Origin of the sequence: Brevibacillus borstelensis (genome assembly GCF_037834415.1) — a bacterium.
GTDB lineage: Bacteria > Bacillota > Bacilli > Brevibacillales > Brevibacillaceae > Brevibacillus > Brevibacillus borstelensis_A.
In genome coordinates this window covers 1-42,335 of record NZ_JAUMSJ010000044.1, presented here as the reverse complement: position 1 = coordinate 42,335, position 42,335 = coordinate 1, and the positions used below count along the sequence as shown (strand labels likewise).

The 42,335-nt window shown below is 54.1% G+C and carries 43 protein-coding genes and 1 riboswitch; of the genes, 28 read left to right on the top strand and 15 right to left on the bottom strand.

The window, feature by feature from the left end; translation table 11 throughout:
- Positions 1-264 precede the first annotated feature (264 nt).
- Together Q3F21_RS23815 and Q3F21_RS23810 are read left to right on the top strand one after the other, a co-directional pair.
- Entirely contained in the window at positions 265-1,056 is a 792-nt protein-coding gene (locus Q3F21_RS23815; protein ID WP_340258560.1) for a class III extradiol ring-cleavage dioxygenase, read from the top strand.
- 81 nt (positions 1,057-1,137) lie between these two features.
- The gene (locus Q3F21_RS23810) at positions 1,138-1,599 is read left to right on the top strand and encodes a carboxymuconolactone decarboxylase family protein (RefSeq protein WP_340258558.1); all 462 of its coding nucleotides are present in this window, start codon (positions 1,138-1,140) and stop codon (positions 1,597-1,599) included.
- A gap of 139 nt (positions 1,600-1,738) precedes the next feature.
- Here the strand turns inward: Q3F21_RS23810 and Q3F21_RS23805 are convergent, their stop codons facing one another.
- Together Q3F21_RS23805 and Q3F21_RS23800 are read right to left on the bottom strand one after the other, a co-directional pair.
- Positions 1,739-2,284, bottom strand: a complete 546-nt coding sequence (locus Q3F21_RS23805) for a pyridoxamine 5'-phosphate oxidase family protein (RefSeq protein WP_340258556.1) — start codon at positions 2,282-2,284, stop codon at positions 1,739-1,741.
- A gap of 144 nt (positions 2,285-2,428) precedes the next feature.
- Positions 2,429-3,430 (bottom strand): metal-dependent hydrolase, encoded by a 1,002-nt coding sequence (locus Q3F21_RS23800; RefSeq protein WP_340258554.1) that lies wholly within the window; start codon positions 3,428-3,430, stop codon positions 2,429-2,431.
- Positions 3,431-3,635: 205 nt separating this feature from the next.
- On the opposite strand from Q3F21_RS23800, the gene Q3F21_RS23795 reads away from it, so the two are divergent.
- Positions 3,636-3,944: a hypothetical protein gene (locus Q3F21_RS23795; RefSeq protein WP_340258552.1), complete on the top strand. Its 309-nt coding sequence runs from the start codon at positions 3,636-3,638 to the stop codon at positions 3,942-3,944.
- Positions 3,945-3,950: 6 nt separating this feature from the next.
- Positions 3,951-5,063: an A/G-specific adenine glycosylase gene (gene mutY, locus Q3F21_RS23790; RefSeq protein WP_340258550.1), complete on the top strand. Its 1,113-nt coding sequence runs from the start codon at positions 3,951-3,953 to the stop codon at positions 5,061-5,063.
- A gap of 28 nt (positions 5,064-5,091) precedes the next feature.
- Here the strand turns inward: mutY and Q3F21_RS23785 are convergent, their stop codons facing one another.
- Both Q3F21_RS23785 and Q3F21_RS23780 read right to left on the bottom strand, forming a co-directional pair.
- Positions 5,092-5,250, bottom strand: coding sequence for a YrzI family small protein (locus Q3F21_RS23785; RefSeq protein WP_340258548.1), 159 nt, complete (start codon positions 5,248-5,250; stop codon positions 5,092-5,094).
- A gap of 134 nt (positions 5,251-5,384) precedes the next feature.
- Entirely contained in the window at positions 5,385-5,540 is a 156-nt protein-coding gene (locus tag Q3F21_RS23780; protein ID WP_340258546.1) for a hypothetical protein, read from the bottom strand.
- Between the two features lie 509 nt (positions 5,541-6,049).
- Between Q3F21_RS23780 and Q3F21_RS23775 the strand changes: the two genes are divergently transcribed.
- Positions 6,050-6,568 (top strand): methyl-accepting chemotaxis protein, encoded by a 519-nt coding sequence (locus tag Q3F21_RS23775; protein WP_340258544.1) that lies wholly within the window; start codon positions 6,050-6,052, stop codon positions 6,566-6,568.
- Positions 6,565-6,879, top strand: coding sequence for a hypothetical protein (locus Q3F21_RS23770; protein ID WP_340258542.1), 315 nt, complete (start codon positions 6,565-6,567; stop codon positions 6,877-6,879). Before Q3F21_RS23775 ends, Q3F21_RS23770 begins: the two co-directional genes overlap by 4 nt.
- Positions 6,880-7,076: 197 nt before the next feature.
- Here Q3F21_RS23770 and Q3F21_RS23765 read toward each other — a convergent pair whose 3' ends face one another.
- Positions 7,077-7,301, bottom strand: coding sequence for a hypothetical protein (locus Q3F21_RS23765; protein WP_340258540.1), 225 nt, complete (start codon positions 7,299-7,301; stop codon positions 7,077-7,079).
- 195 nt (positions 7,302-7,496) lie between these two features.
- On the opposite strand from Q3F21_RS23765, the gene fabL reads away from it, so the two are divergent.
- From fabL to Q3F21_RS23735, 6 genes are all read left to right on the top strand, one after another.
- Positions 7,497-8,255, top strand: a complete 759-nt coding sequence (gene fabL / locus Q3F21_RS23760) for an enoyl-[acyl-carrier-protein] reductase FabL (RefSeq protein ID WP_340258538.1) — start codon at positions 7,497-7,499, stop codon at positions 8,253-8,255.
- A 125-nt stretch (positions 8,256-8,380) separates the two neighbouring features.
- A complete protein-coding gene (locus Q3F21_RS23755; RefSeq protein WP_340258536.1) occupies positions 8,381-8,794 on the top strand; it encodes a GNAT family N-acetyltransferase in 414 nt (137 codons plus the stop codon).
- 47 nt (positions 8,795-8,841) lie between these two features.
- Complete coding sequence (locus Q3F21_RS23750; protein WP_340258534.1) at positions 8,842-9,378, top strand: DUF402 domain-containing protein; 537 nt, start codon at positions 8,842-8,844, stop codon at positions 9,376-9,378.
- A gap of 127 nt (positions 9,379-9,505) precedes the next feature.
- Positions 9,506-11,293 carry an ABC transporter ATP-binding protein gene (locus Q3F21_RS23745; protein ID WP_340258531.1) on the top strand — a complete coding sequence of 596 codons (1,788 nt, stop codon included), beginning with the start codon at positions 9,506-9,508 and terminating at the stop codon, positions 11,291-11,293.
- 18 nt (positions 11,294-11,311) lie between these two features.
- Positions 11,312-12,520 carry an MFS transporter gene (locus tag Q3F21_RS23740; protein ID WP_340258529.1) on the top strand — a complete coding sequence of 403 codons (1,209 nt, stop codon included), beginning with the start codon at positions 11,312-11,314 and terminating at the stop codon, positions 12,518-12,520.
- 138 nt (positions 12,521-12,658) lie between these two features.
- Positions 12,659-13,945 (top strand): MFS transporter, encoded by a 1,287-nt coding sequence (locus tag Q3F21_RS23735; protein WP_340258527.1) that lies wholly within the window; start codon positions 12,659-12,661, stop codon positions 13,943-13,945.
- Positions 13,946-14,265: 320 nt separating this feature from the next.
- Here Q3F21_RS23735 and Q3F21_RS23730 read toward each other — a convergent pair whose 3' ends face one another.
- From Q3F21_RS23730 to Q3F21_RS23705, 6 genes are all read right to left on the bottom strand, one after another.
- Positions 14,266-15,126, bottom strand: coding sequence for an NAD(P)-dependent oxidoreductase (locus Q3F21_RS23730; RefSeq protein WP_340258525.1), 861 nt, complete (start codon positions 15,124-15,126; stop codon positions 14,266-14,268).
- Complete coding sequence (locus Q3F21_RS23725; protein WP_340258522.1) at positions 15,123-15,956, bottom strand: NAD(P)-binding domain-containing protein; 834 nt, start codon at positions 15,954-15,956, stop codon at positions 15,123-15,125. Before Q3F21_RS23725 ends, Q3F21_RS23730 begins: the two co-directional genes overlap by 4 nt.
- A gap of 125 nt (positions 15,957-16,081) precedes the next feature.
- A complete protein-coding gene (locus tag Q3F21_RS23720; RefSeq protein WP_340258566.1) occupies positions 16,082-16,765 on the bottom strand; it encodes a zinc metallopeptidase in 684 nt (227 codons plus the stop codon).
- Positions 16,766-17,117: 352 nt separating this feature from the next.
- Positions 17,118-21,662, bottom strand: a complete 4,545-nt coding sequence (locus tag Q3F21_RS23715; RefSeq protein WP_340258520.1) for a glutamate synthase-related protein — start codon at positions 21,660-21,662, stop codon at positions 17,118-17,120.
- Between the two features lie 260 nt (positions 21,663-21,922).
- A complete protein-coding gene (locus tag Q3F21_RS23710) occupies positions 21,923-22,063 on the bottom strand; it encodes a hypothetical protein (RefSeq protein ID WP_340258518.1) in 141 nt (46 codons plus the stop codon).
- Between the two features lie 185 nt (positions 22,064-22,248).
- Positions 22,249-23,535, bottom strand: coding sequence for a glutamate-1-semialdehyde 2,1-aminomutase (locus tag Q3F21_RS23705; protein WP_340258516.1), 1,287 nt, complete (start codon positions 23,533-23,535; stop codon positions 22,249-22,251).
- Between the two features lie 200 nt (positions 23,536-23,735).
- Here Q3F21_RS23705 and Q3F21_RS23700 point away from each other — a divergent pair, with 200 nt between their 5' ends.
- The 7 genes from Q3F21_RS23700 (at position 23,736) to proS (ending at position 30,397) form a co-directional block, all read left to right on the top strand.
- Positions 23,736-24,584 carry a protein phosphatase 2C domain-containing protein gene (locus Q3F21_RS23700; RefSeq protein ID WP_340258514.1) on the top strand — a complete coding sequence of 283 codons (849 nt, stop codon included), beginning with the start codon at positions 23,736-23,738 and terminating at the stop codon, positions 24,582-24,584.
- A 144-nt stretch (positions 24,585-24,728) separates the two neighbouring features.
- Positions 24,729-25,739 carry an ABC transporter ATP-binding protein gene (locus Q3F21_RS23695; RefSeq protein ID WP_340258512.1) on the top strand — a complete coding sequence of 337 codons (1,011 nt, stop codon included), beginning with the start codon at positions 24,729-24,731 and terminating at the stop codon, positions 25,737-25,739.
- A complete protein-coding gene (locus Q3F21_RS23690) occupies positions 25,732-26,526 on the top strand; it encodes an ABC transporter permease (RefSeq protein ID WP_340258510.1) in 795 nt (264 codons plus the stop codon). Before Q3F21_RS23695 ends, Q3F21_RS23690 begins: the two co-directional genes overlap by 8 nt.
- Positions 26,527-26,532: 6 nt before the next feature.
- Complete coding sequence (locus Q3F21_RS23685) at positions 26,533-27,330, top strand: ABC transporter permease (RefSeq protein WP_340258508.1); 798 nt, start codon at positions 26,533-26,535, stop codon at positions 27,328-27,330.
- Positions 27,331-27,374: 44 nt separating this feature from the next.
- Positions 27,375-27,518, top strand: coding sequence for a hypothetical protein (locus Q3F21_RS23680; protein WP_340258506.1), 144 nt, complete (start codon positions 27,375-27,377; stop codon positions 27,516-27,518).
- A 70-nt stretch (positions 27,519-27,588) separates the two neighbouring features.
- A riboswitch (FMN riboswitch) is annotated at positions 27,589-27,743 on the top strand.
- A 261-nt stretch (positions 27,744-28,004) separates the two neighbouring features.
- Positions 28,005-28,610: an ECF transporter S component gene (locus Q3F21_RS23675; protein ID WP_340258504.1), complete on the top strand. Its 606-nt coding sequence runs from the start codon at positions 28,005-28,007 to the stop codon at positions 28,608-28,610.
- A 320-nt stretch (positions 28,611-28,930) separates the two neighbouring features.
- Positions 28,931-30,397, top strand: a complete 1,467-nt coding sequence (gene proS / locus Q3F21_RS23670) for a proline--tRNA ligase (protein ID WP_340258502.1) — start codon at positions 28,931-28,933, stop codon at positions 30,395-30,397.
- A gap of 80 nt (positions 30,398-30,477) precedes the next feature.
- On the opposite strand, the gene Q3F21_RS23665 is transcribed toward proS, so the two are convergent.
- Both Q3F21_RS23665 and Q3F21_RS23660 read right to left on the bottom strand, forming a co-directional pair.
- Positions 30,478-31,128 carry an HAD-IA family hydrolase gene (locus Q3F21_RS23665; RefSeq protein WP_340258499.1) on the bottom strand — a complete coding sequence of 217 codons (651 nt, stop codon included), beginning with the start codon at positions 31,126-31,128 and terminating at the stop codon, positions 30,478-30,480.
- A gap of 141 nt (positions 31,129-31,269) precedes the next feature.
- Positions 31,270-31,890 (bottom strand): helix-turn-helix domain-containing protein, encoded by a 621-nt coding sequence (locus tag Q3F21_RS23660; RefSeq protein ID WP_340258564.1) that lies wholly within the window; start codon positions 31,888-31,890, stop codon positions 31,270-31,272.
- 177 nt (positions 31,891-32,067) lie between these two features.
- Between Q3F21_RS23660 and bcp the strand changes: the two genes are divergently transcribed.
- The 5 genes from bcp to Q3F21_RS23635 all read left to right on the top strand — a co-directional run bounded on the left by bcp (position 32,068) and on the right by Q3F21_RS23635 (position 36,098).
- Positions 32,068-32,541 carry a thioredoxin-dependent thiol peroxidase gene (gene bcp, locus Q3F21_RS23655; RefSeq protein ID WP_340258497.1) on the top strand — a complete coding sequence of 158 codons (474 nt, stop codon included), beginning with the start codon at positions 32,068-32,070 and terminating at the stop codon, positions 32,539-32,541.
- Positions 32,542-32,586: 45 nt separating this feature from the next.
- The gene (locus Q3F21_RS23650; RefSeq protein WP_340258495.1) at positions 32,587-33,639 is read left to right on the top strand and encodes a M42 family metallopeptidase; all 1,053 of its coding nucleotides are present in this window, start codon (positions 32,587-32,589) and stop codon (positions 33,637-33,639) included.
- Positions 33,640-33,651: 12 nt separating this feature from the next.
- Positions 33,652-34,413: a class I SAM-dependent methyltransferase gene (locus Q3F21_RS23645; protein WP_340258493.1), complete on the top strand. Its 762-nt coding sequence runs from the start codon at positions 33,652-33,654 to the stop codon at positions 34,411-34,413.
- 78 nt (positions 34,414-34,491) lie between these two features.
- On the top strand, positions 34,492-35,040 hold the full coding sequence (locus Q3F21_RS23640; RefSeq protein WP_340258491.1) for a cob(I)yrinic acid a,c-diamide adenosyltransferase: 549 nt from the start codon (positions 34,492-34,494) through the stop codon (positions 35,038-35,040).
- Positions 35,041-35,243: 203 nt separating this feature from the next.
- Complete coding sequence (locus Q3F21_RS23635; RefSeq protein WP_340258489.1) at positions 35,244-36,098, top strand: DinB family protein; 855 nt, start codon at positions 35,244-35,246, stop codon at positions 36,096-36,098.
- 106 nt (positions 36,099-36,204) lie between these two features.
- On the opposite strand, the gene Q3F21_RS23630 is transcribed toward Q3F21_RS23635, so the two are convergent.
- Positions 36,205-37,110, bottom strand: coding sequence for a complex I NDUFA9 subunit family protein (locus tag Q3F21_RS23630; protein ID WP_340258487.1), 906 nt, complete (start codon positions 37,108-37,110; stop codon positions 36,205-36,207).
- Positions 37,111-37,243: 133 nt separating this feature from the next.
- On the opposite strand from Q3F21_RS23630, the gene nth reads away from it, so the two are divergent.
- The 3 genes from nth to Q3F21_RS23615 all read left to right on the top strand — a co-directional run bounded on the left by nth (position 37,244) and on the right by Q3F21_RS23615 (position 40,615).
- Entirely contained in the window at positions 37,244-38,026 is a 783-nt protein-coding gene (gene nth, locus Q3F21_RS23625) for an endonuclease III (protein WP_340258485.1), read from the top strand.
- A 157-nt stretch (positions 38,027-38,183) separates the two neighbouring features.
- Complete coding sequence (gene perR, locus Q3F21_RS23620) at positions 38,184-38,618, top strand: peroxide-responsive transcriptional repressor PerR (RefSeq protein ID WP_340258482.1); 435 nt, start codon at positions 38,184-38,186, stop codon at positions 38,616-38,618.
- 257 nt (positions 38,619-38,875) lie between these two features.
- Complete coding sequence (locus Q3F21_RS23615; protein WP_340258480.1) at positions 38,876-40,615, top strand: glycosyl hydrolase family 18 protein; 1,740 nt, start codon at positions 38,876-38,878, stop codon at positions 40,613-40,615.
- A gap of 84 nt (positions 40,616-40,699) precedes the next feature.
- On the opposite strand, the gene Q3F21_RS23610 is transcribed toward Q3F21_RS23615, so the two are convergent.
- Positions 40,700-41,074, bottom strand: coding sequence for a DUF2614 family zinc ribbon-containing protein (locus tag Q3F21_RS23610; RefSeq protein WP_340258562.1), 375 nt, complete (start codon positions 41,072-41,074; stop codon positions 40,700-40,702).
- Positions 41,075-41,192: 118 nt separating this feature from the next.
- On the opposite strand from Q3F21_RS23610, the gene Q3F21_RS23605 reads away from it, so the two are divergent.
- Positions 41,193-42,062 (top strand): nucleotidyltransferase-like protein, encoded by an 870-nt coding sequence (locus Q3F21_RS23605; protein WP_340258478.1) that lies wholly within the window; start codon positions 41,193-41,195, stop codon positions 42,060-42,062.
- Positions 42,063-42,335: the final 273 nt, after the last annotated feature.

Sequence of the window (42,335 nt, the reverse complement as noted above, 5' to 3'; positions counted from 1 at the left end):
GTGTCAAATGCTTGAGGAACTGGATGACCTGCGGGAGGGAAGCGGGGTAAAGGTTTCTTTTGCCGGGCCCGTTTCCGAATCAAGCGACGGCGGGGACGATCGTCATCGTGGAATAGCAAAGCGAAGCGAATATCGCCGGTGCAGCCATTGGATTGAGGTTTGATCGAAATCGCCTTGCAAAGGAAAAGATAGAAAGTGTGGAAAGGATGAGATATAATACTTACAAAAGGTAATTAAGTGTACAAAAGGAAGGAGTCTTGCACCATGACAATGCCGTCGCTTTTTCTTGCCCACGGAGCACCCCTGCTTGCGATTGAGCGAAATCAATATACAGAAGCGCTAAAGCAATTGGCGAAGGAGCTGTCTCGCCCGAAAGCCATCATGATTTTCTCCGCGCATTGGGAGAGCTGCGTCCAGGCTGTCGGTACGACAGAGTTCAACGCTACCATTCACGATTTTGGCGGCTTTCCTCGCGAGCTTTACGAAATTCAGTACCCCGCCAAGGGCGATCCCGCTTTGGCTGCCAAGACAATGCAAGCATTCGCAAAGGTGAACATTTCCGCACAGGCAGAGCCGGTCCGGGGGCTGGATCACGGAGCGTGGGTCGTCTTGCGCATGATGTACCCGGAAGCGGATATTCCGGTCGTCTCGCTCTCGGTCAATCCGTATCTGTCGCCGGAAGAGCAGTATGCGATTGGCAAAGCGCTGCGAGCTTTCCGCGACGACGGGGTCTTGATCATTGCAAGCGGCGGAACCGTACACAATTTTGCTTACATGAATATGCGCTCTGATACTGAGGAGGGAGATGAGTGGGCTGTTCAGTTTGAGGAGTGGCTGCGGGATAAGATCGAGGCTTGGGATTTGGAATCTCTGTTCCGCTACGAGACGCTTGCCCCGTATGCCCGGCAGGCCGTTCCAGCGCACGGAAGCGAGCATTTCGTACCGCTGCTGTACGCGATGGGCGCCGCCGATGAAGACAGAACGGCAGCCAGGGAGCATATCAGCTTTCGCTACGGCAGTCTCAGCCACGTCATTTGGAAGTTTGGAGCCAAATAAAAAAAATCTCGGAAATGCGGTCACAAACTCAAGGGGTTTATCGTTTCAAGTACGAACGCAAAATCCACTGAGAGAGGATCGATGGAAATGAAACCGAGAATGGAATATCGAAAAGCCAATCCCCAGGCTTTCCAAGCTATGCTGCAGCTGGAGGGCTTCGTCCGCAGCAGCGGGCTGGATCATAAGCTTCTGGAGCTGGTAAAGACGAGGGCGTCCCAGTTGAACGGCTGCGCCTACTGCCTCGACATGCACACGCGTGAAGCCAGAGAAGCTGGCGAGACCGAACAGCGTCTGTACCTGCTCAATGCCTGGAGAGAGGCGGATGTGTACACCGACGCGGAGCGGGCGGCGCTGGCACTGACGGAAGCCGTCACGCTGATCGCGAAGGAAGGAGTGCCGGAAGCGGTGTTCCAAAACGTACAAAAGCATTTCAGCGAGAAGGAAATCGTCTCCCTGCTGATGGCCATCAACACGATCAATTGCTGGAATCGCCTGGCCATTTCTACCGGGATGAGCGCTCCTGCGACCCTGCCGGTACGGTAAACCGTGAAGCCGTTTTGACCGTTAGCGCAGTTTACGCCTGAGCAAAAAGACACGTCTGCCCCGAAAGAGTGCCCCGACCGAGCCTTCAGGTCGCGACCTCATGACGGTCAGACGTGTCTTTTTTTGTGAAACGTGTCGCTTACACGTCCATTTGCTGTGTACGCCCCGGATAAAATGCGCTTGTTTCTGACAGCGGATTCCCTTTTGCCGTGATCGCATCGGGCTTGATCCGAAACACGGCGGCGGCGCTGCCCATGGAAGAGCGGTACTTCAACACATGCTGCAAGGACAGCGGCTCCGGGTAGTAGCCGGGGACGTATTTGTCCAGCATGGCTTGCAGGGCGTCGCGCTTTTCTTCCGGATCTTCTACCCGTTCCACGATGCCGAACAGCATGGCACTCATGTAAGCAGTGTCGGTGAGAGCGGGTACGGGATCGGCGATCGTTCCGTATTCGTCGCAGACTGTGAAGCAGACGCGGGCGTTTTTGGCGATCATCTCCACTTTTCTGCCGGAATCCGCTCCGTGAAAGTAGACATTTCCGTTTAGCCAGCTAAAGTTCAGCGGGACGACATACGGCACTTCCCCGTCAGACAGGCCGAGATGGCCGATCCTGGCCTGCGTCAGGAAGGCGTCGATTTGGTTTTGATCAGTAATCGTGCGTTTGGAATAGCGGATCGGAAACAAAGGATCTCCCCCGTTCAGCGTATTGGTGTACGTCCATGATAGGAGGATGCTGACCTTTGAAAAAGGGGCAGTTTATTGTTTTTGCATCGGGTCAGATGGTAAATAAAAAAGCGCCTGCCTGTGAGCAAGCGCGTTTGCCATATGTTATCCCAGCTGTATTTCTTTGTCCGGATCGAGCTTTTTGGCAAGCTGTTCTTCACCCCGGTGAATCCAGCCTACGAACGAGTCGCGGATATTCAAGTCGTTATCCAGATAGACTACGGCGACGAACATATAGTGGCTTTTTCCGGAGTACCTGGCCCGATAGCGCAGGTCAAACCATCTTACTTCGTAGCCGAACGGCTGCTTTTTGGTCTCGACGTGGGCATGGCGAACAAAGGAAAGAAACGCCTGTACCTTCTTGTCAGTCTTCGCGACGGCGATCAGCTCATTTTCCGGCTTGATCGTAAAGACATCCAGGATGCTGACTTCACCGCCGTGCACTTCACCGACGTACCAATGGTGATTCGTTTGGACGACAAAGGTCCACTGATTCCAGGAGAGTGTCGGGATGACCGTGTAGGTCCCCTCTTTGCCGATGTACGTCCGAACCGTTTCGCTCATTCGTTTTTTCACTTGCCAGCGCCAGAAGTAATACGGAATGAGCGACAAATATACCCACAGGAAAACGTGCCCCGGATTAGCGCCCGCGCCCCATAGCATCAGGCCGGTCACATGAGCGGCAAAAATAAACGGATCGAAAATAAAGATGACATTCCAGGCTATCCACTTGTTGGTAAACGGGTACAATCCTTTTGTTCCATAGGCGTTAAACAGATCGACGAAGACGTGGAGACAGACAGCGGCAAAAATCCAGCCGAGAAGGTGCAGCCAGTGAGCCTGCGGGGAAATGGCCTGTACGAGAGCGAAGACTGCAGCCGTCCAGATTGAAAGCGCCGGAATGGAGTGAGAGACTCCCCGGTGGTGGCGGATGTAAGCGGCACTTCCCCGAAAACGGGTGAATCCATCCAGGTCTGGTGCCTGTGAACCGATGACTGTTCCGATCATGACTGCCTCTGCCAATCCCGGTGTTGAAGCTACGACAGGATCAAGGTGGGCGAGACCTGCCAATCCGAAGCCCATGGCAAAGTGAGTTGCAGTATCCATGAGGTGCGAACGCTCCCCCTTTCGTTCCGGCAAAAACTTGCCCATAAACGCCGTCGCGCATCCGTGAAACGGCCCCATTGAGGTTTTCTTATCAGTTATTATAGCGTGTTGGGTGGGAAAATTCCCTGTTCTGCTGAAAAAAGTATCCTTGTTCCTTTGGAAACGGGCAGGTATGATGAAAGGGACCGGAAAGGAGAGGGACAACGTGCTTACCGTTTTCATCGAATACAAGATCGCAGAATCCATGCGCGACCAGTACCTTCGTCTGCTGGCAGAAATGCCGGCCCGAATCGGGGAAAAGGGAGCGCGCGAATACCGCTGCTGGGAAGGGTATGACCAGCCCGGTTTGTTCGTCGAAGCCTTTCATGTAGAGAGTGTCGGGCAATACGAAGCGATCAAGGCATGGCGGCTGGCCGATCAGGAGTTCTGCGCCTGTGTGGCGGGAGGGGCAGCCAAATTGCACGTATGGGCGTTTAAGCCTGCCCATTTGGCGCGAGAAAAGGAGTTTGCATAGACAACTATGGCAGGAAAGCAAAAAAAAGCGTTAACGTATACACTTCCCGAAGAGTTTCATGTCTTTGGATTTTCGCGTGATCTGTTGGCCTGGTATGACGGCCAGAAGCGGGATCTCCCCTGGCGCATCAATCGGGATCCGTATCGGGTCTGGGTTTCGGAGATCATGCTGCAGCAAACGAGGGTCGAGACGGTAAAACCGTATTACCATAACTTTATGGAAAAGTTTCCAACCGTAGAAGCGCTGGCCGATGCTCCCGAGGAAGAGGTGCTGAAGGCTTGGGAAGGGCTCGGGTATTACTCGCGTGCCCGCAATTTGCAAAGCGCCGCCCGGGAGGTCAAGGTACGCTACGGGGGCGTTATCCCGGACAAACCCGAAGAAATCGCAAAGCTGAAAGGGATCGGTCCGTATACGGCGGGAGCGATTCTCAGCATTGCCTACGAAAAATCGGAGCCAGCCGTGGACGGCAATGTCATGCGCGTTTTCTCGCGCTTGCTGCTCATGACCGATGACATCGCCAAGCCGGCCACACGGATAAAAGTCGAGCATCTTGTCAGACAGGTCATACCTGAAGGGAGAGCGGGCGATTTCAATCAGGCGCTGATGGAGCTGGGCGCACTCGTTTGCGTGCCGAGAACTCCGCAGTGCCTGACGTGCCCGGTGTTTGATTACTGTCTCGCTCGGCGTGAAGGCGTTCAGGAAGAGCTGCCGGTGAAAGGCAAGGCGAAGCCGCCGCGGCCGGTCAATTTGCAGGTAGCCGTAGTTCGGCGAGGGGACCGCGTATTGATGAACAAGCGGCCGGAGCAAGGGCTGCTTGCCGGAATGTGGCAGTTTCCGATGATTGAGAGCGATGCAGACACGCTGTCCGTCAAGCAGCAGGCGCTTCTGGATGGCTTGAGCAGTCGTTTTGGCCAGGATGCTGAGGTTTTGCAGCCGTTGATGGAGGTTCAGCATACGTTTTCCCATCTACACTGGAACATGGAGGTATGGCTTTGCGACTGGATTGACGGAGCGGAGCTGCCTTCCGATGCCCGCTTCGTTACCTTGGACGAGATTTCGTCCCTCGCACTCCCCGTTGCCCATCAAAAAATCGTGGAAAAGCTAAAAAGCGACCGCTAGGGTCGCTTTTTTCCGCTATTTGTACTCCTTACCAGCGGCAGTATTCGGGGAACTGGGCTGCTTGCAGCAAGCGCTTCTCTTCCCATTCCCGGATGAATTGCTCCTGCTGATAACGAGCTTCGGCTTCCTCTGGAGACAACACACGCTTCTCGATGCGAATGCTGAAGAAAATCATTGGAATGTACATTACACTACCCCTCCTACAGGGACAAAAATGGTCAGTCAGCCGCCTTCTATCGATTTGACTCCTGTGAATCTCATTTTCTGACGGCGAATTTTGCTTCTCATCTGACATCCCTCCTTGGATTACTTTTCAAAGTCTTACCCGCGAATTGCAAAATCAGGGTATTGAGCAGCCTGCATCGCTTGCGCGTTTGCGCGTTCTTGCAAATAGCGCTCACAGTTGTACTCGGCGATACGCTGTGCGGCGTTTTGGCGCTCGATCTTGATTGTGAAAAACAAAAAGTTGACTACCATCTTGAATCACCTCCTCTCAAGGGAAAAATGGATATAAAAAGACCGCGGGCTAGGGGCCTACGGTCTTGGTAGCGGCAAAAATGGGAATAAAAAGACCACAAGCTACAACGCCTGCGGTCTGGTATGCGACGAAAAGGGTATAAACAAGAAGCGCAGTCTTGCAATATGCTACGATTCGTTCGTCCAGGAGGCGTTGTCATATGAAGTTGTTGGAACCAGTGCCATATCGAGTGCTGCCATAGTTACCATAATCATGTTGATTGCCTCCTTCCTTAGAATGATCAATGAAAATCGTACTCTTAGAATATGGCAAATTTTTCTCGATGTAAAGGTCTTTTTTGCCAAAAAATAAAAGAAAATAAATTCTGACAATAGAAGCGGGTGGTTTGCTAGACCTTGCTTCTCGTATACTGAAACAACATATAAAGGCAATTAGTATTTTTATCCAATTTTTCTTCCTTCAGAACAGGGTAAATGGTACTGAACATAAAAAGAAGGGGAGTTCGCCTTTGGGGAAGAGGAACACATCAGTCAGAACAAAATTGATAGCCACCTTTGCAGCGGTACTGATGATCCCGACACTCGTACTGGGATTGCTTTCGTACCAAAGCGCTAAGGAACAAATATCCGAGCAGCTGCTGAGCGCCGCTCATGAACCGGAAAAGCTTGCCAGCGAGGGAGATCAATCGGTCCGGGAGGCTGTCCAACAGATGAACGCTTCCAATCAAAGCATTCAGGCCTTGTCCGATGTGATCCAGAGCCTGGGCGGCCGTTCCCAGGAAATCGGCAACATCGTGGAGCTGATGGGCAATATCGCGAAACAGACGAACCTGCTCGCCCTGAACGCCGCGATTGAAGCAGCGCGCGCCGGCGAGTCGGGACGCGGTTTTTCCGTCGTGGTCGACGAGGTCCGCAAGCTGGCCGAGCAGTCTTCGGATTCCGCCCGGCAAATCGCCGTGCTGATCGCGGCGATCCAGTCCGAAACGGATACGGCTGTCGAGGTGATGAAACGGAGCCGGAAGGAGTGACGGCCGGGATCGAGAAAGTTTCTATCGCTGGCCAGTCCTTCGACCAGATTCGCATAGCGGTCGGGGAAGTGGCAAATAGAATCGCGGAGGTTTCCGATGCGACCCAGCGCGTGTCATCCCGTACCCGCCAGGTTAGTGAATCGATCCGTAGCATAGCGGAGCTGTCGGTTCTCAGCTCGGATGGTACCCAGAGCGTTTCCGCAGCAGCAGAGGAGCAGCTGGCGTCTATGGAGGAAATCGCTTCGTCCGCAGTCGAATTGGAAAAAATGGCAGCCCATCTGCGGGAGCAGATTGCCCGTTTTCAAACCTAAATCAAGTTGCTGGCCAGAAGTTCTCCGGCCTTGTTTTTTTTGCCGTCATACACCAGATCAGCCAAGCGCTGGGGACAGGCTCAGACCCAAAACATAAAAATAAGACCGATCATGGCTGCCAGGCTAAAAGCAACGATAGTGATAATGGTTCCAAGCTGGCGGTTCTTGGTTTTCACGAAAAATGGCACTCCCTTCCTTTAGTCGTATATAGGGGCGGAAGAATGGTCCCAGCCTCCGCCGTCTCCGCCGACAGGACCTCTGGATTCCAGTTCTTTGATGATTTTGGCGTGCATGGAGGTTCCCTCCGCGTTCAGATAAGCGGCCAACTGCGACATGGCGTGGTGATAGTACAGCAATTCATTCAGCTCCCAGTCGTCCAGCGATGTCATGGTCAATTCGGACAATTCACGGCCAATATACATAGAAATAGAGTCTCCTTTCCGTGCAAACCGTTCTCCTGATAGTATGGCTGGCCTTACTCATTTCCATCCCGGACAGGTTTGAGGCTTTTCGCTTGTGTCATTTCGCGGGTAGCAATTGCCAAGGCGGAGATGTATAATAAATGACGAAATGCTTAGTACCTGATATTAATAGTTGGTGTAGTAGGAGGGCAACTTATGAATACAATAAAAAAAGTGGCGCTCGTAACAGGGGGAACCCGCGGGATTGGCAAAGCGATCGCGATGCAGCTGGCGGAGCAGGGCTATGACCTCGTGCTGAACTATTTGCGCAACCGTTCCGCTGCCCGTGAAGCGGCAGCCGAGCTGGAGGCGAAAGGAGCCCGTGTCCATCTGGTGAAAGCCAATGTGGGAGATGTGGAAAAAATCAGAGAGCTGTTTGCGGAAATCGACCGCGAATTCGGCCGTCTGGATGTACTCGTCAACAACGCGGCCTCGGGAGTGCTTCGACCTCTGATGGAGCTGGAGGAAAGCCACTGGGACTGGACGATGGATATCAACAGCAAGGCGCTTTTGTTCTGCGCGCAGGAAGCGGCGAAGCTGATGATCAAGACTGGCGAAGGTGGAAAGATCGTCAGCTTGTCCAGCTTGGGCTCGATCCGCGTTCTGGACAACTACACCTCTGTTGGCGTATCCAAAGCGGCAGTCGAAGCGCTTACCCGTTATCTCGCGGTTGAACTTGCTCCGCACAATATCGTTGTAAATGCAGTGTCGGGCGGTGCGGTCGATACGGACGCGCTGCGCCATTTTCCGAATCGGGAGGAGTTGCTCGCGAGTTCTGCGGCACGCACGCCAGCGGGACGGATCGTGGAGCCGGAGGATTTGGCCAATGCGGTGATGTTCCTGCTCTCCGACAAAGCCTCGATGGTTCGCGGACAAACCCTGATTGTCGATGGAGGCATTTCTCTGCTTACGTGATTGCGAAAATTTTTGGAGGGGACGGCAGGCTATCAGCCTCCACCCCTCTTTTGCATCTTCGTACGGAGACAAACTTGTCCTTTTTGGTGTACAATAGAAAAAGAAGGCATCGAAGGAGGCAACTTATGCTGATTCGTCCGTTTCGGCTCGGTGACTATTCCGCAATTACTCGCATTTGGCAGGAAACCGGTTTGGAGGAACAAGAAGCAGAATCGCTGAATGACCTGGCCAAACAGCTTGCATGGGACAGCGATCTGGTGATGGTGGCAGAGCAAGAGGGTGAAGTGGTCGGCGTGGTTGTCGGAACCATTGACGGGACACGGGCTTATTTTTACCGTTTGGCTGTTCTCCCCCGCTTGCAGGGTGGAGGTATCGGCCGGAAATTGGTGGAGGCGATCGAACAGCGCTTTAGACAGCGAGGCGTCAATCGCGTTCTGATCATGGTAAATCAAGCCAATCCGGAAGTACTCCCTTTTTATCATTCGCTTGGCTATGAGATGCAAAAATATGTTACACTTTCCAAAAAGCTCTCTTCTTAAGGGAGACTGTCCCCATTCAGATAGAGAAGAGAAGAAAGGGGAGGGTCATGTCGCCAGCTCCAGGCTCCATTATCCGCATTGAAAGCTTTAAACACGACCACTCCCTGCATCGTATCTGGGATAAGACGACACTCATCCACACCAGCGATGCAGTAGTGATTGGCGGCAACGACCGAGTAAAAGTGACAGAGTCTGACGGCCGGGAGTGGCGTACGCGTGAACCGGCAATCTGCACCTTTGGTCGCGGACAGTGGTTTAATACCATCGCCATGATTCGGGACGATGGCATTTACTACTATTGCAACATCGGTTCCCCGTTCAGTCTGAAGGGGACTCTCTTGAGTTACATTGATTACGATCTTGACGTAAAGGTGTTTCCCGATATGACCTACACGATCCTCGACGAAGAGGAATTTCTCTTGCACGGCAAGCAGATGAATTACCCTCCTGTGGTCGTCGAGCGCGTACAAAGCGCATTGCGGGAAGTGCTGGAATGGGTTCGTCTGAGACGAGGCCCTTTTCAAAACGGATTTGTCCAACGCTGGTACGAGCGTTACCTGTTGGTGCGTGAGGACGAGGAATAATCCCTTTCCCGATTGACGGGGGAGGGATTTCCTTGTTTGGCGGTCACTTCCTGGTTTTATATGAATGGCGAGAATAAAATCAAGAAAGAAGTTGATTAGACGGAGCGTGTAAAAGGGGGAGCGGGCTTTGAGTATCCGTCGCTACATGAAATATGTAAAGCCGTATGCCAAGCAAATCATCGGCACGATCTTTATCGGCATTATCAAGTTTTCCATACCGTTGCTATTGCCCTTGATCATCAAGTACGTTATCGACGATCTCTTGCCGAGTCCGATGCCTCAGTCAGAAAAGCTGACCCAGCTGTTTTGGCTGATGGCCGGAGCGTTTTTCGTTTTTACTGTAATCAGGGCCCCCGTAGAATACTATCGTCAGTACTTTGCCCAGTGGGTGTCCAGCCGCATTTTGTTTGACATCCGCAATCAGCTGTTCGACCACCTGCAGCGTCTGTCGATGCGCTACTACAACAATCACAAGACAGGCGAGGTCATCTCGAGGGTGATCAACGACGTGGAGTCGACCAAGAGCTTTATCGATACAGGGTTAATGAACCTGTGGCTGGACCTGATCACCATCGGAATGACTCTGACGGTGATGATGTACATGGACGCGGAGCTTACGGTTGTGTCTATTCTCGTTTTCCCGCTGTACGGCTTCTCCGTTAAGTATTTTTACAAGCGGCTGCGCCAGCTGACGCGGGAGCGATCGGCAGCGCTGGCCCATCTGCAGGGACATTTGCACGAGCGGGTCAACGGGATGTCGATGATCCGCAGCTTTGCTCTCGAAGAGCATGAGAACAAGCAGTTCGCCAAGGAAAACAATCATTTTTTGACGAAAGCGCTGGCTCTGACACGCTGGAATGCGAATACGTTCGCCGTCGTCAACACGATTACGGACATCGCCCCGCTGCTCGTGATTTCTTATGCCGGCTATCAGGTCATCAACGGCACGATGTCGATCGGGACGCTGGTTGCCTTTTACGCATACCTGGACCGCCTCTATACGCCGCTCCGGCGTCTGGTAAACTCCTCGACGACGTTGACGCAGGCCGTGGCTTCGATGGACCGGATGTTTGAATTTATCGATGAGTCGTATGATATTACCGACAAACCTGACGCAGGCGTACTCCCTGTCGATCCGGAAACGGGCCGAATCCGCGGCGAGGTCCGCTTTGAAGACGTCTCGTTTCGCTATCGGGATGAGGGACCTCTGGTGCTGGAAAAGATAAACCTGACGATACAACCGGGCGAGACGGTCGCCATCGTCGGCATGTCAGGGGGAGGCAAATCCTCTTTGATCAGCCTCTTGCCCCGCTTTTGGGACGTAACGGAAGGACGCATCACCGTTGATGGCGTCGACATTCGGGACATCAAGCAGCAAAACCTGCGCGGCCACATCGGCATGGTGCTGCAGGACAATATTTTGTTTAGCGAATCGGCACGCGTCAATATCATGATGGGCAATCCGGATGCGACTGAGCAAGCTGTGATCGAAGCGGCCAAAGCGGCCAATGCGCACGACTTTATCATGGAATTGCCGGAGGGCTATGACACGGAGCTTGGCGAGCGCGGAGTTAAGCTGTCCGGCGGACAAAAGCAGCGAATCGCGATTGCCCGCGTCTTTTTGCGCGACCCGGGCATTCTCATATTGGATGAGGCGACGTCGGCGCTCGATCTGGAGTCGGAGCACATGATTCAGGAGTCGCTCGCCCGCCTGACCCACGGGCGGACGACGATCATCGTTGCGCACAGACTGTCGACGATCACCCATGCAGACAAGATTGTCGTCATGAAAGAAGGAAGAATAGTGGAGCAGGGCCGCCACGAAGAGCTGCTGGAACAAAAAGGCGTGTATCACAACCTGTGGAATGTGCAGGATTTGGGAACTTCCGGCGAACAGCAGCCGGCCTTGCAATAAAGGAGGGAGAGAGCGCCAATGGAAGCGTGGCGACGCAACTTGTACGTACTGTGCGGAGCTCTTTTTGTCGTGATGATGGGGATGAGCATGATCATGCCGTTTCTGCCCTTGTACATCCAACAGGATTTTGGCGTCGAGGATCCTCATGAGGTGACAGCCTGGGCAGGAGTCATCTTTGGCGCCAACTTTTTGACGGCTGGTCTGGTCTCCCCGATCTGGGGCAATTTGGCTGACAAGTACGGGCGCAAAATCATGATTTTACGCTCCGGTTATTTTATGTCCGTCATTATCGCTGCGACCGGGTTTGCCAACTCCCTGTGGATGCTGTTGGGTCTCAGGCTGTTGAACGGGATGGTCGGCGGTATAATCCCGGCCAGTACCGCCCTTGTCGCTTCTTCGACGCCGAAGGAACAGATCGGCTGGGCCCAAGGCCTTCTGCAGTCCTTCATTACGGCGGGTTCGATTATGGGACCGCTGTTTGGCGGGCTCTTGGAACCGCGGATCGGTTTTCGGATGATTTTTGTCGTCACAGGCTGCCTGCTTTTACTGGCTACCCTCGTCATCACCTTTACGGTAAAAGAGACGTTTGTTCCGCCGGGAGAAAAGGAGAGGACTAGTCTGCGCGACGACTTTCGGATGATTTTTTCTTCCAAGAAGCTCCCTGTTCTGTTTTTTGTGACGGTCATGATCCAGTTTGCTCTCTTCAGCATCATTCCCATCCTGCCGGTCTATATCGGTATCCTCTTGGGAAGCGCGGGTAACGTTGCGCTTTGGGCCGGGATCGTCCAAGCGGCGATGGGAACGGCAAACGTGCTGGCTGCTCCGCGGCTTGGCCGTTTTGGGGACCGGTTCGGCTCGCAAAAAGTGCTTCTGGGATGTTTGCTCGCCGCTGGTCTATTGTTTATCCCCCAAGGCTTTGTCACCGCTGTATGGCAGCTGGTGGTGCTGCGCTTCCTTTTGGGCTTGTCGCTCGGAGGACTGCTCCCATCGGTCAATGCGCTGCTCCGTCGTGCCACCCCGACTCATATGGTAAGCCGGGTGTACGGGTACAACAACAGCTTCGTCAGTATCGGCAGCATGCTGGGCCCGATGATCGGCGGTTTTATGGCAGGCTATGTAAGCATCAACGGCGTATTTTGGATGACCAGTGCGTTTTTGCTCATCAACGCGGGCTGGGTATACTTCAGCTTTTTCCGGAAAAAGGAAGTCTTGCAGGAAGGGACCTGATCAAGTAAGATTGATGTACATAACACAGTTCGTGAAAGGGGCATCCCTCCATTGTAAACCTCTTGTCGGCCGATTCACCCAAACAGAAGCATTGCTGCTCATCATTTGTTTGGCAGACCGACAGGAGGTTTATTTGTCATGTTCACAAAACGGTATTGGCTGCTGTTTTCCGGGCAGTCCTTGGCCAATCTTGGCGATGTGTTTTATGTTGTCGCTGTCGTATCAGCCGTGTACGTCTCGACCGAATCCGCATTTTACACGGGCGTTGTTCCGATCCTTTTTGTGGCTGCCCAAACGATCAGCGGACTGATGGCGCCGCTGCTGTTTAGACGGGTTACGCTTGCCGGGGCCTTGATCGCCTCGCAGGCATTGAAAACGGTCTTGCTTGGCCTGTTCGCCCTGTTTCTCGCTTATGCCAGTGCTTTAGACCAGCAGCTCGGCACGGGAAAATTGATTCTTGTTTTTTTCTTTGTCTTTGCCAACGCCTTCTTGGACGGATGGGCCACGCCTGCGCGCAATGCCCTGGTGCCGTCGCTGGTGCCGCGCGATGGCCTGGTAAGGGCAAACGGACTGATGGCGACCTCGGACCAGACGCTCCAGTTCGCCGGTTGGGCAGCGGGCGGATTGCTGGTGGCCTTGCTGGGATATGCCGATGTGCTGTGGGGAACGTTTTTTGCCTATGTGGTGGCTACAATTGCGGTTTGGCCGCTTGGAAAAAGGCGGGGAAAGCAAGCGGTGGAAAGTGGCAGAAATGACACGGAAACAATGGATAACGCGCCTACAGGCGCTGATCAGGACAAGGCACCCCAGTCGTGGACGACCGGCTGGCGCTTGATCAGGAACCGGCGCCCGCTGCGGCTGCTCGTGCAGATGGAAGTGCTGGAGGGCCTCTCGGGTGCGGTCTGGATGGCCGCTATCCTGCTTCCTTACGTTCACACGGTATTGGGACAAGGCGAGGAATGGTGGGGATACATCAACGCCGCTTACATGCTTGGCTCAGTCGCGGGTGGAGCAGTGGTGCTGGCTGTCGCTGACAGAATTCGCTCGCGGCTCCTGACGGCTGTTCTGGCAGGCACACTGTTCTCCGGAATGATCACGCTGTTGTTCGGTGTAAGCTCGTGGACGTGGAGCGCGCTAGTGTTGTCCTTTGCGCTCGGTCCTTTTTACCAGCTGCAGCAGGTCGCCAAACAGACAATGATTCAGGAGGAGTCTCCCGCCGACTCGCTGCCGCTGGTGCTCTCGGCCAAGGGAACATTGGATTCGGTCACCTTTGGTTTGTCCGTGTTGATCATGGGGGGAGTTGCCGATTTGGCCGGAGTCCGCGCCGTTTATATACTCGCTTTTGCCCTGCTCGGCATATCGGCTGTTGTCGGTATGGCGCTTCGGCGAAACGGACAGCTTTCTGCCCGGGCGGAAACGAAGTAAAAGAATAGGAAAACTGGGGCGTTTGCCCCGGCTTTCCCAGGGGAGAGTGTATGGATGACGGAAAAGAACAACATTCACGAGACTCAGCCTGTAAACAACCTTCCGCTTGCTGATCCGCCTATAGATCCCTTCTAGTAACAGGCGCAGAGAGCAGAAGCTGGGGGCCCCCCCAACCGGTGGATATCAGCTCCATGCCCAAATGGCTGAGAGTCTTTGGCTGTTCCTTTGTCGCCGTTTTCTTTTTCTGCGTTCTCATGCTTATTATTTCCAGCGTTTTGAATTGAATGAACGATTTTTCCGGCCATTGTCATCAAGGGCCATTATTTTTTTTCCGGATCGAGAAAACGGAGGATGGCCGTCAAATCGAGATCGCCCAATCCCTCTTCCAGTGCTGTCCGATAGCTGGCCGCTGCCGACTCCGCCAGAGGGGAGGAGACGCCCGCTTCACGAGCCAGACGCAAATCCTTGGCCATGTGCTTTAAGGCGAAAGCAGCCGGATAGTCGTCGGCCAGGATGGAAGCAGCCTTGCCGCGGATCAGCGGCGTACCGACAGCGCTTTCGGAGATGATCGTCAGCATTTGTTCGGCAGTGATGCCCATGCTGCGGGCGAACAACAGCGTTTCCGCCACGCCCTGGACAGTAATGCCCAAGAGCAGGTTAATCGCCAGCTTCGCGGAGGTCCCCGCCCCGTTCGGCCCGAGATGAAGCGCCACCTTACCCAGCTTGTCCAAGAGCGGCTTCACTTGTGCAAAATCCTGCCGCTCTCCGCCTGCCATGATGACCAGCTGTCCTTCCTTCGCCGGCCCCACGCTGCCGGAAACGGGCGCGTCCACAAAACGCATCCCGACCCGCTGGCATTGATCCGCGAGAAATCGTGAGGTCTCCCGGGAAACCGTGCTCATATCCACTGCCAGCTTGCCCCGGACATCGGCGGTGGACAGCAATCCCCCTGGTCCCGTGTAAACGGATTTGACGGCATCGTCGTCACTCACCATCGTAAAAATGATGTCGCAGCTTTCCACTGCTTTCTCGATCGAGCCGGCAAAGACGGCGCCGAGGCTGGTGAGCGGCTCTGCCTTTTCGGGAGTGCGGTTCCATACGTAAACGTCATACCCGGCCGCGAGCAAGTTGCTCGCCATCGGAATGCCCATATTGCCGAGTCCAATCCATCCGATTTTCATGTCAGGTCTCCTTTGTTGTCGTTAATCTGTTTTTGTACCTTCTGCTTTAACAACGCGTGCTTTTCGCCAGTCATGGAGAAAAGCTCGTCAAAAGCTTGCGGCAGCGCCCGGCCCAATACAGCCAGCCCTTCCTCGGTGATGCCGCCTTTGGTCGCGACCTTTTCCATCATCTGGTCAAATCCCATTTGCTGGTTTTCCAGCAGCCTGGAGGTGCCTGCCAATGTTTCCACAAGCATCCGCCGGGCGGTATCGATCCCAAGCTCAGGGGATGTACGGACTGCGGCCTGGGCGAACGCTTCCAATATGCCCGCGATCAAGCCGGGAGCGCTGCTGGTCAGGATCGTGGCGGTTTCGACGCTTTCCTCCGTAACTTCCTCAACTGTTCCAAGCGCGCCGAGGAGCAGCTGCAAGCTTTTCCGTTGCCTCTCGCTTACCCGGCTGCTGTTTACGAGCAGCGAAACGCCGCGCAGCTCTTCCGAGGTGACAGTCGGAATCACCTTGCTCACGGGGCCGCTATGTATCGTCTCCAGGTCTTGCACACTGACGCCTGCCGCTACAGAGACGAGATGCAGCCTGGAGGGGAGGGTCAACTCCCGAAGTACAGGCAGTACGTCCAGAGGCTTGGTACAGATAAACAGCATGTCTGCCCGATCGACTGTCTCCTGGGCGGAATCGGCGAGTTGAACCGGAAAGCTTTGCTGCAGATCGGCTGCCTTTTCCCGGCTGCGGTTGAAGACGACGATGTCGCCGGGGGAAACGGCCCGGCTCCTGCACAAGCCTTTGACGAGCATCTGTCCCATATTCCCTAATCCGATAATTCCGATAACCATTTTGCTTCCCCTCCTTCCAAACCTATCCTAACAAATTGGGAACGAAAAAGGTACAGTCCCGAAAAGGGAGCTGTACCTCGCGTGGATATTCCTTTCAATCAAAGCAGGACGCGTCAGCGAGCCTGTTATTCCTCCCGTGTGTTGGTAAAGATCATGATGTACTTGATCAGCTCCAGCACGGAGATCAGGGCAGCCGCCACATAGGTGAGGGCTGCGGCACCGAGAACCTTGTTGACGCCGCCTTCTTCGTTGTTGCGGATGAAGCCCATTTTCACCATCATCGTTTTCGCGCGGCTGCTGGCGTTGAACTCGACCGGCAGTGTGATCAGCTGGAAGGCAACCGCCGCGGAGAAGAAGAGAATCCCCAGGAGTATCAGATTGGCAGCCTGGAATAAGAAGCCGGCCAACAGCATAAACGGAGCAACGCCGGATACCAGGTTGACGATCGGGAAAATGCGGTGGCGGGCCACCAGCATCGGATAGGACACTTTATGTTGGACTGCGTGGCCTACCTCGTGGCAGGCTACCGAAATCGCGGAAATCGAATTGCCCATATATACCGGATCGGACAGGCGAACGACGCGGGAAATCGGGTCGTAATGGTCAGTCAGCGTACCGGGAATGTGTTCAACAGGGACATTGGTCAAGCCGTTCGCGTCCAGCATTCTGCGGGCTGCCTCGGCCCCGGTGAGACCGGAGGAAGCGGGCACATCCGCAAAGCGGTTAAAGGTCCCCTTCACGCGGAACTGGGCCCAGAGCGAAAGACCGAAAGCAATGAAAATCAGGAAATCCATGGGGTGAAACAACAGCATGAAGTGATCACTCCTCATTTTCTCAAATAAATGTACCATGAATCAAACATCCAACTATTGTGCCCATTACCTGCTTTTACGATTTAACAGGACGTCGGTTTCATTTTTTCTGTGAAAAACGTCCCTGTGCGAAGAGGTCATGGTGTATTCATCAATCCAGGAGGATAAACGCGCATGGCTGATTCTGGGGCACTTTTGTGACAAGGCGGCCGGATGTGGCGGTGTCTTTTCTTCTATTGTACAATCTTTGACTATTATTGACAATATAAATGGATGTTGATATGTGTAAAAAAGAAGAACCCTTCCCTGGTGGGGAAGAGTTGGGAATAAAGGCTTGCGTGGGACTGCTTTACTCTGTCGAGACAGACGGATCGGCCTGCTCTTTTTTCGGAGAGATCATCAGGAAGTGGTCGGCCGGATTCTCGATCAGCTTTTGAATGCGGCTGGCTGTTTCGTATTGCTCCACGGCGAGCAGCTCTTCCTTGTAAGCGGAAAGCAGCTCTTGGACGTCGTTCTTTCCGGTATCGTCGAGCTGGTACAAAAATACCTTTGCTCCCTTGGCGATGCGGCGCTCCAGCGCGGCGCGGTCAAAGCCGAGCTCTGGCTGAAGTCGCACGTAAATGACGCCGCCGGTCATCCCTGCGCAGATCCACGGCCCTGGATCGCCGAGCACGACAGCGCGGCCGTTTGTCATGTATTCAAAGGCAAAGCCCTTCAGGTTGGCGCGAGCTCCGATGCCTCCCAGCTGGTCGTTGATCGGCTGCGTGATCTCGCCGCCAAAGACGACATCGGCGCCGGAAAGGCGGATGCAAGCGCGGGAGTCGGCGTTGCCCTGGACGATAAAAAGCCCTTTTTGCGCCCCGTAGCAGAAGCTTTTGCCGACAGAGCCGTTGATGTAAGCGCCGTTCATTCCCTTCGCCTTGAGGATCGAGACGCGTCCGCCAAATCCGGTTTTGCCTACCCCGTCCTGTGCGCCTCCCTGGACGCGAATGTTGACGCCCTGCGCATTGTAGGCGGCCAGCCCGTTGCCCGGAACGCTGCCGTGGGTAAAGTGCAGCGAGACTTCCGGCAGAGAGGCGTAGCTTCCGTCCAGATGCTCCTTTACCCGCGCGCCGGACCAGCGGCTTCCGAGGACGCGTTCGCCCGAGAGAATGCTGCTAAAGGTCTCCTGGATGGGGAGATCCGCCTGATAATAGCGATCCCGGGTCTCTCCTGCGACTGCGCCGGCCGCCACCAGCACGCGGCTGTCTTCCTGGACCTCTTGGACGCTTGCGACAATGCCGTACCGCGGATGGAGCGCAAGCAAAGAAGCAAGATCGATCCTCTCCAGAAGACGGCTTTGCACCAACAGGTCGGAGCGTCCGACCAGATCCTGTGTCCGGGTAAAGCCGAGCGCCGCTGTAATCCGGCGCACTTCTTCGCCAAACAGGGTAAAGAAGTTTTTCAGGCCACCCACCGCCATATCGAACTGACGCGGAACAAAGCGGCGCAGTCCCTTTTCGTGCGCTTCTTCGGGCGAGTCGATCTGCGTGGCGATCCCGACATGGCAAGTATCAAGGTGGCAGCCTCGGCAGGTCGTGCAGCCTACCGCGATCATGGCCAGCGTACCGAACCCGATGCGGTTTGCCCCGAGCAGCATCAGCTTGACGACATCGGCGGCGCTTTTCACGCCTCCGTCTGCCCACAGCTCCACCTTGTGGCGCAATCCCGCCTCCAGCAGTGCGTTGTGGGCTGCCTTGACGCCAATCTCGGCGGGAAGTCCCACGTGCTGCAAGGCGTGGACGCGGGCCGCTCCCGTACCGCCGTCAAACCCGGAGAGCGTGATGAAGTCGGCTCCGGCTTTGGCGATCCCGACGGCAATCGTGCCGATGTTGGGGACGATTGGCACCTTGACGCAAACCTTGGCTTCGTGATTGGCTGTTTTCAGTTCGGTGATCATCTGCGCCAAATCTTCGATCGAGTAAATGTCATGATTGTTGGACGGGGAGATCAGGTCAGAGCCGATCGTCGCATTGCGGGCAGCGGCGATTTTGGCTGTTACCTTGGAGCCTGGCAGGTGACCGCCTTCGCCTGGCTTGGCACCTTGGCCGATCTTGATTTCCAGGATGTCTGCCGCATTGGCCAGCTCGATATTGATGCCGAAGCGGCCGGAAGCAACCTGGATTCCGCGCGTTTTCCGGTAACGGCCGAGCATGTCTTTGATCTCGCCGCCTTCCCCGTTCATGCTGATCATGTTCAGCTGATCCGCTGCTTCCGCATAAGCGCGGAAAGCCGTTTCGTTTTGTGAACCAAAGGACATGGAGGAGATCAGGAACGGCAAGGAATGGCTGCCTACACTGAGGTCCACCTGTTCCGCTTCCGCCTGATCCTGTCCCTGCCGCATGCTCTTGTCAAGGGCGAAGTCGGTTACATGGCGAATCGCGATCGGGTTCTCCCGCTCGTTTTCCTCCAGCTTTTGCGCGTAGTCGGCGTAAGGAATGTCTCCTGCCGCGACTTGTCCGATCAGCTTCCACAGGCGCGGGAAGATGTGGAAGGTCTTGGCTTCCCGGGCTGTTTGACTCGCGTAATCCTGCGCGCGGCGGCTGCTGTCTTCTTCCAGGTCGGCAAAGGAAAGCCCCGACTCGGCAGAGCCGCAGAAGTTGATGATGGACAGGGCGGAAGCCAGTTCCTCGCGCAGACCGATGGAAGAAACCAGGCGTCCGTATCCGCGCAGTTCATGGATGCCGATGGTGGAAATCACTTTTTCCAGCCCTTTGTTCAACGCGCTGTACAAGTTCGTGGCCGATGTCACCCCATCCTTGGCAAAGGCTGTGGCGAACATCAAATACGGCGACACGGCATCCGCGCCAAAGCCGAGTGCCAGAGCGAGATCGTGCAGCGAGCGGATAGAGCCGGAGCGCAGCAAGAGCGAGGCGCGGCGGCGCAGATTGTCTCCGTCTTTCAGAAAAACGGCTTTGAGCGCCTGATCAGCGGCCGCCACCGCCAGCAGAGGATCGATCCAAAGCTTGTCGTCCCGATGCGTTTCCGTATCGTCTAGCACGACCAGCACCGCACCGCCCTGTACGGCTTGCACAACCGTCTGCTTTATTCGGTTCAAACCGCCTTCCAGCCCCTCTCCTTTCGAAAAAGAGGTGGACACCAGAGAAATGCTGGAGGGGTGGTTGTTCAGATAATGGATGACCTGCTCCAGCGAGAAGGTGCCCTGCTGTTCAGCGGCGGCCTGCAGCGACTGACCTTCAAACAGCACGGGAGAAGGCAGCTCCAGACGCAATCCGGCGGCCGGCTTTGAGCAGAGCGGGACGCGTGAGCCGACGACGACGCGGGTAGAGAAGTGCTCCATTTCCCGGTCGCGGTCGATCGCCGGATTGGTTACGACAGCAACGCTTTCCTTGAGGTAATCGGCCAAGTTTTGCCGCTCCTTGGACAGAGCGCCGAGCGGCCCGTCATGCCCGAGTGAACGGATCGGCTCGACGCCGTTGGCAGACATCTGCTCGACCAGCTGGATTTGCTCCCGATCCCAGCCGAATGCGCTGTACACCGAAGAGGTAGGAGGTTCTGCATCAGGCTCGGAAACGAGGGCGTTTGCCTCGTACGCGAAATAGAGGTGCTGCCGCCAGCCATCCGTTTTTACCTTGTTCGTGAAACGGTCATGGACCAATTGCTGCAGGCTGTGGTGTGGCACGACTTCCGCTTCCCGATCCGCATGGAGGAGAATGCCGACCTTTTCGCCGGGGGCCAAAGATTTCGGCTCGGCTGCCATCTGGTGAACGGGGATGACTCCCTGCTCAGAGGAGAAGTAGTAGGAGGCTGCGCTTTCCACCATCCACAGCGGACGCAGGCCTAGCGCGTCGACGCTGAATAAGCACTCATTTCCATAGCGGGAAACGATGCCGGCCGGTCCCTGGGCAAAATGTCCCCAGGCCTGGCGCAGATAGGCGTACAGGTCCTGCAGATGAATAGGCAGGTTTTTCATTTCGTGATGGATTGGAGGGAAGACAATTTCCATCGCTTCAAACAAGCTGAGCTCGTAGCGGTGGATAAAAGTTTCCACCGTCCGGTTGACATTCTGGGAGTCGCTTCCGCCTTCGACGAGCGGGACGCCTAAAAGGAGCGCTTCTTCCTCCAGCTTGCTGATCGTGTTGATCTCCCCGTTGTGGCCAAGCAGCGAAAACGGCTGGACCCGGAAGAAGTTGGACAGCGTGTTGGTCGAATAGCGATTGTGTCCGATCGTCACCGACGACGCGAATCGATCATCGGCCAAATCGCGGAAATAGCGGGGGAGGATGGAGGCGGCGCCCATCACCTTGTACGCAGCTGTGTAGGGACTGAGGGAAGCGACGTGAACATGGTGGGCACCTTCGATGGCAATCTGCAGCTCAAACAGGCGCTGGGCATACGGGTAGCCGGCCAAGTCCTCCTTTGGAAACAAAGCCACTTGCCAGAAGAGCGGTTCGTCCCGTTTTCCATTTTTCCCGAGAGCGGCAGAGTCCACCTCCTGTACCCGCTCAAGCAGAATGTCGATGGAATGCTCGGCAAACAGCTGACGGATCCGGTTTTGGACTTCCTGCGGGTCGTGACCGGACTGGGGAACGAAGAGATGGGCCACCGCAAAGCGCTTGTCGTAGGCGAAATCACCGTCAAGCCCCGCCTGTTGAAGGTAGGAGGACCAAAGGGCGCGAGGGATGTCCGTCAGGATTCCGCACCCGTCTCCTTCTCCGTCGATAAATCCGGAGCGATGCTCCATTTGAATCAGGGAGCGGATGGTTTCATCCACGTTTGTTCGCGTAGGGCTCCCTGATTTTTCGATGACACAAATAATTCCGCAGCTATCGTGTTCAATCCTGTGATAGTTTTGAAAGGTTTCGATTGCTTCTTTCTGCAGGTAGTTTCTCATGGTTGCGGTCAGACGAACTGACCCTCCACCTCCTTCGTTAATAGTCGGAAACTTCAAAATAGTAGTGCTAAGAATAACATGAATGAATGGAGTACACAATCAGGCTTTGGATAATCATGTAAATGTAAGCGTTTTAAATTTGATAAAATGTTTTTTCTTGATAAAATATGCATATTTATGCACGTGAATCATCGGGATCGGGCACAAAAAAACGCATGCTTCATCAAGGATGGCATGCGTTAAGCTGAAGATTTGAAAGATTAGCGGTCGTGCTCCTGCGTCTTGTGGTGTTCCGTCTTTCGCGGATTTTGAAAGCCGACGACTTCCATCATCTTGGAGCTCATTTTTGGGTCCATCGTCTTTTCCGGCGCTTGCGGGTATGTTTTCTCCCCTTTGGACACGTAAAATCCCTCCTGCTGTGGTATGCTGTCCCGCTTAGTATGCGGAAGAAGCCCACGATAGGTTCAAGCAAATCTTTCCGGGCAGCAGAAGGGACTTATACTGTCGCCTCTTCCCGAAGCGCAGCCGCGCTGTATGATGACGGGGTAAAAGTTTGCATTTCGGCTACCCGCAAACTTTAGACTTCTTAGAGCTTGGCAAACGAGCGGTCCACAGCCGTGATCGTCTCCCGAATATCCGCTTCCGTATGGGCGGTCGTGACAAACCACGCTTCATACTTGGATGGAGCCAGGCAGATGCCTTCATCCAGCATGAGCCGGAAGAAGCGGGCAAACCGTTCGCCATCCGCAGCCTGGGCCGTATCGTAGTCGTATACCGGTTTGTCCGTAAAGTATACGGCAAGCGCCCCCTTTACGCGGTTGATCTGCACCTTGATGCCGTGAGCGTCTGCTGATTGCCGGATCCCTTCCTCAAGCATGGCTCCGAGGCGTTCGAATTCCTCGTATGCGCCTGGTTGTTTGAGAACCTCCAGGCAGGCGATGCCGGCGCGGATGGAGGCTGGGTTTCCGGCCATCGTCCCGGCTTGGTAGGCTGGACCGAGCGGAGCCACTTGCTCCATGATCTCGCGACGTCCGCCGTAGGCGCCGATGGGAAGTCCGCCGCCGATGATTTTCCCGAGCGCAGTCAAATCCGGCTCTGTGCCGAGCAAGTTTTGCGCCCCGCCGTAGCAGAAGCGGAAGGCTGTAATCACTTCATCGTAGACCACGAGGGCGCCTGCTTCGTGAGCAATCTCATTTACGCTTTCCAAAAAGCCCGGTTTTGGCGGAACGATTCCAAAATTGCCGACGATCGGTTCGACCAGCACGCAGGCCGTCTCCGCTCCCCAGACGCGGATCGCTTCTCTGAACGCTTCGGTGTCGTTGAACGGCACGGTAATCACTTCGCTTGCGATGCTTTGCGGGATGCCCGCACTGTCCGGAATGCCGAGCGTGGATGGGCCGGAGCCCGCTGCGACCAGCACGAGGTCGGAGTGGCCGTGGTAGCATCCGGCAAATTTAATCACCTTGACCCTGCCCGTATAGGCGCGAGCCACGCGGATGCAGGTCATCACCGCCTCCGTCCCGGAGTTGTTGAAGCGAATCCGTTCCATGGACGGGATGGCTTCGCGAATCATGGTCGCAAATTTGATTTCCCAAGGAGTAGGAGTGCCGTACAGCGTCCCGTTTGCGGCCGCTTCCGAAATGGCTTTTGTGATATGCGGATGGGCATGGCCCGTAATGATCGGCCCGTATGCGGCCAAGTAATCTATGTAGCGGTTTCCGTCGACGTCCCAAAAATAGGCGCCTTGCGCGCGTTCCATCGTGACAGGAGCGCCTCCGCCGACAGCTTTGAAAGAGCGGGAGGGGCTGTTCACCCCGCCGAGGATGACTTCCATCGCCTGTTCATGCAGGCGGGCAGATTGTTCGCGGTTCATTTTCATTTCCCTCTTTTCGTCCATAAGTCCATCTTCATCTTATCACAATTGGCGGTGGGCGTAATCGACAGAGATGCAACTGGAACCGTATTTGGAAAAGTGATACAATTCAGCCTGGCAGCTTCCAAGCGAACCTTTGAAAAGGCTTGTTCCGGCTTGGGCCAGCTATGTGAAAACCAGAGCGGAAGGGAAGAGGGCGAATGAACGTTGAAACGTTGTCTATACCCGGTTATAGCGGCAACAATGAAGACAGCTTTTTGGTAAATACTAGGCAGCAAGTATTTGCTGTAATTGACGGTGTCTCCTCGCTGGTACCGTTTGTGAGCAGAACAGGGGAGACTGGGGGAGCGATGGCCGCGCAGATCGTTCGCGATCATCTGGCAACGATCGGAAGAGACACTGATCTGCCGTCTGTACTGCTCGCAGCCAACGAAAGTCTTCGCGATCATATGATCTCCGAAGAAGTCGATTTGAGTCAAAAGGAAGCCTTGTGGGGAGCAGCTGCAGCCGTAGTAAGGCTCGATCAGTCCCACCTGCATTACGCCCAGACGGGAGATTGCATGATCTTTGCGGTGTATGCCGATGATACGATTCGCGTCTTGACTCATCTGCAGGTCAGTCATCTGGAGAAAGTCGCCATGGAGAAGTGGGAGGAAGGCATCCGCCAAGGCCTGATCACGAGGACGGAATTAATCGAAAGCGTACGTCACATCCTCGTTCACAATCGCTATCAGGCCAATGCGCCGGGTGGATACGGCGTCCTGAACGGCGAGCCGCTCAGCGGAGACTATCTGGAATACGGCAGGATCAACCGGATCGGCCTGAAGGCAGTGCTCCTTTTGACAGATGGGCTGTTCTGGCCGGTTGCCCGTGGAGAGGGGAGCGTCGGCTGGGAGAAAACAGTACGTCCGATTCTGGAAAAAGGGCTCCAAACGTATACAGAAGAACTGGTCTTGCTGGAAAAAAACGATCCGGAGTGTATCGCCTACCCGCGGTTCAAGCCTGCCGATGACAAAACAGGCGTAGTGATTCACCTCCCCGAGAACTAGCCGCAGTGGGCGCCGTTTCAGCCTCCGCAGGCTTTAGATGTTGAAGATACAGTTGGCAGCACATTGATCTTTGCAGAAATCAACCGGCTCATTTACACTAGGCAATGGAATCTTACTCTCATGCACAAAAAGGGCGGTTCATTTATGATTCAAGTCAACCATTTGCAAAAGGAGTTTCGTATCCATCAAGCCCGCGCCGGTCTGGGCGGCGCGTTTCGCGACTTGTTCAGCAGGGAATACAAGACAGTCAAAGCGGTCGACGACCTTTCCTTCTCCGTGGAGGAAGGCGAAATGTTCGCTCTGATCGGAGAAAACGGGGCGGGGAAGTCAACCACGATCAAAATGCTGACGGGCATCTTGAACCCGAGCGGCGGAGAGATCGTGATCAACGGCTATGTCCCGCAAAAGCAGCGGGAGGAATACGTGCAGACCATCGGCGTCGTGTTTGGACAGCGCTCGCAGCTTTGGTGGGACCTGTCGCCGCTGGAGTCCTTCCGTCTGTTGAAAAGCGTCTACAAGGTTGAAGAGACAGAGGGACAACGCTGGCTTGACCGATTGATCGAGGAGCTGGACATCGGTTCGTTCGTCAGCCAGCCGGTGCGCAAGCTGAGCCTTGGCCAGCGGATGCGCTGCGAGGTGGCTGCGGCGTTGATTCACAAGCCGCGCCTTTTGTTTCTGGACGAACCTACGGTCGGTCTGGACGTCCTCGTCAAGCAAAAGATTCGCGAGTTTTTGCGAAATGTAAACGACACCGAACACATGACGATCCTTTTGACCACGCATGATGTGACCGACATCGAGGCGCTGTGCAAGCGGGTGCTGGTAATGGACAAAGGCAAGCTCATTTTTGACGGATTGCTCGAAAACCTGAAGGAAAAGTGGGGAAATGGGACGGAAGTGGCCTTTCAGTTCAAGAAGCGGACGACAGCGGAAGAGGTGCGGGCTGTCCTCGGAGAGCTGCCCTGTGAGATTGTCCGGGAAAACGACTTTGCCATGCGCGTAAAGGTGGCCCGCAGCCAGGAAATGCTGCCGTTCGTCTTGTCCACGGTGATGTCTTCGTTCGACATAAGCGACGTCAAAATCATGGAAGCGAGCACCGAGGACATCGTTCGCAACATCTACTCCACAGACAGCGAGGTAGTCAGCCATGGGTAAGCTTTACCTGGAACTGATCCGCATCCGCTTTCTGACCTTGCTTGCCTATCGCGTCAACTACTACAGCGGCATCATCATCTACGCGATCAACATCGGGGCCTACTACTTTCTCTGGGGAGCGATCTACGGCGGACAGCAGCAGCTCGGCGGCCTTTCGGTGGAACAGATGACGGCGTATGTCGCCGTCGCCTGGATGTCGCGCGCGTTTTATTTCAACAACATCGATATGGAGATGGCGCAGGATGTCCGGGAGGGAAAAGTGGCGATCGAAATGATCCGCCCCTACAACTATCTGTCGGTAAAGACGGCCCAGGCGTTCGGGGAAGGGATTTTCCGCATGCTCTTTTTCGCCGCTCCCGGCATTTTCCTGATCAGCCTGCTCATTCCGTTTCATTTCCCGAGCACGTCCGAAGCGTGGGGCATGTATCTAATCAGTCTCCTGTTCGCGTTTATCATCAATACGCAGTTGAATCTGTTGACCGGCCTTGTCACCTTTTTCCTCTTCCGCAATGACGGCATGATGCGGGCCAAACGGGTAGTGGTCGATCTTCTGTCCGGTCTGGTGCTGCCGATCAGCTTTTTCCCCGGCTGGGCGCAAACGCTGATGGGGTATCTGCCGTTTCAGGCGATCAACTACTATCCCAGCGTCATCTTTACCGGGGCTATACCGGCGTCTCGGGCGTGGCAAATGATCGGATTCCAGGCAGTCTGGGTCGTCGTCATTCTCATCCCGATCTACGTCCTGTGGCGCAAAGCCCAGACCAAGCTGGTCGTGCAGGGAGGATAGGAATCAATGGGTGAAATCAAGCATATTTTGGGTATTTTTGGAACATACCTTGGACAGTATTTCAAAACGAGGCTGGCGTACCGGACCGATTTTTTTGGAGAGCTCGTTTCCAATTTGATCAATGAGCTGATCAACCTCGTGTTTATCGTCGTCGTCTTTCAGCATGTGCCGCTGCTCAACGACTGGTCGCGCGACGAGATCATTTTTATTTACGGCTTCTTTCTCATCCCGTACGCGCTGTTCTCGATGTTTTTCGGCTTCTGGGATTTCAATGAACGGTATATCATCCGCGGCGAGATGGACCGCGTCCTGACCAGGCCGTTGCACAATCTGGCCCAGGTCTGTCTGGAGTCGATCGCGCCGGACCGGATTTTTGGCGTCATAACCGGTTTGATTATCATGGGCTACGCCGCCATCCGGCTCAATTTGACATTTACGTGGTACGATCCGTTTTTGTTTGTCGGTCTCGTCGTCAGCGGCATGCTGATCTACGGCGGAGTCTACACGGCTATCGCGGCCATCAGCTTTTTCTCCGATTCCCGGACAGGGATTTCGCCGATGATCTGGAATATTCAGCAGTACGGCCGCTATCCGGTCGACGTGTACAACAAGGTGATCCGGTTTGTGCTTACCTACGTGCTCCCCTTTGCCTTTGTCGGCGTGTATCCGGCGGCGTATTTTCTCCGCAAGGAAACGTGGTACGTCTACGCCGCCTTTACTCCCGTCGTCGGGATTGTCTTTTTCGGCATCGGTCTGATCGTCTGGAACTGGGGCGTGCGCAAATACAGCGGGGCAGGGTCGTGACGGGCTTGTTTCCCGGCCCTCCCGTCTATGGGGAGGCTTTCCGTATGCTCGTGCAGTACTGGGAAAAACTGCTTTCGTTCTACCTTGCCATGTTCCCCTGGCTGATCATGTTTGCTCCGCAGATGATTGCAGAAATTTGCCGAAGGCTTCCCAAAAGAGAGGGGAGTCACGCAGGGGCTCGCGACTGAGAAGCAGGGAAAACTTCCAGGATTGTCAAATCCGAGCGCGGCACTGTATAATAACCATGTAAAATCACATACATTCCTTCGGGGCAGGGTGAAATTCCCGACCGGCGGTGATCGCGCAAACAGCGCGTAAGCCCGCGAGCCTCCGCGATGCGCAAAGCATTCAGGAGTGCAGGATCTGGTGCAAATCCAGGGCCGACAGTACAGTCTGGATGGGAGAAGGATGACGACAGTACGTACACGGTGCGTGCTTGTTTGCTTGTGCATGGGGAATGCGCTCGGGTAGCATGCGGCGAAAGCGACCCTTCTGTTTCGCGTACCCTTTTTTGAAAGCACAGGTTTGTTTCGTTGTCTTTGCATGCGTGCCAAAGCCCTGAGGAGATGTCTGTCCTCAGGGCTTTTTACTGTGCAGGGACCGAAACGGGCACGTCCGGGTGTATACTGTTGCCATTCCTCAAGAAGGAAGAAACCAATGAGGAGATGGTACAGATGAAAGGAACCGCGATTCCCACATCGCAGGCGACGCAGCGGCTGGTGACGATTCCCATGCTGGCGGCGGTCGCGTTTGTCTTGCAGTACCTGGAGTTTCAGGTGCCGCTCATGCCCACTTTTTTGAAGCTTGATTTCAGCACGCTGCCTGGCTTGATCGGCGGCTTGCTCTACGGTCCGATGGCCGGCGTGATTGTCGAAATCATGAAAAATGCGCTGCACATGCTGTTTAAAAACACCGACGGACTTTTGATCGGTGAGCTGGCCAACGTAGTGGCCGGCGCCAGCTTCATCGTCGCGGCTGTTTGGCTGCAGCGCCTGAAGCAGGGAAAAACGGGCTTCATAGCCGGTCTTGCGCTCGGCACCGTATTGATGACGGCTGTCATGGCTGTCGCCAACGCCTACTTCCTGCTGCCTGCCTATGCGGTCCTGTATCAGGTGTCGCTGGAGCAGCTGGTCGCGCAATTCCAGGCTGAGAGTGTATGGTCTTTGATCCTGTACGGCATCGTGCCGTTTAACCTGATAAAAGGAATCATCGTCTCCGTAGTCGCTTATCCGCTCTACGTTAAGCTGGCGCCGAGACTCAGCCTTTATGCAAGAAATTGACAATGCCCGTCAGGTCTGCTACCATATTTCCCAAGAAACAGGCGACAATGGCTGTGAAAGGACCCGCAGGTAGCGAATGTGGCGCAGAGAGTCGACCCATGGCTGAAAGGTCGATGCACAAATGTACCTGCTCCCCATCCTGGAGCTGCTGGCGACGAGCCATGCCGGATTCCCTCCGTTAACGGGTTAGAGCGGATCGCAGATGCTTGTGGCAGCAGCGGTCAATCAGGGTGGTACCGCGGGAGAGTTTCCCCCGTCCCTTTTTGGGATGGGGGTTTTTTGCGTTTTTCAAAAGCATTTTTAAAAAGGAGTGAAAGGCATTGAAAGAAGGAAAAGCGTATGTGAAGGAAATCACGCCGCAATCTGAAGACTTTTCGCGCTGGTACATCGACACGATCAAAAAAGCCGATCTGATGGATTATACCCCTGTCCGTGGCTGTATCGTCTTCAAGCCGGACGGGTTCGAGCTGTGGGAGCGCATCCAGGAGGCGATGGACAAGCGGTTCAAGGAAACCGGCCACCGCAACGCCTATTTTCCGATGCTGATTCCCGAGTCCTTTTTTCAAAAGGAAAAGGAGCACGTAGAAGGCTTTAACCCGGAATTGCCCTGGGTTACAGAGGCAGCGGGAGAACAGCTGGAGGAGCGTCTCGCCCTGCGGCCCACATCGGAGACGATGATCGGCCATATGTACAGCCAGTGGATTCAAAGCTACAGGGATTTGCCGGTCCTCATCAATCAGTGGGCCAACGTATTCCGCTGGGAAAAACGGACGATGCCGTTTTTGCGCACCTCCGAGTTTTTATGGCAGGAGGGGCACACCGCGCATGCCACAGAGGGGGAAGCCCGCAAGGAAACGATGCAAATGCTGGACATTTACGCGGAGGTCGTGGAGGAGCTGCTGGCGATCCCGGTCTGGAAGGGGCAGAAGACGCCGAGCGAAAGATTCGCCGGAGCCGTCGACACCTACTCCATCGAGGCGATGATGAAGGACGGCAAAGCCGTGCAGGCCGGCACCTCGCATTATTTGGGCGAAAAATTTGCCAGAGGCTTCGAGATCAAATACCTGGACCGCGACAATCAATTCAAGTATGTGCATACCACGTCATGGGGAACCTCCACCCGTCTGATCGGCGCAATGATCATGGTGCACGGAGATGATCGGGGGCTTGCCTTACCGCCGCGTGTCGCCCCTACCCAGGTCGTGATGATTCCGGTCGGCCCGCCCAAGCTGCGGGAAAAGGTGATGGAAGCGTTCGATCCGCTGTTTGACCAGCTGAAAGCGGCAGGCGTGCGCGTCCGGGCCGATCTGCGCGAGGAGACGCCCGGCTGGAAATTCAACGAATGGGAGATGCGCGGCGTTCCGATCCGTCTGGAAATCGGTCCGCGCGATGTCGAGAACGGCCAGGTCGTCCTGGCTCGCCGGGATACGGGGGAAAAGATCACCGCTCCGCTGGCGGGGGCGGTAGATGCAGTCGTAAGCCTGCTTGAGGAAATCCAGCAAAGCATGTACCAGCGCGCAGTTGATTTCCGCGACGCCCACTCTCATCTGGAGATCGATACCCTCGAAGAGTTGAAGCGGCATGCCGAGGTCGCCGAGCAAGAGAACCGGATCGCGGGCTGGGTGCTTGCCGGCTGGTGCGGGGACAACGCCTGCGAAGCGCAGGTAAAGGAAGAGACTAAGTTCACCTCCCGCAACATCCCGTTCGAGCCGCCTGTTCGGAAATCTACATGCGTCTGCTGCGGCAAAGAGGCTCAGCATACCGTCTGGTTTGCCCGGGCGTATTAACGCAAGCCTGGAATCGAACCGGACAGCCGGTTTCATTTCTCCAAGTCAAAACATCGGTCAGAAAACAAGAAAGGGGCGTCTCAACTCTGACGCCCCAACTCCAACACCCATTCCGCAAACGCGTTCTTATCCGTAAACTGGTAATCCGGCTCTGGCTGAAAGCTTCCCGCTTTTTGCGTGACCGGCAGCCAGGTGACGCCCACCGTAACCAGCCCGGCAGCCTTCCCGGCCATGATGTCCGCGTTGCTGTCTCCGACAAAGATCGTTTGATCGGGCGCTGCGCCAAGCTGTTCCATCGCGATGAATATCCCTTCCGGATCGGGCTTCGGATTTCTCACCTCATCCCCGGCGATCACCACGTCGAAATAAGGGGTCAGCCCCCACTCCTTGAGAGATATATCTGCGCTTCGTCTGCCCTTTCCAGTGACAATCCCCATCGAGATTCCAGCCTTTTTCAGCCGATCGAGCAGCCTGATCATTTCAGGCGGATTGGACACGCGCTGATGCTCAGCTGTGTAGTAGTCGTAAAAATGGATCACGGCATCCGCCAACTGCTCGCTGGCAATCATGTTTTCCAAAATCCCCATTTCCGGCGGGCCGAACATCGCGACAATCTCCTGGTCCGTGTAATGGCGCTGAAGAAAATGCTGAAAGGTGGAGCGGAAGGAGTTGAAGATCATCGGCAGCGTATCCGCTACAGTCCCGTCGAAATCGAATAGAATGGTACGCATCGTAAGCCTCCTTGGTCAAAAATGGAGAAAACCATCTCAGCGGATGGTTTTCTTGGTGTTGGTTTCGCATTCTTTGCGAGGTTTTGCATGCTGCCGCGTTTTGAAATGGTTCGTTTCGTACTTACGCGAAGATGAGTTCTTTCATGCCTCGTTATCCTCAAAATCGCCGTCCTCGTCGTCCTCGCTAGGGTCAGGAGGAGTAACGGGAAACAAGACATCAAAGAACTTAAACTTCCGTCGTCCGTTTTCGTTTTTCAATCCTTTGTACTTTTGGAGCAGCTCGCTAATTTCGCCAACCAGTTGATTTCGTTCTTCTTGACTTAAATAAAATTCAGTCAAGTTGTAAGCGAACGTGTCCTTGTACTCCTTGCGTACATCCACATCGCTGGCTACAAACCGGTTGAGCGTGCGCACCAGATCCTTTTCCGTCGTCCGGAAAGGGGTGAACATGATGTCGCTCAGCTGCTGCGCGTTTTCCTCGATCATCAGCCGCAGCTTCACTTGAATTACTTTGGCTACAGGCTCGTAGTACTTTTCCACGATCGAGCCTTTTACTCTCGTGTCTACCTGTTGCAATAAGCCTACGCGCACAAGTTCCTTCACATGATAGTGAAGACGGGCGGCGTTCTCACCGAGCTCGGTGGCAATCTGCTTGGCCGTACGGGGCTCAAGATCCTCAAACAATTCCAAAATCTTTACACGCTCTGGTATAGCAAGGGATTTGAGGGCTTCCGGGTCTGTTACGTTAAAAAATTCTTTCATCGCCATTCTTCACCATCCAGCTACCTACGCAAATTTTATATTTCTTTATCATTACTATCCATTCATATTATCGTTTTCTGCGCAAAAGCGCAATGCGCAAGCGGATGAAGTGACTGTAAGCTTGTGGTAAAATAAGCCTACATGGAATGCAGTTTTCGTGAAAGGACGGGATCGACAATGGTCGCTGCAGGACAAGCCGCGCCAGATTTTACCTTGAAGGCGAGCAACGATCGGGAGCTGAGCCTCACTGATTTTCGCGGGAAAAATGTGGTGCTCTATTTTTATCCGAAGGACATGACGCCGGGATGTACGACAGAGGCATGCAATTTCCGGGACTATCATCCTGATTTTTCCAAGCTGAATACGGTTGTATTGGGAATCAGCCCCGACGATGTAAAATCCCATGACAAGTTCGTTTCCAAACATGAGCTGCCCTTTCCGCTGCTGGCCGACACCGACCATCAGGTTGCGGAAGCATACGGCGTCTGGGTGCTGAAAAAGATGTACGGGCGCGAGTACATGGGCATCGAACGGACCACGTTTGTCATCGATGCGGAAGGAAACATCGCCAAGGTCTGGCCCAAAGTAAAGGTGAAAGGGCACGTCCAAGAGGTGCTTGCTTTTATCAAGGAAGAGCTGCACAGGCCGTAAACCGCTTTTCAGTGCAAGCTACATGAATCAATGGGGGAACAAACAATGACTCTATCCACTGCATATATGGTAGAAACGTTTTGTCAGCTGGCCAACACGCCAAGTCCGTCCGGCAATACGAGCAAAGTGATGGCCTGGATCGAAGCGGAACTGGGACGGCTGGGCGTCAGCTATGTGAGGACCAACAAGGGAGCGGTTCTGGCGACGCTGCCGGGCAAAAACAAGCAAAAGCACCGCCTGCTGACGGCCCACGTCGATACGTTAGGCGCCATGGTAAAAGAAATCAAGGGAAATGGCCGGCTGAAGCTCGCTTTAATCGGAGGGTTTAATTTCAATGCTGTCGAGGGAGAGCACTGCACAATTGAGACGGACAGTGGCCGCCTTGTGACAGGCACCATTTTGCCGACCATGGCATCAGTACATGTGTACGGACGGGAAGCGGGCAAAGCGGAGCGCACCGAAAGCAACATGGAAGTCAGGCTGGACGAGAAAGTGAAAACAAAGGACGATGCGGCCGCGCTCGGCATCAGTGTAGGTAATTTTGTCTCCTTTGAACCGCGCGTAACCGTCACCGAAAGCGGGTTTATCAAATCGCGCCACATCGACGACAAGGCGAGCGTAGCGGTTCTGTTCGGGGTGCTTAAGCATATCGGGGAAAACAGCATCGAGCTTCCGTATACGACGCATTTCCTGATCAGCAACAACGAGGAAATCGGCTACGGGGGCAACTCCAATATCCTGACAGAGGTGGTCGAATACCTGGCTGTCGATATGGGGGCGATCGGAGACGGACAGACGACGGATGAGTACTGCGTCTCCATCTGTGCCAAAGATGCTTCCGGCCCTTACCACTACGGTCTCAGAAAGCATTTGGTGCGCTTGGCTGAGGAACAGGGTCTCAACTATCAGGTCGATATATATCCGTACTACAATTCGGACGCCAGCGCGGCACTGAGAGCCGGATACGACATCGTTCACGGCTTGATCGGTCCAGGCGTGGATGCGTCCCACTCCCATGAGAGAACACACCAGGAAGCGCTGGAGAATACGGGCAAACTGGTCCTGGCCTATATCCAGTCTGAAGAGCTGCAAGCATAGGAGTGACTTTTTATGAGTGATATGTATCGCTGGGCGGACTATTACGATTTGACCCAACGCGGCGTGGCCGGTGACGTGGAGTTTTATCTCGACATGGCTCGGCAGGCCGGGGGCGAGGTGCTGGATCTGGCATGCGGGACCGGTCGCACCAGTATACCGATGGCAGAAGCGGGATTGTCTGTCACCGGGCTGGACTTGTCGTCCGAGATGCTGAAGCGGGCGCAGGAAAAGGCGGAAAAACATGGTGTAGCCGATCGCCTTCGGCTGATTCAGGGAGACATGCGCTCCTTTGATCTTCAAAAGACGTTTTCGCTGATCATGATCCCGTTTCGCTCCTTTCTTCATCTGCTGCATATCCAAGAGCAGATGAAGGCGCTGGCCTGCATCCGAAAGCATCTGGCTCCTGGAGGAAAGCTGGTTTTTAATGTGTTTGTACCCAAAATCAGCCATCTGTATGAAGAGAGCGAAAAGATGTCGCTGCGTGGCACCTACCGACTGGATACAGGAGAAGAGGTGGCGATGTGGGACTACACCCGATACGATCATTTCCAGCAGCTTTCCGAAGTTACTCGGACCTATGAACGGACGGCGCCAAATGGAGTTGTGTTGGAAAGGGTGGTAGGACGATTTACACTGCGCTACATTTTTCCCGCTGAGCTGCACCATTTGCTGCGGCTCAACGGGTTCAAGGTGACGCAACGTTACGGCTCCTTTGAAAAAAAGCCGTTTGATTCTTCCAGCAGCGAGCTGATTGTTGTCGCCGAACCGCTTTAAAGCAGGCGAACGGTCAAGGTGGAAGCGGGATATCCCCGTGTCGATTTCCGGGGAAATAAGAAGAATGGGGGATTGACGGTGAAAATATATACGAAGTCAGGCGACAAGGGCGAAACGTCATTGGTTTTTGGCGTTCGCGTCCCAAAGTTTGCGGATCGTGTAGAAGCGTACGGAACATGTGACGAAGCCAATTCCAGCATTGGCCTGGCACTTTCCCTACTGCCTGCCGGCGACGAATGGAAGGAGCTTCGTCAAGTTTTTCACGTCATTCAAACCAAGCTGTTTCATATTGGAGCGGAGCTTGCCACCCCTGCGGGAAAACAGGTGGGCTGGCCGATTCAGGATGAGGATGTGCTCTTTTTGGAGGAGCAAATCGACAAGCTGGACGCTGCTTTGCCCCAGCTGACCAACTTTATTTTGCCGGGCGGTCATCCCGCGGCCGCCGCGTTTCACATAGCCCGCACTGTAGTCCGCAGGGCTGAGCGCAAGGCAGTGATGGTCGCACAGCAGGAAGAGGTAAACGCCTCCGTCGTGAAGTATTTGAATCGTTTGTCGGACTATTTATTTGTCGTAGCGCGGTGCGTCAACCGCGAGACAGGGCATGAAGAGCTGCAATTGCATGAGTAGATGAGCGGCCGATTTCGCTATTCCAAGCCGATTGGCCGAGCAGCATTCTGCTGGAACTCGGCTTGCAAATGATGTGCATCACTGTATGCTTGCAGGGAAAAATCCGATGGGGCTGCTCCAAACAGAGCAGCTTGCATCCCTTTTCTTTGCTGTGGAAAAAACAATATGTCCCGAGGCCATTTTTTTGAAAAGGAGTGATTGATATGTTCCAGAAAGCTGACAAGCGCTTGCAAACCGAAAAATTTACAGAACAATTGGAATTTTACTGCGGAGTGATGGGGTTTGGCATAGAAGAAGTGGAGGGACAACAGCAGTTGGCATTTTTGACTGCGCCTGGCGGAGAACGTATCTTGCTGGCGGGGGCAGAGAAGACAGACCTCTCTCCCTATTTGACCGACGTGTTTGACCAACCCGCACCCGGACAGAGCATGTATCTTTCCGCTCCCTCTTCCTTTTACGAATATCGCGATCGGATACTGGCGCAAATGGAGGGCAACGCGGAATGGCTGGAAACGGAATGGGGCTGGGAACGTCTCAGTGTGACTGATCCGGACGGCTATGTGATCACATTCTGGGGCGGGCGGAATCTGAGTGACGAGCAGATCATTCGCTATTACGACGAAGCTCCGGCCAGGCTGAGGAAAGCGTTGGAAGGCCTGAACGATCAGGAACTCGACTTGTCCCGGGCTCCCGGCAAATGGTCGATTCGCCAAATTGTTTTACATATGGTTGACTCGGACGCAACCTCGCTAGCCATGGTGAAATTCGCTTTGGCCGAGCCGGGGAGAGTCTTTCACGGGAACGCTTATGACCCGGACGTGTGGGCGGCCGGATTGGATTATGCCCATCGCAGCATTCAGGCGGAGGTCGAGCTTTTTTGCGCGATTCGCTCCCATATCGGCGGCCTGTTGAAACATCTGCCGGACGCGCTGGATAGAACGGTTTCCCTGTCTTCGGGGCACACGGTATCCGTCCGTCAGCGGATTGAGCCGCTCATGGGGCATGCTTTGCACCACATCAGGCAAATCCTGGAAACCAGGAAGGTTCACGGAGTGTAGATGGCGGCCACCGTAAGGGGTCAAATTCGAGCAAGTGGTGACGATGATTTTCCCTTCCGGGCGGGAACGGTTTTTCGGGCTGCGCCAAATTCCCGCCTCGCCGTCTTCAACGCAAATACTCTTTGATCCCCTGCAAAAACGGGATTTTTGGTGTGTCAAATACATGATAAAGCGATTCTGTGTCCGAACAAGCGTTTCCTTCCAGCAGCATCGTCAGTTGGGTGTTGGTGATCGGAAAGAAGGGAAAGCCCTCCATCAGGTTGATGACTGGCTTCATCAGCCCCAGCGGTATGTGGATTTTCCGCACGTTACGCTTGCCGATGGCTTCGCCGATCGCGTCGAGAATCGATCCGTACGAGACCGGCTGCGGTCCGCCTGTTTCAAATATTCGTCCGACAGCGGATTCTTGGGAAAGGGCCTGGACAAACACGTCAGCCACTGTCTTCCGAGCTACAGGCTGCAGGAGATAGGAGCCGTCTCCGATGACAGGAGTCACTGGCATGCGAACGAGATCGGCCAGCATGTTGACGAATTCGTCGCCTGGCCCGAAGATGACCGAAGGGCGGAAGATTACGTAAGGGATGCCGCTATTCTGCACGAGCTGTTCTGCTTCGTATTTGCTTTGATGGTATCCGCTCGTCGCGTTGGCCCTGGCGCCAAGCGCGCTCATGTGAACAAAGCGGCGGATGTCCGCTTTTGCGGCGGCTTGCAAAACATTGCGGGTTCCTTCCACATGAATCCGGGAAAATGTGCTGCCCTTTTGCTTGCTTTCCCGAATAATCCCGACCAAATGGATAACGGCATCACAGTCCTCCATCGCCCGGGTCAGAGAATCGGGATCGAACAAATCGCCGGCGGCGGCACGAATATTTGTAGTTGCCTGGTGCTGTTTTCCCCACTTTTCTTGCGAGCTGGGCCGTACCAGACAAACGACCTCGTGGCCGTCAGCCGCCAGCTTTTCCAGGAGGCCCTTCCCTACAAATCCGGTCCCGCCCGTCAGAAACACTTTCATCGAAATCCCCCCAAGTAAAAAGTTCCCAGTTTGATTGTACACCAGATGGAGAGCTTGCTCCATTCCCGATGCTCTTTCCCGGCAGATTGACGGAGAGCGTATAATACATATAGAAAGAGAGGAGGCCCAAGCTGTGGCACAACGCAAAGTACCCATAGACGACATTTTGGAGACGCTCTACCAAAATTACCCAGATGCTCACTGCGAGTTGAACTACACCTCGCCTTTTGAACTGTTGATCGCGACGATCCTGTCTGCCCAATGCACGGATAAACGGGTGAACGAAATCACTGCTCCCTTGTTCCAAAAACACAATAAACCGGAAGATTTTCTCCACATGACCCAGGAGGAAATGGAGGAGCATATAAAAGGGCTCGGTTTGTATAAAAATAAAAGTAAAAACATCTTGGAGACCTGTCGAATCCTTTACGAGAAATACAACAGCGAGGTTCCGCAAAATCACGCGGAGCTGGAGGCGCTGCCCGGCGTCGGCAGAAAAACTGCCAATGTCGTCCTGTCCAATGCGTACGGAGTCCCGGCCATCGCGGTCGACACCCACGTGTTTCGGGTTGCGAATCGCCTCGGGCTCGCCAATAGCGACAACGTTGACGAGGTAGAGCGCCAGCTGATGAAGCGGATTCCCCAAGAAAAATGGTCGGATGCCCATCATTGGCTCATCTGGCATGGACGCCGCGTCTGCGCTGCCCGTAATCCGCAATGCAGTATCTGTCCTTTGAAAGACATGTGCAGGTACGCCCAGGCTGAGGAGAAAAAGGCGAAGTCGTCCCGGACAAAGGAGAAGGCAAAAACGGCAGCTGCCGCCAAAAAGCCAGCCGCAAAGGCAAAAGCGGCGGGGACAGAAGGCACAAAAGCAAAGGCGAAAAAGCCGAGAGCCAAAAAAACGGCAACAACCTAGGCCCATAAATGCAAGCAGGCCGGGGACTTTCATTTCCGGTGAATGCATATTGACAGTTTTCCTTGATTAGAAGTACACTTTATTTAAAGTAATTCTAATCAGAGAGTCCAACAAACGATGTTCATTCGTCGTGCGAAAGACTGTGAGGTGCAACGCAATGTCACAGCGTGTAGAAAAAGCTGTTGAAATTCTAAAGAACACCGGGGTAAGGATGACACCTCAGCGTCATGCCATTCTATCCTACTTGTTGGAAACGATGACCCACCCGACAGCAGACGAGATTTACAAGGCTCTGGAGGGGAAGTTCCCGAATATGAGCGTAGCGACTATTTACAATAACCTGCGGGTCTTTAAGGATGCGGGCTTGGTGCGCGAGCTTACCTACGGAGATGCGTCCAGCCGATTTGACGCCAATGTGGAGGAGGATCACTACCACGCGATCTGTTCGGAGTGCGGGGCGATCCGGGATTTCCACTATCCTTATCTCCGCGATGCCGAGGCTTCGGCCGCAAAAACCATTGGATTTCGTGTAACCGGGCACCGGATGGAGGTATACGGGGTATGCGAAGATTGTCAAAACAAGACGCATTGAGTGATGTGTCGCTCAAGGAACACCTTCTGCTCCCAGCAGGCTTTGCCCGGAGAGAGGGTGTTTTTTGTTGCCATTGATTTTCAAAATATGGCGAGAGATGTAACCTTTTGGCGTTTGCCTCGTCATTCTTGAAGGAAGGTTTCGGACGTTTCCAGTTTATCGAAGGTTGTGAATAGAGTGAAGAGAAGTTACGATAATAGGGATACAGCTTATACATATGGTCAAGACAAGAAGCGATGGAGCGGAGGGAATACTCGATGAGCCTGGAAGTAGCCTTGGAAAGACGAGCGAGACGACGCAGGAGACGAAAGCGCAGGGCTCCGCTTCTTTTTCTGATGCTCCTGATTCTGGCTGCCGGGTTCGGGTACTGGTATTTTGAGCTCAAGCCATCCAACGAGCATGCTTTGCCTTATCTGGGCAGCGAGCGCCCTATTGTCTACGAAGGCGAGTTTGTTGAACAGCTGTACGCAATGGAAGGCGATCAGATCCTGCTGCCGTTTGAATTCATTCAGGAACGCCTCGACCCGCACATCCATTGGGAAGAACCGACCAAAATGCTGATTATTACGACCAAGGACAAGGTGCTCCGCATGCAGAGCGGTCAACTGGTCGCCTATTTGAACAAGAAGCCGGTGGATTTGCAGGTGCCGGTGTCCATTATTGGCGGCCACCGCTACATTCCGCTGGCCCCTTTGGAAAAGCTGTACCCGTACGCTTTTACGCGGCATGAAACAAGCGGTGTGCTGCGGGTAGAGAAAAACGAGTACGAAATCCAGCAGGCACATGTAGTCAAGGATGAAGAGACGGTCCGGCTTCGTTTGGAAGCGACGCATCGCTCTCCTTATCTGGCAGAGCTGCCTGGAGGAGCCGAAGTGGATGTGCTCGGAGAAGAAGAGGAGTGGTACCGGGTCATGTCCGCTGACGGGATAGCGGGCTTTTTGCCCAAGAAAGTCGTCGAGCAGGGCGATGTGAGGAAGGTGCAATTGGAACAGCCGTCCGAATCCATGCCGGCTTTGTGGACACCCGGAGGGAAAAAGATCAATCTGACGTGGGAACAGGTCGTCAAGCGGAACCCGAACACTGCGGAGATCGGCAGCATGCCGGGCGTAAATGTCGTATCGCCCACCTGGTTTGAACTAAGCGACGCGGAAGGAACTTTGCTGAACAAGGCTGACCCCGCGTACGTCCAGTGGGCTCACAAGCGGGGCTATCAGGTGTGGGGCCTTGTGACCAACGGATTCAATCCGGATTGGACCCGCGCCATTCTGTCCAGTTATGACAAGCGTGACAAGGTAATTTCCCAAATCCTTCACTACGCTTACCTGTATGATCTGGACGGAATCAATATCGACTTTGAAAATGTCTATATCGAGGAAAAGGACAAGCTTGTCCAATTCGTCCGGGAGCTTACGCCCTATCTTCATCAGCAAGGACTGGTCGTCTCGATGGATGTGACGATCAAATCGACGAATGACATGTGGTCCCGCTTCTACGACCGGAAGGCATTGGGCGAGGTCGTGGACTACATGGCCGTGATGACCTATGACGAGCACTGGGCTTCCAGTCCGAAAGCCGGTTCTGTCGCGTCGCTGCCGTGGACCGAAAACGGGCTGAAGGGAGTATTGGAAGAAGTTCCGGCAGAAAAGGTGCTGCTCGGCGTTCCGTTCTACACGCGCTTATGGAAAGAAGCAAAACAGCAGGACGGCAGCATAAAGGTAACGTCAAAAGCGTTGTCGATGCCGACAGCAGAGAAATGGGTACAGGAGAGGAAGCTGACGCCGAAACCGGATGAAGCGACCGGCCAGCTCTACGTCCAATACAAGGACCCGGCTGACGGGGCTGTGTACAAGATGTGGATGGAGGATGTTTCATCGGTTCAGAAGCGCATCGAGATCGTAAAGAAATACAATCTCGCCGGGGTAGCCTCCTGGAGGCGGGGATATGAGCAGCCTGCTATCTGGGAAGCGATGAATGCAAGCTTGAACGAAAAGAAATAAAGGCAAATGGAAAGCGAAAAACCACCTGGTTCACTTTTCTGTGACGGGTGGTTTTTTATGTGCGATGTATGGAAGGACTGGCTCTTAGGTGTGATTTTGTTGAGGTTGTTCATCGTCCAGCTTTAATGGCTGTCCACAAAACATACAAGCGTCTTCTTTTCCAAGCATCTTCGTCACCTTTTTACAGGAGGGGCATTCCACTTGCGGGGCAGAGGTCGAGACCATGCCGGAAATCATAAACATAACGGTCGCCCCCATCGTCAACAAGAAACCAATGATTAAAAGAAGAGTCATGAATACGTAAGAACCCTTCAACAAGGTTCCAAGAAAGGGGATAAAATCGAGATATCCCGCAAAAAAAGCGTAGCCGGTATACATGGACAGGATGCCGAGTCCCATGCTCCAGTTTCCCCAGGAACGCATTCGTTTTATTTTGCTTAGACGGTCAGTTTTCTTCATCATCATTCCTCCTGGTTTCCAGTATAGCACACAAAGGAATTGTCTGTTGACAAGCAGGAAACAGACAGAGCGTGTAGAATCCATATGGTCAAACTACAGAGGAAATGGGGGGAGTATTTTGCTGAGAGAGGAACACAAGCAATTTCTGCAATCGCTTCAACAACGGCAGGAAGTTCAAGCAGTGCTTGTCTTGCCCGATCACGTAAAAATCCCTCCCTTTCATGAGCGGGCCGGTTACCTGGTAGTCGTCAACGGCGAGCAAAATCAAGCGGGAGTTCGTCAGTTGCTGACGAAAGAGGAAGTGATCCTCGAGCAGAAAGTAAGCGCATGGGAATTGGAGAAAGGTCTTGTACAGGGGCTTGATGAAAATTTGGTTACATGGCTGCAGCGCGGAGAGATTTTATGGGATAAAGATGATTTTATCTGTCGATTGCGGCAGCGGTTAAACAGACTTCCTGAATCATTGCAAAAGCGGATGCTATGCAAAGAATACTCGCGATTGCTTCATGCCTTCCAGGAAACAAGGGATTATTTGCAGGAAGGAATGATCCTCGACGCTTACCACGCTTTATTGAAAGCATTGTACGTTTGGGCGAAATGGATTGTGTTTCGGGCAGGGGAGCAGCCGGAATCTGCAATATGGACGCAGGTTAAGAATTTGGACCCCTCCGTTTATAAATTGTACGAAGAACTGACGCTCAACCACGAGGAGCTGGAAAAGAGGATTGAGCTGATCTTGCTGCCAATGGACTTTTTTCTCTCTTCCCGCTTAAAAGAATCAGTTCGTTATTTAATAGAAGTGATGGAGACCAGGCCTGCTCCATGGAAGCTGCATGAATTGGCCGAGCATGCCTCGTTAGACCACTCCGGAATCGAGCTGCCTCTTCTTATAGAAAAGATGGTTCAGCGAGCATTGGTTTACGAAACGATATGTACAAATACAGACGATCAGCAGAGCAGAGAAATCGGATATATTCCGTCAAAGTAAATTTTTTAAATGCTATTGACTTATCGGTATAGTTCATGCTATATTTAGAAACGTCGCTTCTGAGTGGTCACATGCAAAAAAAGATTTCATAAACCACTTGATTTTTGGTGGGCGATGTGATACATTAAAAGAGTCGCCTCTAAGCGATGATGTTCAAAAATGTTCCTTGAAAACTGAACAGCGAAGCGTTTTTACCGAAGTAATGCCAGTTGTCAAACTGAGGCACTTCAGTATCGAAGTGATGCCGGTTGTGACTGCTGAAATACTTCGTTC

What these genes read in the sequence shown, in the direction of transcription:
- Q3F21_RS23815 (WP_340258560.1), top strand. Translation starts at nt 265, where the DNA reads ATGACAATGCCGTCGCTTTTTCTTGCCCACGGAGCACCCCTGCTTGCG.
- Q3F21_RS23810 (WP_340258558.1), top strand. Translation starts at nt 1,138, where the DNA reads ATGGAAATGAAACCGAGAATGGAATATCGAAAAGCCAATCCCCAGGCT.
- Q3F21_RS23800 (WP_340258554.1), bottom strand. Translation starts at nt 3,430, where the DNA reads ATGGATACTGCAACTCACTTTGCCATGGGCTTCGGATTGGCAGGTCTC.
- mutY (WP_340258550.1), top strand. Translation starts at nt 3,951, where the DNA reads ATGGCAGGAAAGCAAAAAAAAGCGTTAACGTATACACTTCCCGAAGAG.
- Q3F21_RS23785 (WP_340258548.1), bottom strand. Translation starts at nt 5,250, where the DNA reads ATGTACATTCCAATGATTTTCTTCAGCATTCGCATCGAGAAGCGTGTG.
- Q3F21_RS23780 (WP_340258546.1), bottom strand. Translation starts at nt 5,540, where the DNA reads ATGGTAGTCAACTTTTTGTTTTTCACAATCAAGATCGAGCGCCAAAAC.
- Q3F21_RS23765 (WP_340258540.1), bottom strand. Translation starts at nt 7,301, where the DNA reads ATGTATATTGGCCGTGAATTGTCCGAATTGACCATGACATCGCTGGAC.
- fabL (WP_340258538.1), top strand. Translation starts at nt 7,497, where the DNA reads ATGAATACAATAAAAAAAGTGGCGCTCGTAACAGGGGGAACCCGCGGG.
- Q3F21_RS23755 (WP_340258536.1), top strand. Translation starts at nt 8,381, where the DNA reads ATGCTGATTCGTCCGTTTCGGCTCGGTGACTATTCCGCAATTACTCGC.
- Q3F21_RS23750 (WP_340258534.1), top strand. Translation starts at nt 8,842, where the DNA reads ATGTCGCCAGCTCCAGGCTCCATTATCCGCATTGAAAGCTTTAAACAC.
- Q3F21_RS23740 (WP_340258529.1), top strand. Translation starts at nt 11,312, where the DNA reads ATGGAAGCGTGGCGACGCAACTTGTACGTACTGTGCGGAGCTCTTTTT.
- Q3F21_RS23735 (WP_340258527.1), top strand. Translation starts at nt 12,659, where the DNA reads ATGTTCACAAAACGGTATTGGCTGCTGTTTTCCGGGCAGTCCTTGGCC.
- Q3F21_RS23730 (WP_340258525.1), bottom strand. Translation starts at nt 15,126, where the DNA reads ATGAAAATCGGATGGATTGGACTCGGCAATATGGGCATTCCGATGGCG.
- Q3F21_RS23725 (WP_340258522.1), bottom strand. Translation starts at nt 15,956, where the DNA reads ATGGTTATCGGAATTATCGGATTAGGGAATATGGGACAGATGCTCGTC.
- Q3F21_RS23715 (WP_340258520.1), bottom strand. Translation starts at nt 21,662, where the DNA reads ATGAGAAACTACCTGCAGAAAGAAGCAATCGAAACCTTTCAAAACTAT.
- Q3F21_RS23705 (WP_340258516.1), bottom strand. Translation starts at nt 23,535, where the DNA reads ATGAACCGCGAACAATCTGCCCGCCTGCATGAACAGGCGATGGAAGTC.
- Q3F21_RS23700 (WP_340258514.1), top strand. Translation starts at nt 23,736, where the DNA reads ATGAACGTTGAAACGTTGTCTATACCCGGTTATAGCGGCAACAATGAA.
- Q3F21_RS23695 (WP_340258512.1), top strand. Translation starts at nt 24,729, where the DNA reads ATGATTCAAGTCAACCATTTGCAAAAGGAGTTTCGTATCCATCAAGCC.
- Q3F21_RS23690 (WP_340258510.1), top strand. Translation starts at nt 25,732, where the DNA reads ATGGGTAAGCTTTACCTGGAACTGATCCGCATCCGCTTTCTGACCTTG.
- Q3F21_RS23685 (WP_340258508.1), top strand. Translation starts at nt 26,533, where the DNA reads ATGGGTGAAATCAAGCATATTTTGGGTATTTTTGGAACATACCTTGGA.
- Q3F21_RS23680 (WP_340258506.1), top strand. Translation starts at nt 27,375, where the DNA reads ATGCTCGTGCAGTACTGGGAAAAACTGCTTTCGTTCTACCTTGCCATG.
- Q3F21_RS23675 (WP_340258504.1), top strand. Translation starts at nt 28,005, where the DNA reads ATGAAAGGAACCGCGATTCCCACATCGCAGGCGACGCAGCGGCTGGTG.
- Q3F21_RS23665 (WP_340258499.1), bottom strand. Translation starts at nt 31,128, where the DNA reads ATGCGTACCATTCTATTCGATTTCGACGGGACTGTAGCGGATACGCTG.
- Q3F21_RS23660 (WP_340258564.1), bottom strand. Translation starts at nt 31,890, where the DNA reads ATGAAAGAATTTTTTAACGTAACAGACCCGGAAGCCCTCAAATCCCTT.
- bcp (WP_340258497.1), top strand. Translation starts at nt 32,068, where the DNA reads ATGGTCGCTGCAGGACAAGCCGCGCCAGATTTTACCTTGAAGGCGAGC.
- Q3F21_RS23650 (WP_340258495.1), top strand. Translation starts at nt 32,587, where the DNA reads ATGACTCTATCCACTGCATATATGGTAGAAACGTTTTGTCAGCTGGCC.
- Q3F21_RS23645 (WP_340258493.1), top strand. Translation starts at nt 33,652, where the DNA reads ATGAGTGATATGTATCGCTGGGCGGACTATTACGATTTGACCCAACGC.
- Q3F21_RS23635 (WP_340258489.1), top strand. Translation starts at nt 35,244, where the DNA reads ATGTTCCAGAAAGCTGACAAGCGCTTGCAAACCGAAAAATTTACAGAA.
- Q3F21_RS23630 (WP_340258487.1), bottom strand. Translation starts at nt 37,110, where the DNA reads ATGAAAGTGTTTCTGACGGGCGGGACCGGATTTGTAGGGAAGGGCCTC.
- perR (WP_340258482.1), top strand. Translation starts at nt 38,184, where the DNA reads ATGTCACAGCGTGTAGAAAAAGCTGTTGAAATTCTAAAGAACACCGGG.
- Q3F21_RS23615 (WP_340258480.1), top strand. Translation starts at nt 38,876, where the DNA reads ATGAGCCTGGAAGTAGCCTTGGAAAGACGAGCGAGACGACGCAGGAGA.
- Q3F21_RS23610 (WP_340258562.1), bottom strand. Translation starts at nt 41,074, where the DNA reads ATGAAGAAAACTGACCGTCTAAGCAAAATAAAACGAATGCGTTCCTGG.